Consider the following 49,204-nt stretch of genomic DNA (forward strand, 5'->3'; position numbering starts at 1 on the left):
TTCACCTTATAGTCCGCCCGGTTTTCGATGTCGCGCCAGCCCAGCGTGCCCGTCTCCAGACGGTTTTTATCCGCCGTCGCCGTCGAGCCGATAACCGCGCCGTTCAGCTGCGTGTGCCCTCCAGCCGTCACGTCAAAGCCGCCTTTCCCCGCGAACAGGCCGGTCTGCTCCTCCACGCTCTGCCAGGTGCTGTGCATCTTATCCCGGCTCAGGTTCACGTTCGCCGAGCCGGTCATCGACCCGAAGGTGAAGCTGCCCCCGGCGCTGGCGCTCTGCTGCTTCGAGTCGTAGCGGTCGCTGTCCTGCTCGCTCGTCAGCGTCAGGTTGCGCGCCACGTCCGCCCTGATTTTTTCGCCGCTCACCTGCGCGCCCTGAAGCGTGGTGTCGTGCCCGCTTACCAGCGTCACCTCACGGCCCGCGCTCACCTGCGTTTCCGTGTGGGTGACGCCGCTGCCCTGCTCGCTGCCTTTTGCCTTATTTGCGCTGGCGGAGACGCTGATGCCCCAGCCGCCCTGACCCGCGCCGATGCCGATGCCCGCCGTGCCGCCGTGGCTCTCGTTTTTACCCTCCAGCGACGAGGTGTTCGCGGCCGACAGCAGGTTGAGGTCCCGGTTCGCCGACAGCAGCAGGTCTCTGCCCGCCTGCAGCTGGCTGCCCTGCACCGTCAGGTCACCACCGTGCCCTTTCACGCCGCTGCCGCGCGCCACCACGCTCAGATTATCGCCCGCCGTCAGGCTGCTGCCCTGTGCGGTGCGCTGCTCGCTGCGCTGTGTGGAAGTGGAAGACTGGCTACCGTAAGAGAGGCTGACGCCGATGGCGTTGTTGTTCTCCGGGCTGTCGCCCTGCGCCTCTGCCAGCCGGCCGGCCTGCACCGCCTGCACGCCGCTGAGCGCCGCTTTAGTACCCTGCAGCGCCGCCAGCCGTCCGCTGTCGGCAGACTTCGCCTCCTGCACCGTCTGCGCCGCCGTGTTCAGCGCGCTGCCTGCCGTGCCGGAAAGCGCCAGCGTCAGGCCCGAGGTTTTCTGCTCCACCCGGTGCGTCTGGCTGCTCTGGTTTTCCGCTGCGGTGATGCTCACCTCGCGGCCGTCCAGCGTCAGGTTTTTGCCCGCGATAAGATCGGAGCCGTTGATATCCAGCCGGTTGCCCGCCGTCAGCGACACGCTGCCGTTCACGCTGCCCACGGTGCTGCCCTGGCTGGTCGTCTCCTGCGCGGTGTCGGTGGTTTTCAGGCTCTGTTTGCCGTAACTGAAGCCGATACCGCCGGTGCCGGAAAACCCGCTCTTTTTCTCCTGCGCCAGATGCTGTTCACTGTTGCGTTCAGTCGCTCCGGTAACGCTGAGATCGTGGCCCGCCTGCAGAGAGAGATCGCCGGTACTCGCTATCTGGCTGCCCTGTACGCGCAGATCGTTGCCCGCCGCCACGGAAATAGTGTCGCCATTCAGCGAACTCCCCTGCGCCGTCTGACGCGAAATCTGGTCGCGTGTGGTTGTCGTGCTCTTCGACAGCCAGCCGCTGCTGCCCGTCGTCTTTTGCCGCTCGTCCAGATCCCGCGTGTTCTCGCCGTTTGTCAGTGTGACGTCATGTCCCGCGGTCAGCGCCAGCGCAACATCTGCCGACAGGGTGGCCGCGCGGGCATGAAGATCGTTGCCTGCCAGCAGCGAGAGATCGCCCTTGCTGACGACTTCGCTGCCGATCTCCTGCGTATTGCCCTGCTTCAGGCTGTTATCGCTATCCCAGACAAGCGTGTCCCGATTCGCCGTACTGACGGTATTGAGCGTCAGATCGCGTCCGGCCTTAATCACCGTCTGGCTATTGTCGCCGCTGTTAACCACCTGCGCCGCCGTGAGAGTGATATCACGTCCGGCCTGCAGTATCAGCCGGCCGTCGTCGCCCTGCACGTACATGCCTGCCACGCTATCCACCGTGGTCCGGTCGAACTGGTTCTCACCGTTCCGGCTGCTCACGCTGCGGGTTGTGCTGACGGTATTGATATCCCGTCCGGCGTGGGCGAGCAGCGAGTCGGTTGCCCCGATCACGCCGCCGATGTTATTGATATCTGCGCGGGCGAGAAGATCGACACTGGCGCCTTTGATCGTCCCCGCCATGTTGGTGATATTACCGGCGCTCAGCTTCACCACTTCGCGCCCGGCCAGCGTACCGCTGTTAAACAGGCCACCGCCCAGGTTCAGGTTGAGGTTGCGGCCCGCAATCAGCGCACCGCTGCCATCGACATCGTTTGGCTGAATGCGCGCATACACCTGCGGTACCAGCACCGTCTGGCTGGAGCCATTCGGCAGTCTGACCTGCGCATTAACCAGCCAGACAATATCTTTTGTCAGCAGTCCCATCTGCTCAGGCGTCAGCGCCACGCCTGGCGTCAGGTGATAGCGCTGACTAAAGGCGATAGCGTTGTTCATCAGCGCCTTGTACTGATCTTCGTCGTTGGTAAAGCCGCCCAGGTAGCGCTGCCCTGTCAGGTTCATGACCTGTTCCCGGATCAGCCGCTGCTCGTAATAGCCGTCACCCAGGCGCTTCAGTACGTTATCGCTGTTCTGCGTCAGGGCGTCCTGCATATAGTCGCTGCTCAGCCACTGCTTCTCCTGAGTAAAGCGCGGATCGGTCTCTACCAGATATTTCCCGCCGGGAGAGGGATTGGTTCTGAACAGGCTGTTGTCCGGCAGGCGCGTATCGGGCCCGACGATGCGGATCACGCTCGCGTTCTCCCCCTGGCTGCCGGGCACATCAAAATGCTGGCCGGGTTTAAGCAGCGCGGCAATGTCAGGCATGCTGCCTGTGATATGGGCATTCACGCCGCCCGCACGCCCCGTCGTGGCGTCGGTTCCCTCTGTGCTCTGTGGGACGAGCGAAAGGGGGTTGCCGCTCAGTTCACCGTGATCGACCAGCTCTCCTGGCTTCAGGGCAATGGTCTCAATCACGTCCGGCGGCGTGTAATCCGATGTGCTGTCGCCCTGCTCGTCGCCACCTTTATGACGGATGCGCTTGTAGTGAGTCACCTTACCGACGTCAGTCGTGATTCGCTGGCCCGCCACCTCGACGTTATTGAGATCGCGCGCGTTTATTGTCAGCGTATTGCCCGCGATAATCTGGCTCTTATCATTCAGCACGCGGTCAGCGTTTATCGTCAAATCACCGCCCGCGATAATCTTCGCCGGATCGCTTTCGGCGATCTGCGTCTCCTGCACCGTACGCGTGTAGTCATACTGGTAGAAGTTATCGTTATTGCTGCCGGTATTGCCTGGCGTGTTGAGATTAAGCAGTGAGTCGGCTGAGTTGCGGTCAACAAAGACGCCCGGCTCGCCAGCTTTCCAGCGAACGGTATCGCCCGAGTGCTGATACCCGGTAATCGCCTCCGAAGACACGGTTACCAGCCCGGTGCTGAAACGATCGTTGACGTTATTGATTTCACCGGCAGCCATCTGCATGTTGCCCGCTGACTCGATGGTGGAGCTGTGATTATTGAGGGTGCCCGCTCTGCCGGTTGCCAGGCCGTCAGCATTCAGCTCACCGCCCAGCGCCATATCGCCGGCACTGTAGATCAGGCCGTGGTCACGATTGTTCAGCGTCTGCACGCCGATATCCACCCGCTCACGTCCCGCCAGCGTGGCGGCAGTGCCGTTTTCCGCCAGGTTGTTGAAAATATCAGCCTGTACGCCAACGCTGTCGCCATAGATCCGGCCACTGCCGGTATTGGTCAGCACCGACGCCTTCAGCAGCGTCTGTTTGCCGTCGATCAGCCCATAGTTGGTCAGCTGTCCGCTAAGCGTCAGCCAGTTCTGTCCGGCATTGATTTCGCCGGTGGCAGCGTTCAGCAGGTGGGGGGCGCGCAGATCGAGCTTGCCGCCCGCCAGCAGTTTACCGCTGTTGTCAACATCGCCTGCGGTTGTGAAGTTGAAATTGCCGTTGGCAATCATCTCGCCACGGTTGTTCAGGCTCTGCTGGCTGACCAGCGTGATGTCACCCAGGGAGAGGATCTGTCCGTCACCCGCCAGGCGATCGGCACGGATCGTTAGCGATCGGCCCGCTTTAAGGACGCCCTCCCGATTTTCCAGCGTCAGACTATTGCTCTGAGGCTGCGCCACTCTGAAGCTGCGCAGGCGACTCTCCGGCGTCAGGTCATTGCTCTGCAGCAGCAGATCTTCTCCGGCCGAAATCGTACCCTGCCGGTTATCGACCGAGCCACGGCTGCTGATGGTTAGTTGCCGATCGGCCAGTAACATGCCGCGCTGATTGAACACATCGTCGCTGTTGATCCGCAGGCTGGCCGCTTCAATCCCCTGCTGATCACCCTGAGTATCCTGATTGTTCAGCTGCAATGCGTTCAGCACGGCGTTCGCGCCGCTGCGAATCAGGCCGCCCGCATTGTCTATTATGCTCTGCGCACTCACCAGCAGATCGCCAATGCTCTGGATCTCTCCGCCACGGTTATCCAGACGCGCCATTTCCAGCGAAGCCGCCTGCTCGCTGAGGATGCGCCCGCCGCTGCGGTTATCCACTTCACCACTCTGCAGCGTAAGATCGCCTTTCGCGCCCACGGTTCCGGCCTGATTGTCGATCGCGCCGCTGTGCAGATGAAGATCGCTAAGGCTGTAGAGGGTGCCGCTCTGGTTATCGATCGCCTCGCCGTGGCTGTCGATAAGCACGCTACCGCCCTGCAGCAGACCTGCCCGGTTGTTGAACGCAGAGTGCGTGTCGAGGCTGAGCTGCTCCTGTGCCACCAGCGTGCCAGCGACATTATTCAGGCCGCCAGCCGCCAGTTGCAACGCGTTTCCGCTCAGCGTCAGACCCTGCGTATTGTTTATCTGTCCGGCGCGGATAAGCATGTCGCCCTGGCTGATCACGCCGCCTTTTTCGCCGCTGTTCTGATTAAGCAGCGTCTCTGCGCCGATATCAAGCTGCGCACCGCTCTGGATAAGGCCGCCGTCACGATTATCGAGCGTATCGCCGCGCAGCGTCAGCGCCTGCTGCGCCGCCAGCTGGCCGTTACGGTTATCCAGTAAGCGGGCATCCACATGCCCGGTGTCGCTACTGACTATCCTGCCCTGACCGTTCTGCAGCGCATCCGCCGTGACGCGCAGCGTCTTACCCGCCCTCACAACGCCCTGCTGATTAGCCAGCTGTGCGCCTCGCAGACTGAGATCGCCTTCACTCGCGATAAAGCCCTGCCGGTTCGCCAGGCTGTCCGCGTTGATATCAATCTGCCGGGCCGAGGTGGTGCCGCTATCAAGATCGACATCGCCACCGCGCAGGGTGAGCTGACCATTTGAGCGCAGCGATCCCTTACTGCCGCGCAGATTACCGGTGGTGATCGACAGTGTGCCACGGCCTGTATGGGTGATGTCACCCGACTGGTTAGCGATCGCAGCCGCATTGAGCGTCAGGTTGTCGCTGTTAGTCACGATACGGCCGCCCTGATTATTCAGGCTGCCCGCGAAACTAAGCGTGAGATCGTCACGCCCGGTTTGCAGGATCTGACCCTGCTGGCTGGAGAGATCGCGCGCCTGCAGGTTGAGCTTGCTGGCTGTCAGCGTGGCGCCATCGTTGTTCAGCATTTTTCCGGTGCGCGCGGTGAGCTGCTGCTGCGCGGTCAGGGTGCCGCTGCGCGTCGCGATATCGCCCTCGCGGGCGTCGAGCGTCAGGTTTTTACCCTCAGTACGGCTGCCGCTGAGGTCAATAGTCTGCCCGCGTGCGCTCAGGCTGCCGCCGGCCAGGTTTTTCCCCTGCGCGCGAAGCTGGCCCGTTGTCGTCAGGGTCAGATTGCCCGATTCACCAGGCCTGCCGTCATCCTGCACACCTGCCGCGAGAACGCCTGAAGCCGTGCTGTTGAGGCTGCCAGCCTGCAGCGTAACGTCATTGCGTGCCACAACAGAGCCGCGGTTCTGCACATCTGCCGCACTGGTTACCGACGCTTTTCCGCCAGAAAAGATCGTACCGCTGTTGCTGACCCCTTGCCGCGCGGCGAGCTGCAGATCGCTACGGCTCTGAATAGCGCCGCTGTTCTCAATGCGGCCATCAGCGGTGATAACCACCGAACCCGCCTGCGCGCCAATATTGCCCGCATTGCGAACGCCGACGCCCCTCTCCGTGCCGACCAGACGGATTTTTCCGGCATACATGCCGCCCAGGCTGGAGACATCAAGCGCCATCCGGGGTTCTGTAGCGGGCTCGTCGCTCTGCTTCGTGACCTGCTGGTGTGCGGCATCCACCTTGTTTCGTCCGGTGGTGACGCGAAGATCCCTGGCCCAGACGCTGGCATTGACCTTCACCGATCGGGCAATAATGTCGGTATAGTCCTGGCGTGAGCTGTCCATCCCCGCCCCTTCGACCACCACTTCACCGCGTTCAACGTTAAAGCCCGTCAGGTTGCCATTGTTGAGCTGCGCCTGTCCGGTGGTCAGGGTGCCGCGACTGGCATTGATAAATCCGCAGCCGTTGCAGGTGATCCCGGACGGGTTGGCGATAACGACCTGGGCTTTCTGACCCGCGACTTCAACAAAGCCGTTGAGGCGGCTGGGATTGCGTGAGTTAACCTCATTCAGGATCACTTTGGCTTCGCCCCGGGCCAGCCAGGGATTGCCGCTTACCATCCCGCCGAGTCCGGTCTGAACGTTTTTGTGGGAGTTGTTGAGGATCGCTCCCCGCTTTCCGACATCAAACTGACTATACGTATTGCGGGAAACACCGCCTGCGGAGGGCGTCTGGATATTGATCTGCGGCGTACCGCTGGCGCTGTTTATTATCGTGGGCCGCTGGCCGCCAGGCGCCTGTGCATCTGCCACAATGGCGGCGCTGGCAGGCTGTATCACGCCCATCGCCAGCCAGAGACTAAAACATAATGCGCCGACTCGGCCAGTGAAGCTGCTAAGCGTGTGGCTGAGACCTGACGCGCGTGCGCTGCCGGCCCGGCCTGATTTAGCAATATCCGGCACCACCATCAGCATGCCGCGGACTGTGTTAAAAATCACGCGGTAGCGATTTTTGTTCATCTAATATCCTTATCAGATTTGCGGTAACGCGGCGGCGAGCGGATGCTGCTGGCGCCACGTTTTTGCCGCTTTATGGGTCACGCGGCTGCCATGAAAGCTGAATACGCGCCTGCCGCGCTGCTCACCGCGGTGATCTAATGCCCGCCAGCAGGCATGAGGAAAGAGATCGCGCCGGATCAGGCGACTCATCGCTACGGTATGGCCAAATGGCGCGATCCAGTCGCAGCACCACATGCGTGTGCCACTGTTCCACGCGTCAGGCGGAAAATGGATAGCGGGCCGTGTAAGATAAAGCGCTTCGGCTTCTTCGTTCAGCCAGGCCCAGCTGAAGAAAAAAACCGGCGTACCGGCTTCAGCCACCAGCACATATTGTCGCTGTTTGATGATCGGCAGCAGCAGCGTCGGCAGGGCGTGCAGCGGCGCATCACGATGCAGCGGCGAGTGCATCCAGAGCCACACCGCCGATCCCAGTATTTCCGCTTCACTCTCTTCACCGCCCAGAATCAGCGGTGATTTAACCTCATACTTGCCTGCGCGCATTCTCAGTAGCTCCAGTTGAGGTTGAAGCCGAGCGTGACGCTGCTGGTGCGTAAACCGTCAGGCTTCGACAGCGGCGTCCCGATAAACAGGTCATAACCGGTATTCCAGGCCTGACCGCGCAGCCCCGCCACCCCGCCCGCCAGATGCTGGCCGGTCAGCAGCTCACTGCCCGCGCCGCCCACCTCGCCATAGTCCGCGCCCAGGTAGAACTCCTGTGCAGGCAGCGGCGTACTCCAGGCGATGTCATTGCGGACGAACCAGCCGCGGCTCGCGTTCAGCGTGCGTTCGCCGTCGAAACCGCGCACAGTCCAGCGGTTACCTATCGAAAACTGCTCCTGCGGCGTGAGCGGCGTATTACTCATCTGACGCAGGTATTGCGCACCGTAGCGAAAATGCTGGCTGCCGATGCTGAACGGCAGGCTGAACTGCGCATTGAGCTGAACGATTTTGCTCAGCGCCGTCGCCTCGCCGAAATACTCCTCGGGTGCGGGCTGGGCACCGAACCAGCGCGTGCCGCGCTGATAGCTGATGCCCGCATCCAGCGTCGCCTGGCGGATATAGTGGCGGTGTTGCAGACCGATACGCCACGCCGCCGTCTGGCGATGCTGCACCTGAACTTCGGTGTCGTTGATATAGTTGCGGGTTTCGCGCGTCAGGACGTCATAGGTCAGCGAGGTTTTTTGCGAGCCGCTGCGATGCAGTACCCGGCTAAGCTGTAAATCGAGGCTCTGACTTTTTCCGCTATAGCGGTAGTCCTGATGGGTTCCGGCGACCGTCTGGTGATAGTCATAGTCGCTGGCCGTTGCGGAGAACATCCAGTATCCAAACGGCACCGAGTAGTGGCCGATGACGTTTTTGCTGCCTTTACCGCCTTTGCCCTGCAGATCGTGCGTGGCCGACAGATAAAAAAGATCGCTCAGCGCAAAAGGGTTATCGAGCGACAGCGTGACGCCACCCAGATAGCGTCCGGTGCTGCGCGTACCGGAATCATCCAGCGAGAGACCGAGGCGCCACATCTTTTTCTGCTGCCAGCGTACCTCTATATCGCTCTCGCCCGGCTGTTCACCGGGCACGACCGACATATCGGCTACCACGGTCGGCAGCCGCTGCAGGTTTTCCAGCCCCTGTTCGATATCACGCAAATCCAGCAGATTACCGTCGCGGGCAGGAAATGCGCTGTAGAGCCACAGATAACGATCGCTACCCGGCGTCAGTCTGGCCTCCCGCACGTAACCGGGCAGGATCACCAGCCGTAGCGTGCCGCTGTTAAGGTCCTGCGAAGGTGCCAGCACCCGCGTAGTAACATAGCCATGATCAACCAGCCGGTTTTGCAGCGTACTCATCAGCAGATTAATGCCGCGCCCGCCCAGGCACTTTCCCTGCGCCTGGCTGGCAATAGCGTTAAGCGGCAGCCAGTGCGGCAGCGCCTGCTGCCCTTCAAGCACGATACGCGTGAGAGGAAAGCAGGGTTTTTCTGCAGGAAAAGAGAGGCGGCCAAAACCAGAAGCGGGCGGTGAAAGTCGCACATCAGGCGCTTTCGGCTCTATCTGCTGCTCCAGCGCCCGCTGGCGCTGTTGCTGCTGCCGGACCTGTTCACCTGCATCAGGCAAGGGCTCCGCAGTGGCCTCGCTGGTTATAAAAGCAGCAACCAGAAAAGAGAAACAGAGCGTAATTGATGTATCAGATGAAACCATCAGACAATCCTTGTCACGTAAACTAAACGCAAATCTTATTAATTAATATAAAAATTGCCGCATATTATTCACGAAAATGACCTGATAACAACGTCAGTATGGTTTTTTTTAAGCCAGATAATTTAGACTGATTAATCATTCTGCTAATTTTTCCGGGATGTATGTTATGCAGCAGCGAGAGTAGAGAGAGGCAAAAAAGGGCCATTATTTACTGAAAGGCCGGACTGCTGGCAAAAGCGCATCCGTCTGCTGACTCAGGATAGGGGCGGAAAACCGAAAAAATCATGACCAGAGTCCGTTGCCCTGCAGGGTTCAATGCTTCTCCCCTGTCGGAATCAGAGCCAGAATTAAATCAAATTTTACAATATACTAACCCTCTGTAATTATTTACACTTGTCCTTATGGTTTGTAATGCCAAACTAAATAAGGATATCTATGCCCCTGACAGGACGTTCGGGCTCATTCGCCGTTGCGGATTCGCTCAATCACTATCTGCTCGCCTTTGAAAGCTGCGAGATCGTTGCAGACGTTAAATCTTTCGAAGGGCGAGAGTCCCTTAGCCAGCCCTATCGATTTATCATCCGCTTTACTTCATCCGTTCAGGATATACCACCTGAGAAAGTGATGATGCAGCCGGCAGTTTTTATGATGCGGGCCTGTTCCACGGCGTGCTCCCTCTTTCGGCCTGCTAAGGATCGCTGGCACACATTACGCAAAATTTATGGGGTTATCACCCGCCTTTCCCATATATCAACCAGCGTTGACGAATCAACGTATGAAGTCACACTCGAACATCCTCTGGCGCTGATGTCCAGCACGCACCGGTACGCTATCTATCAGCGGACGTCTGTTCCCGAGCTCGTCAATTCTGTCCTGAAGTCGCACGGCTTTAGGGATTATGAGATTGACATGAGCCTGCTGCAGTGGCGTTACCCCAGGCGTGAGATGATCGTTCAGTGGGGAGAGAGTGACCTGAGTTTTATCCGGCGTCTGCTTTCTGAAGTCGGGATCTGGTTCCGCTTCTGCAAACATGAAACTGCTGAAGAGATCACCGTCATCGTATTTGCCGATCAGCAGGCAGGCTACCTATCTGGCGCGAAAATTCAGTCGCTGCCCGGAGCAGGGTTAACAGGCGATACCCTGACAATATGGCAGATGCGCTGCCACTCAGCGGTGGTGCCTGCATCGGTACGTACGCGCAATTACGACTACCGGCAAAGCCGGCTTATTCCGCCGGAACATGAGGCGGACATGAGCGGTGAAGCTCCCTACACCACAGGCAGCGATTATCACTACGCTGATATTCAGCATAGCACGGGCGATCGGTGGAGCAGCATTCAGGGCGGAGATGCTGAAACAGCCTGGCACTATGCCCGCATCCGCCATGAGCGCCATCTGTCCGGCCGGACGTGTCTGGAAGCCATCACTGACGATCCCGCACTGCAGCCGGGCATGGTGGCTGAAATCGACGGCGAGCAGCCTGAAGCATTTATGTCCGGCTTTCTTATCGTTGAGAGCGTCTGCCGCGCAAGCCGGGCAACAGGCTATCAGACGGCACTCAGCGGTATTCCCTGTAGTGAGCGCGCCGCTTTCCGGCCGGAGCGCCTGCCAAGACCGGTTATCTCAGGAACGATTCCCGCCCGCGTCTCCGGCAGCGTTATGAACGATAGCCTTGCCCGTCCCGATAGTCAGGGGCGCTATCGGGTGAAATTCAGTTTTGATCTCGCCAGCTGGGAGAAAGGCAGGGAAAGCATGCCTGTCCGTCTGGCCCGCATCTACGCAGGCGATAAGTATGGCGTGCATTTTCCGCTGCTGGACAACACGGAGGTGGCAATCGCATTTGAAAGTGGCGATCCCGAGCGGCCTTACATTGCCCATGTATTGCATGACGCGCTAAATCCGGACGTCGTTAACGATAGTAACAGCACGCGCAATGTTATCCGGACAAAGGGGAAGAACAAAATCCGGCTGGAAGATGCGGCAGGCAATGAGCACATCAAGCTATCAACCGAGTTCGGCAAAACGCAGCTTAACCTCGGTCATATGGTCGATACCGGTCGCAAAGCACGCGGTAAAGGCGCAGAGTTGCGCACCGATCATCACGCCACCGTGCGTGCCGCAAAGGGGATCTACCTGACGACCGCCGCGCAGACCGGTGCACGCGGAACGCTGCTGGAGATGACCGACGCGATCGCGCATCTGGAGCAGGCGCTCAGCATAGCTTACAGCCTGCAGTCGTCGGCCGCCGGGGCCGGCGCTGACGGCGCTGACACTGCCCCGCAGCAGGCGCTGCAGCAGGCCGTTTCCGGGCTGGCGCAGCCGGGCATTCTCTCCTGGGGTGAAGCGGGTATTGCACAGGCAACACCTGAAAGCCTCCATCTCGCCGCCGGTAAAGATGCGGTGATCACCGCCGGCAGTAACGGCAGCGTCAGCGTGTTCAAACGTCTTTCTGTCGCGGCGGGCCAGGGAATTTCCGCCTTTGTGCGCAGGCTTGGCATCAAACTGATTGCCGCGTCTGGCGATATCACGCTTCAGGCGCAGCGCGGCCAGCTGGCGGCGCTTGCCGATCGGAACATGCAGATCGCCAGCGTCAACGGAGAGCTTCAGATAAGCGCCAAAAAAGGCCTGTATCTGCACTGCGGCGGCGGCGGGATCCGCCTGCACCCGAACGGCGGCGTAGAGATATTCTCGCCGGCGCACATTGAGCAGAAAGCGCCGACTCTTGTTTATCAGAAGGGGGAACCAGCAAAAATTGTCGATCCGCTGTTTAAAGATAACCCGCTGGCGCGCGGTGTACGCCTGTACCGAAACGGCGACCGGAAACACCCGCTGGTCAGCCAGCCCTTCCGCGTTACCCGGCCGGACGGCAGCACGGTGGAGGGTATCACCGATGCTGCCGGGCACTCTCCGCTGCTGGATCTTGCAGAGACCGAACAGCTGGTTGTTACGCTTATCAGGGAGGCAAAGCGATGACTCATCACACCTCAAAAAACAGCGCCTTTAACGATCCGGAACTGGGCAGCTTCATCGGCCTTAATCGCGATACCGCCGGCGGTATGCTGATGCAGGAGTTTCCTGTAAACAGCCCCCTGCCCTGTATTGTTATTCTTGTACACGGCGTCAACGACATCGGCGAAGCTTACGAAACGCAGGAGAAAGGGATTATTGCCGGGCTGAATACCCGACTGGCGCGCGACGACATGTACCCGCACCAGTGGAGTGAAATTGAGGGATTAACCGACCTGAAAGATGCGCCAAAGCGCGTGACGGCCAGCGGGCGATCGCCGGTTATTCCGTTCTACTGGGGCTATCGCCCGGTCGATCGTGAAACCTATAACGCAGACCAGCGGCGCTACCGTGATGAGGTCGCCCGCCTCGGGCTGGAAACAGTTCTCCCCTACGATGCGTTTCAGGAAGATGATCCGGTACGGCTGAAAAAGCTGAACGCTGAGGGACGCGGCTTCTGCAACGATAACTACGGCAACGTGCTGAACCTGGCAGCAGCGAAGAATGGCGGCACCTTTGCTAACGCAACCACCTGCATTCCTGACATGCTGGGGCCCGGCGCGAACGGCGGGGCCATCTGGATGGCGGGGATCTACAGCCGCAAACTTAACGGCGGGGACTTTACCCACCCGATTTATGGCAATCCGCACCGCATTTATCAGTTTTTTGCTGCTCAGCGGCTGGCAGATCTGATTCTGGAAATCAGAAAGAACCCCAGTACACGTCACGACACCATCAATATAGTGGCGCACAGCCAGGGCACCATCATTACCATGCTGGCGAATATGCTGGTCAGGCAACAGGTAGCTGATTATCCGGTTGCCGACTGCGCCATCCTCTGCCACTCCCCCTACTCACTTGATCCGCGGCTCATGGAAAATATGCTGCCCGGCAAGCAGCAGACGTCGCACGGGCGTCAGGAGACGCTGCGTAATTTCTGCCGGCTGATGGCCACAAATCCAAAGTATGACGCCACGGGTTGCTACCGGCCGGAGTTTGTCACAGCCATGTACCACGATACCACGCTGTGGCGCAAACACCGCTGGAGCAGCGATCCCCGCTACAGCCGCAATAACTACGGCCGGGTTTATAACTATTTCTGCCCGAATGACGGCACGGTGTCGCTGTCCAGTGTGCAGGGCATCGGCTGGCGCGGTATTCCTGATACGCTCGCCGGCGGCATACCCAATCTCTATCAGCGCGCGTTCTGTCAGCACCACAGTACGGGCGGTAACGCGTCCGGTGCGCCTTTCAAAAAGCCTGCTTTCCGGCCCGGTGATTTTACGTATGACGGCTGGCCCACTAACGTGGCCTATCCAATGGAAAGCGGCGTGACTGAAAACGCCGAGGCCCTGCCTGAAGTGATAGAGCTGACCCTGATGGGGCACGATCGCAGCGGGGACATGAAATATAAAACGGGCGTTGGAGGCGAAGATCGCTATATCGACTACTCCGCCCGCGAGTATGAGAACGCCTGGCAGGTGACAGAGTTTCGTCCGGCGATCGGATTTGTTTATCCGCATCGCTCCGGTCAGCTGCTGTCTGAAACCGAGCTGGCTGCGGTCAACCGGTATTACGGCACCGCGTTTGTCTCCGGTCGCGTGGTCGGCAGCAGCACGCAGCGCTACCAGCTGAAGCGGCGTAAAACAAGCGAAGAAATCAACGAGATGGAAAAATATGGCGATCCGGTGAGGTTCAGCCAGCACTCTTCAATAGTGATGGATCAGAACGTGCAGGAAAAGGCTGTTGCCTACGACCTCGCCATCGGTAACTGCATGGCCTTTGAAGATCCCGCCTTCTGGCTCAATCTGCGCAAGCGTGCAGACTGGCGGCACGAGTTTAATCCGGATGCAAAAACAAAAAATTATCATAAAACCGGCATTCTGGATTTGGAAGAAACCAAACAATTTATGAATAAACCGGATCAAACTTTGCCGGTTGGTGAGTTCGGCGTGGTGAATGATTATGGTCCGAAAACGTGCGTAGAGCCCGCCCGGCATCCGGAGGTGCATCATAAAGAAGTGCCTGTACATCAGTGGGGCATGCCGGAGCCGGCAGGCTATCGCGATGTGCCGGCAAAGAAAAAAGCGGAGGGAACGATATGGTGACGTTATGGAAACACATTGTAATTACAGCGCTGGCAGCTTTGATTGTGCTGACTGCCAGCGGCTGCAGCGGCAAGCCGCTGAAGAAACGGCAGATGCCGGTGCAGGTGGTGTACCGCTTTGACGACCACCGCTGGCTGGAGCTGCACGGGGTCGCCTGCGAGGGCGCCCTGTGGTTTGTGGATGAGAAGCGCGATATCCGCAGTGAGGTATCGTCGCAGTTTTATCGCATCTTTACCAAGCCCTACATCAACGCCTCCGAACGCTACATCGCTGTTCCATGGTGGAACTCTTCCGGCATGACAATTTCACGAGATTATGGTCGCACATGGATGTCTTCAACCGTAAAAGGCCGTGAAGATGACGAAGCGGGTTCTGATTCTCCCGCATACGAAAACATCGCTTCCCTGACCGTGGTCAACGACCAGGGATTTCTGCTGACGAAGCAGGGACACCTCTATATGTCCTCTCACCCTTTTGACGATCCGCGCATCATGCCGGGCGGAGAAGGGATTAACTACAGCTATACATTTAAAGGCAAAGTTTACTATGACCGGCTGGACGCTATTCGTCCTGGCAAAGGTGAGAACGTTTCGCGCTGGGGTCTCCTTTATATCGACCCCCGCATCCTGCCAGTAAGAATGGAGCAGTATTACGCCAACTTCCAGAATCTGCCGACCCGGGTGCCGGAGGTAAAGGGCTATACGGGCTGGACCCGCATGCAGTGCGATATGAAGGCGGGAATGTGATTTCATTTGCACAAAAATAAATTTAACAGGACAGAGAGTAAGGATATTTCATGGATGGCGTTATTCGACTGGGAGACCGCCTGTCGGCGGGAGGCTATGTTACTGAAGCTTCAGGAGAGATGTTCGATGGTAAGCCGGTAATGCTGATCGGCGACAAAGCGCGGTGCAGTCAGCATGGTGAAACCGCTGCTGCTGAAGGGCATCCTGCCTGGATCATGAACGGCCGTCACGTTGTGACCCATCGTTGCAAAGTGGCGTGCGGATGCCTGCTATTAAGCTCTTTGCCCGAAGCAGGAGTGCGATAAATGAAATATTTCTGGAAGCCGTTGCTCTCTTGTCCGGAGAAAACGGAAATACGCTTTCCCCGTCTGTTTACGATAGCTGCAGGTATTGTGGCCCTTATATTGATGCTGATGTTCAGTGCCCTGACGCTTGAGAATGCGCAGCTAACGCTCAGCATGCTTATCTGGCGATTACTGGCGCTCCCTGTTGCGGTCTGCATGACGGTTGTTTCGCTATGCTTTATTTTTTTCAACATTCTCTGTTGCTGGCGTCTTTTGATGCAGCTTGCGTACTGCGGTGTTGAATCAGACTGGCAATCACGGGCTTCTGAATGGACGCTGCTGGCTGAACACACCTCAATCTTTCCGGTTGATAACGCAGCCCTGAAAATGCTCGGACTTGAGGGGAAAATGCCGGTGGATGGCGATATTCCCCTCAGGCTTTCCGTTGAGGATGATGAAAGGTCAGGCATGGGACGGATGCTGGTCACAGTGCAGCGCCTGCTGGAACAGCTGGATCTGACACAGATTGACGCCATCACCGAACGTCCTGAACTGTTTCTCTACATGGGTAATACAGCAGGATCTGTTCGCGATGACATCACATCGCTGGTCCGCTCTTTCCATGCCGCATTCCGCCATGCCAGCTTTCACTATTTTGACGACATGCCTGAACTGTCACTGGTTCAGCAGTGGACAGACGGGTCGTTTAACGGATTTCGTCTGCTGTTAATTGCCGAACTGCATGATGGCGATAATCGTAACTTTTGTGAATATGCCTGTGCACTGCTCTTTTCCCGCTACCGGCAAATAAGCGGAAACAGAGTGCCGGTCTGCTGTTTTAAAGGAATGAGCGCTCAAATTTATAACCTTGAGCGCAGGATTAATGCACTGCTGTCTGCCGGGCAAGTCAGGCCCGCTGACCTGCGGCACGTCTGGACCAGCGATCTGCAGGGAGAAAGTCTTAATTTGCTGAAAAATTCCCTGGCGGAGAACAATGCAGGAATTAACGTCCGGAGCTGGCAAAATATGCGGATAGCCGATACCTGGACGACGGGCTATCAGTGGCTGATGATGGACTGGGCAGCCATGGCAGTTCGTAACGGAGAACGTGCTCAGCTGCTGGCAGCAAGGGAGAAGAGAGGCGAGCAAATCACGTTTCTTCAAATGAACGGGAAACTTGCCCGGCCCGAGGACAATTACAGCCCTGCCTACATCAAAAGTCTCAAAAAGAGCGGCAGTCTGCTTGGCTGCAGTTTTATACTTGCCACCTCTCTGCTGCTTATGACAATCAGTATCGAGGTGGGATGGAGCTTTGAAAAAGATTTCTTTACCCGCAGCGCAGTATTTATCATGCCGATAATCTTAACGCTTTTATCTATCGGGTTTATGCTCGGGAAAAGTTATAAAAAAGAAGCTGAGCTGAACAGATATTATGATTACGAATAAAACATACTGTACGGTTTCAGCAACCGCGTCTGAAATCCTTATGTCACTGTATTGTTAATTCAGATAGCTGAGCCGCTATTGTTAACAGAGCGGCGAAAAACTGCGACGGCGACCCTCAGGCAGTCGTGTCCCAAATCTGTCCCATGCTGAAAAAATGAAAGCTGGCGGAGTGGCGTAACTGCTTGATTTGACTTGGCGCGCCCTACAGGATTCGAACCTGTGACCTACGGCTTAGAAGGCCGGTGCTCTATCCAGCTGAGCTAAGGGCGCTGAGGAGTTGGGTCGGATTATACGTCGGGAAGCGGGTACGTCAACGTTTTTGCCGTTTCTGTGCAGCGGAGTGCTGCGGGAATAACCAATTTGCATCAATGGCGTTTGCGCCATTCGCTGAGCGACACGAGATTACTGGTGCCGGTGGATTCCCCTTCCAGCTCAATCCCTTGTGGCGTAAAGCGCGCATTATATTGCTCACGCCGCGCGTGCAGCTCCTGGCTGTCCGGCTCCAGCTGGCGCAGAAAGCCCAGCGCGAGCAGCAGCTGCTGGCGGCTGATGAGTGCCGGGAAACCGGCGCGGCTGAGGATCGCATGCCAGCGCTGGCTGTTCTCCTCGCTGCCGTCAACAATCAGTACCTGCCAGATCAGCAGTACCGCTGCGCCATTGTGCAGATGCGTTTCGTTATCGCGGCTGAGGTAGTCGGTGAACTCTTTCGCCGCCTCTTTCCCCATCATCGAGAGCATTGACTCCACCTGTACCGGCGGCAGCTGCAGCCGCTTGCTGAGCCGCTGGGCAGCGTGACGTGAGGCGGCGGTGATCAGCTGAAATCCAGCCACAAACACCACTGCCAGAGTGGCAAGCATTATCCAGATCATTACATCGTTCCCAGAGTGTCCTGCAGATATCATACCCATGCAGGCTGGCACGCGTCACCACGAAAAAAGCCTGAAAGCGCGCAGGCTGCTGAAACTGTGACTGACAGCTGCCCGCGCTTCTGCCAGAATAGGCACCATCCCCGATTTAACTCTCTACAGATGGATTTCCTCTCTGATGGCAGCAAAAATTATTGACGGTAAAACGATTGCGCAGCAGGTGCGTAGCGAAGTTGCGGAAAAAGTGCAGCAGCGCCTGGCGGCGGGCAAACGTGCGCCGGGTCTGGCCGTGATCCTGGTGGGCGAAAATCCCGCTTCGCAGATCTACGTCACGCACAAACGTCGCGCCTGCGAAGAGGTGGGCTTTGTCTCCCGTGCTTATAACCTGCCCGACTCCACCGGCGAAAGCGAGCTGCTGACGCTGATTGATGAGCTGAACAGTGACCCGGCGATTGACGGCATTCTGGTGCAGCTACCGCTGCCGGCCGGTATCGACAACGTCAAGGTGCTGGAGCGCATCACGCCGGATAAAGATGTGGATGGTTTCCATCCATATAACGTGGGTCGCCTCTGCCAGCGTGCGCCGAAACTGCGTCCCTGCACGCCGCGCGGTATTATCACGCTGCTGGAGCGTTATAACATCGATACCTATGGCCTGAACGCCGTAGTGGTCGGCGCGTCTAACATCGTTGGCCGCCCGATGAGCATGGAGCTGCTGCTGGCAGGCTGTACCACGACGGTTACTCACCGCTTCACCCGCGATCTGCGCCATCACGTGGAGCACGCCGATCTGCTGGTCGTGGCCGTGGGCAAGCCCGGTTTTATTCCGGGTGACTGGATCAAACCAGGCGCGGTGGTGATTGACGTCGGCATCAACCGGCTGGAGAGCGGTAAAGTGGTGGGCGACGTTGATTTTGCCGCTGCCGCTGAGCGCGCCTCTTACATTACGCCAGTCCCGGGCGGGGTCGGACCGATGACAGTAGCCACTTTAATTGAAAACACGCTGCTGGCGTGCGAAGCGTATCACGACGTGGAGGAAGCATAATGGCGAGTTTCTCACTGGGTAAACATCAGCACGTTGATCTTTGCGATCTGCTGAAGCTGGAAGGCTGGGTAGAGAGCGGCGCGCAGGCCAAAGCGGTGATTGATGAAGGTGAAGTGCGCGTGAACGGGGCGATTGAAACGCGCAAGCGCTGTAAAATCGTCGCCGGACAGACGGTAGAGTTTGCCGGCCAGCGCATAACGGTGGTCGCATAGCAAAAAGGGCGAACCCGGGTTCGCCCTTTTTTCTTATTTACGTCGCCAGGTGGTGCCCTGCGGACCATCTTCCAGCACAATGCCGAGCGCGTTAAGCCGGTCACGCGCCACATCCGCCTGCGCCCAGTCTTTCGCCTGACGCGCGTCGTTGCGCATTTTGATCAGCTGCTCAATCTCTGCGACTTCGTCATTATTCGTCTGCGCTCCGCTCTGCAGGAACAGCTCCGGATCCTGCTGCAAAATCCCCAGCACATTCGCCAGCTCGCGCAATCTGGCCGCCAGCCCGTCAGCCGCCGCTTTATCTTCACTCTTCAGGCGGTTCACGTCGCGCGCCATATCAAACAGCACCGAGTAGGCTTCCGGCGTGTTGAAGTCATCATCCATCGCCGCGCGGAAACGCGCTTCAAAAGCTTCGCCACCGGCAGGCTGCGCGCCGGTATCGGTATGCCGCAGTGCGGTATACAGACGCTCCAGCGCCGCACGTGCTTGGTTGAGGTTATCTTCGCCGTAGTTAAGCTGGCTGCGATAGTGTCCTGACATCAGGAAATAGCGTACGGTTTCGGCGTCATAGTGCTGCAGCACATCGCGCACGGTGAAGAAGTTGCCGAGTGATTTTGACATCTTCTCACGGTCAACCATCACCATGCCGGAGTGCATCCAGTAATTGACATAGGGACCGTCGTGCGCGCAGGTGGACTGCGCCACTTCATTTTCATGGTGCGGAAACATCAGGTCAGAGCCGCCGCCGTGAATATCAAAGTGGCTGCCAAGCTGCTTGCAGTTCATGGCGGAGCACTCGATGTGCCAGCCCGGACGACCGTTGCCCCACGGCGATTCCCACGACGGCTCATCGGCTTTGGACATCTTCCACAGCACGAAATCCATCGGGTTGCGTTTTACCTCTGCCACTTCCACACGGGCACCCGCCTGCAGCTGCTCCAGATCCTGACGCGACAGCGCGCCATAATCGGTATCGCTCAGCACATCAAACATCACATCGCCGTTCTCCGCCACGTAGGCGTGACCGCGTTCAATCAGCCGCTCCACCAGCTCAATAATTTCCGCGATATGGCGCGTGGCACGTGGTTCCAGATCCGGCGGCAGGATGCCCAGTGCGGCAAAATCCTGGTGCATCTCCGCAATCATGCGGTTGGTCAGCGTCTCAATGGTTTCGCCATTTTCGTTAGCGCGGCGAATAATTTTGTCATCAATATCAGTGATATTACGCACATACTTCAGCTGATAGCCAATATAGCGCAGGTAACGCGCCACCACGTCAAATGCCACAAACGTACGCCCGTGGCCGATATGACAGAGGTCGTAAACCGTAATACCACACACGTACATGCCGATTTCACCAGCATGAATAGGTTTAAATTCCTCTTTCTGTCGACTCAGGGTGTTATAGATCTTTAGCATTGAACGGTTCCGTTTTTATCGTGTGCGGGAGACGCCTTCTTTGGTAGCCTGATATTGTGCCGTATTTTTCTGACTTGTGCATCGCTGAGATACCAGATGCCGTTGCCTTGCTGACGCGTTCCGGGAAATTATGTTATAAGAGGCGTCGACAAAATGCCCGTCCGTACGCGAACGCGGCAACTGATACTGAATACAACCTCCACAGGACGAATATAATGGTCACTTTCCAGACGAACCATGGCGATATCGTAATCAAAACCTTTGATGATAAAGCGCCGGCCACCGTACAGAACTTCCTGGACTACTGCCGTGAAGGTTTTTATGACAACACTATTTTCCACCGTGTCATCAATGGCTTTATGGTTCAGGGCGGCGGTTTCGAACCGGGCATGAAGCAGAAAGCCACCAAAGCTGAAATCCGCAACGAAGCGAACAACGGCCTGAAAAACACCAAAGGCACGCTGGCGATGGCGCGCACTCAGGCTCCGCACTCGGCAACCGCACAGTTCTTTATCAACGTTGCTGACAACGACTTCCTGAACTTCCGCGACGAAAGCCTGCAGGGCTGGGGTTACTGCGTGTTTGCTGAAGTGGTTGAAGGTATGGATGTCGTCGAAAAAATCAAAGCGGTGAAAACCGGCCGCAGCGGTATGCATCAGGACGTGCCGACCGAAGACGTTGTCATCCAGAAAGTGACCGTCAGCGAGTAATGTCGCGCACGCTGTTTATCGCAGATCTCCATCTGTGTCAGGAAGAACCGGCAATTACTGCCGGTTTTCTGCATTTTTTGCAGGGTGAAGCGCGGCAGTGCGAGGCGCTTTACATCCTGGGCGATCTGTTTGAAGCCTGGATTGGCGATGACGATCCTAATCCGCTGCATCAGCAGATCGCCACCGCCCTGCGCGCCCTGCCGGTGCCGGTCTATTTTATTCACGGCAACCGCGATTTCCTGCTGGGCAAGCGCTTTGCCCGCGCCAGCGGCATGACGCTATTGCCGGAGGAGAAGGTGCTGGAGCTGTATGGTCAGCGCGTGCTGATTATGCACGGCGACACGCTCTGCACGGACGATGCTGGCTATCAGCGCTTTCGCGCAAAGGTCCACCAGCGCTGGCTGCAGCGGCTGTTTCTGGCGTTGCCACTGCGTCTGCGGTTGCGCATCGCGACCAGAATGCGCGCCGGCAGCCGGCAGGCGAACCAGCATAAATCGCTGGCCATTATGGATGTAAACCCGCAGGCGGTGGCAGCAGCCATGCAGCGCCAGCAGGCTCCGCTGCTGATCCACGGCCATACGCACCGGCCGGAAATCCACACGCTCTCTCTGAATGGTCTTCCCGCGCAGCGCGCTGTTCTTGGGGCATGGCACAACGCAGGCTCGATGATCCAGCTGGACGCCAGCGGCATAAAACTGATCGCCTTCCCCTTCTGATTTTACGGGTGCAATTGCCCGTTTTCTGGCCGCGCAACCGTTTTCCTTGCTGCTATCTCATGCTATCCTCTGTGCCCTTCTTACCTGCCTCACCGGCCAGGTTCGTTTGTCTATTCACAGGAGTTGACCGCATGTCATCCACTGCCGCCCCGGCCCGTATCGCTATCGTCATGGGTTCCAGAAGTGACTGGGCTACCATGCAGTTCGCCGAGGAAATTCTCAACAGCCTGGACGTTCCCTTTCACGTGGAGGTGGTTTCTGCCCACCGCACCCCGGACAAGCTGTTCAGTTTTGCTGAAGGTGCCGCTGCGCATGGCTACCAGGTGATTATTGCGGGCGCCGGCGGTGCTGCGCATCTGCCCGGCATGATCGCAGCAAAAACGCTGGTGCCGGTGCTGGGCGTACCGGTGCAGAGCGCCGCGCTGAGCGGTGTTGACAGCCTCTACTCGATTGTACAGATGCCGCGCGGCATTCCGGTGGGTACGCTGGCCATTGGCAAAGCGGGCGCAGCCAACGCGGCGCTGCTGGCCGCGCAGATCCTGGCCACCCACGATGCGGCACTGGCATCGCGTCTCACCGCGTGGCGCCAGGCGCAGACCGATGAGGTGCTGGAGAATCCGGATCCGCGGGGTGAGGCATGAAGCCGGTATGCGTACTGGGTAACGGTCAGCTGGGCCGTATGCTGCGCCAGGCGGCTGAGCCGCTGGGCATTGCGGTCTATCCGGTGGGACTGGATGCGGAGCCCGCCTCGCTGCCCATTGCAGAGAGCGTGATCACCGCCGAGATTGAACGCTGGCCGGAAACCGCCCTGACGCGCGAGCTCGCCCGCCACCCCGCCTTTGTGAACCGCGATATCTTCCCGCGCCTTGCCGACCGTTTGACGCAGAAGCAGCTGCTGGATGAGCTTGGTCTGGCTACCGCACCGTGGCAGCTGCTGGCCGCACCTGATGAGTGGCCGGCGGTGTTTGAGAAGCTGGGCGAACTGGCGATTGTCAAACGCCGCACCGGCGGTTATGACGGTCGCGGCCAGTGGCGGCTGCGGGCGGATGAAACAGAGACGTTACCCGCTGAGTGCTATGGCGAGTGCATTGTTGAACAGGGCATAAATTTTAGCGGTGAGGTTTCGCTGGTAGGCGCGCGCGGTCAGGATGGCAGCATGGTATTCTACCCGCTGACACACAACCTGCACGAAGAGGGCATTCTGCGCACCAGCGTGGCGTTCCCGCAGGCGGATAGTGCACAGCAGCAGCAGGCGGAAACCATGCTGCGCGCCATTATGCAGGCGCTGGATTACGTGGGCGTCATGGCGATGGAGTGCTTTATCACGCCGCAGGGACTGCTGATCAATGAGCTGGCACCGCGCGTGCACAACAGCGGTCACTGGACGCAGAACGGCGCGTCCATCAGCCAGTTTGAGCTGCATCTGCGCGCCATTCTTGGCCTGCCGCTGCCGCAGCCGGCGGTATTCGCACCCTCGGTGATGGTGAATCTGATCGGCAGCGACGTAAACCACGCCTGGCTGGCGCAGCCGCTGGTGCATCTGCACTGGTATGGCAAAGAGGTCCGGCCTGGCCGCAAGGTGGGACACCTGAATCTCACTGACAGTGAGCCATCACGTCTTGCCACTGCCCTGCACGCGCTGCAGCCGCTGCTGCCGCCGGAATACGCCTCGGGCCTCGCCTGGGCGCAGGCGAAGCTCTGAGTTGCTGACGGGATCCCTCAGACAGAGGGATCCTGATTACGCCGCTTCAAAGCGCCGGAACAGCGCTTTGCCCTTCAGCAGTCGCACGCCCAGCCAGCCGCCGCACAGCGACAGCAGAAGCGCTCCGCACAGCGGTAGCGCAAACCACAGCGTCCAGTCGGGCTGCCAGGGAAAATCGAAAATTTTACGCTGCAGTGCCCACAGCGCGGCCTCTGCACCCAGCGCAGCCGCTATTCCGGAAACCACGCCGAGCAGAGCAAACTCACACCACAGCGTGCCGCGCAGCAGACGTTTGCTCGCGCCCAGCGTGCGATACACCACCAGCTCCTGACGACGCTGGCGCATGCCGATCTGGATCTGCGCCAGCAGCAGCAGGACACCGCACAGCGTCACCAGCACCACCATGATTTCCAGCGCCTGACTCACCTGCGCCAGCACCTGGCCAATCTGTTTCATGATGCTGCCAATATCGAGCAGGCTCAGCGTCGGGAACGTCCGGTTCAGCTGCGCCAGCAGCGCCGGATTATTCGCCATGCGGAAGCTGGTCAGCCATGTCTGCGGCTGCTGCTCCAGCGCGCCGGGCGGGAAGATAAAAAAGAAGTTAGGCCGCAGGCTCTCCCAGTCCACCTTACGCAGACTGCTGATGCGCGCGCTGAACGTCTGCGTATCGCCGCTAAAGGTCAGCTCATCCCCTGGCTTAACGCCCAGCCGCTGCGCCAGTTCGGCTTCAATCGAAACCTCCCCTGGCCGCGGGGGCCAGCTGCCGGCAAGCAGCGGGTTGTGATCCGGCCGCTGCGCCTGCCAGGTCAGATTGAGCTCGCGGTTCAGCGCATTATCCTGACGCGGATCGGCAGCTTTGCCGTTCAGCTCAACCAGACGCGCACGCACGACGGGATAAAAGGTTTCCGGTTTGATCTGATGCTGCTGCAAAAAGTCACGCACCTGTGGCACCTGCGCCTGCGTAATATTCAGCAGAAAATAGTTTGGTGCATCCGGCGGCAGCTGCTGCTGCCAGCGATCGAGCAGATCGCCGCGCATAACCAGCAGCAGCGCCAGCAGCATAAAAGAGAGCGAGAACGCGGCCAGCTGGCTCAGCGTCATTGCCGGCTGTCGCAGCAGACGGTTAATGGCCAGCCGCAGCGCCAGGTTACGCACGACCAGCCGGCGCAGCAGCAGCAGCGTACCCCAGCCCAGCACGGCGAGCAGCAGCGCCAGCAGTACGACGCCGGTGAGCAGCGCCCAGAGCATTTTGCTGCCCCCCAGCAGCAGCGCCAGCAGCAGCACCACCACCAGCGCCATCGCCGGCAGATAGACGCGCAGCGGCCAGACGCGCGCCACCGCATCGCGCCGCAGTACGCGCAGCGGCTGGGTCGCCATCAGCAGACGATAAGGACGCAGCCCCACCAGCAGGGAAATAACAAACATGGTGCCCAGCGCCCAGAGCCATGGCCAGAGGCTGGCGGCAGGCAGCGATGCGGGCAGCACCGGCTTCAGCAGGGTAAGCAGCAGCAGTTCGATCCCCTGCCCCAGCGCGCTGCCGGTCACGCCCGCTAACAGCAGCACCGCCAGCCACTGGCCGATAATCAGCCGCTGCAGCGCACGTCGCGTGGCCCCCAGCGTTTTCAGCACCGCCACCAGATCGTAACGGCTGCGGCAGTAGTGGCTCATCGCTACCGCCACGGCCGCGATGGCCAGCAGCAGCGTCAGTAATGCCGACAGCAGCAGAAACTGCTGCGCGCGCTGCATGGAACGGCCCAGCGCATCCTCTGAGTTTTCGGTGCTTATCCAGCGTTCGCCCCCTTTAAGGCGCGGCTCGATCCAGCGATCGTAGCGCGCCAGCGGTGCGGCGTCGCCGGAAAACTTATAGCGCCAGCTCAGGCGGCTGCCGGGCTGAACGGCGCCGGTTTTTTCAACGTCCGCCAGGTTCATTAACAGACGAGGCGCCGTCTGGAAGGGATTGAATCCGCTGTCCGGCTCCTGGATCACCGTACCGGCAATGCGCAGCGTGGCGTCGCCGACCTCTATCGGATCGCCGACGCGCAGATCCAGCAGCGCCAGCAGACGTGCGGCGACCAGCACGCTGCCTGCCGCCGGACGCAGGCCCGGTGGCTCGGTCTGCAACGTACCAAACATCGGATAGGCGTCATCCACCGCTTTAACATCTGCCAGCTGTGGCGTCTCCCGCGCAAAGGTCATAGTGGTGAAGCTGAGCTGACGGCTGATCGCTAATCCCTCCTCACGCGCCTGCGTCAGCCAGGCTTCCGGAACCGGCCGGCTGCTGCGCAGCGTACGATCGCCCGCCATAAAGTCGCGGCTCTGCTGGCTGAGTCCTTTCTCCATGCGATCGCTGATGGAACCCAAAGCCAGCACGCAGGCCACCGCCAGCGTCAGCGCCAGCCAGACAATCAGCAGCGAAGGCGAGCGCCATTCGCGCCAGAACCAGCGCCAGATCATGCCTCCTCCCACAGCTTGCCGTCACGCAGCCGCAGCCGCCGATCGCAGCGCGCGGCCAGCTGCTCATCATGGGTCACCAGGATCAGCGTTGTGGCGTAATCACGGTTGAGCGAGAACAGCAGATCGGCAATGCGTTCCCCGGTCTGACGATCGAGATTACCGGTGGGCTCATCCGCAAACAGCAGGCCGGGACGCCCGCTAAATGCGCGCGCCAGCGCCACCCGCTGCTGTTCACCTCCTGAAAGCTGTGCAGGAAGATGATGCAGGCGCGCTTTCAGGCCAAGCTGCGCCAGCAGCTCGCTGGCCTGTGCCCGGCTGTCGCGATCGCTCTCGCCGCGCAGCAGCGCCGGCAGCTGCACGTTCTCCAGCGCGTTTAGCGTGGGCACCAGCATAAATGACTGAAACACAAAACCGACTTCGCGTGCGCGCAGCGCCGCGCGCTGCTCTTCGTTCATGCGGTGCAGCGGCTGACCCAGCAGATGAACCTCGCCGCTGCTGCCATCATCCAGCCCGGCGAGGATCCCCAGCAGCGTCGACTTCCCCGATCCCGATTCGCCAATCAGCGCGAGCGTTTCGGCTGGTTTGACAACCAGCTCAACTCCGGTAAGGATTGAGAGCTGATGCTCACCCTGACCGACGGACTTAGTAAGATGATGAACCGCAACAATGTTTTCCGCTGGCATTATCCCTTCCTGTGTGTGGTGCTGCTGCTGGTATCGCGCATCGCTGCAGCCGATACGCTGATGGTATTAGGTGACAGCCTGAGCGCCGGCTACCGGATGTCTGCCAGCGCCGCCTGGCCTGCCCTGCTCAGCACGCGCTGGCAGCAGCAGCCCAACGTCGTCAACGCCAGCATCAGCGGTGATACCGCCGGACAGGGTCTGGCACGGCTGCCTGCACTATTAAAACAGCATCAGCCGCGCTGGGTGTTAATCGAACTGGGCGGTAATGATGGTTTACGCGGTTTTCCGCCGCAGGCTATCGCGCAGGATCTGCGTGCGATTATCCTTGCGGTGAAAGCCGCTGACGCGCAGCCGCTGCTGATGCAGATCCGGCTGCCTGCTAATTATGGACGACGATACACTGAAGCGTTCAGCGCCATCTATCCGCGCCTGGCGGAAGAGTACAGCCTGCCGCTGGTGCCCTTTTTTATGGAGCAGGTCTATCTGAAGCCGGAGTGGATGCAGCAGGATGGTATTCACCCCAATCCGGATGCGCAGCCGTTTATTGCCGGCATTATGGCTGACGCGCTGGCTCCGCTAGTTAAGCATGACTCGCGCTAAGTCGTGCTATTTGACAGGTAAAGAAATGCAAAAATCGGTTTTGATCACCGGCTGCTCCAGCGGTATCGGGCTGGCAGCCGCCAGCGATTTGCAGGCGCGCGGCTACCACGTGCTTGCCGCCTGCCGCCGCGCCGAGGATGTTGCGCGGATGACTGCTCTGGGATATACCGGCATCCTGCTCGACCTCGACGATGCCGCAAGTGTGGATGCCGCGGCAGAACAGGTGCTGGCACTCACCGGGCATTGCCTGCACGGGCTATTTAATAACGGCGGATTTGGCCAGTATGGGCCGCTGAGCAGCGTCAGCCGCCAGCAGCTTGAAAAGCAGTTCTCCACCAACCTCTTTGGTACCCATCAGCTGACGATGCGGCTGCTGCCGGCGCTGCAGAACAGCGGCGACGGCCGCATTATCAATACCAGCTCGGTGCTGGGACTGATCTCCACCCCGGGGCGTGGCGCCTATGCCGCCAGCAAGTGGGCGCTGGAGGCGTGGAGCGATGCGCTGCGTATGGAAGTGCGCGCCAGCGGCGTGCGCGTCAGCCTGATAGAGCCGGGACCGATCGCCACGCGCTTCACCGATAACGTGCAGCAGGGTGAACAGGAGAAGCCGGTGCAGAATCCCGGTATCGCAGCGCGTTTTACCCTGCCGCCGGAAGCGATTCTGCCCAAACTGCGCCATGCGCTGGAGAGCCGTCACCCGCGGCTGCGCTATCCGGTTACGCTGGTGGCCTGGGGCATGAGTTTTCTGAAACGACTGCTGCCGGGCTGGATGCTGGATCGCATTTTGCGCAGCAACTGAGCGGTAACATCAGTCAGCGCTTGAAGCGGGACACTTTATCCCCATATTCTCTTTACACTTTCTGCCAGGAGCGTTTTTCATGTCACACGCTTTGATCACCGACATCAATGAGTCCAATTTGCAGCAGACGCTGGAGCAATCCATGCAGCTGCCGGTTCTGTTCTATTTCTGGTCTGAACGCAGCCAGCACTGCCTGCAGCTTACCCCGGTGCTGGAGCGTCTGGCACAGGAGTATGCCGGCCAGTTCCTGCTGGCAAAACTCGATTGCGACAACGAGCCCGCGGTGGCATCACAGTTCGGTCTGCGCTCGCTGCCCACGGTTTATCTGTTCCAGAACGGACAGCCGGTAGATGGTTTCCAGGGCCCGCAGCCGGAAGAGGCGATCCGCGCGCTACTGGAAAAAGTTCTGCCGCGCGAAGAGGAGCTGAAAGCGCAGCAGGCTATGGAACTGATGCAGCAGAACAAGCCGCTGGAGGCGCTGCCGCTGCTGAAAGATGCCTGGCAGCTGAGCAATAAAAACAGTGAGATTGGCTTTCTGCTGGCAGAAGTGCTGATCGCCCTGAACCGCAGTGATGAAGCGGAAGCGGTGCTGGATGTGGTGCCGCTGCAGGATCAGGATACACGCTATCAGAGCCTGGTCTCACAGATCGACTTGCTGAAGCAGGCGGCGGATACGCCTGAGATCCAGCTGCTGCAGGAGCAGCTGAACGCCGAGCCGCAGAACGCGACCCTGGCTGCTAAACTTGCGTTACAGCTGCATCAGGTTGGGCGTAATGAAGAGGCGCTGGAGCTGCTGCTGGGCTTTCTGAAAAGCGATCTCGCTGCCGGTGACGGTGAAGTGCGCAAAATGTTCCAGGAGATCCTGGCCGCGCTTGGCACCGGCGACGCCCTCGCCTCGCGCTATCGCCGCCAGCTCTATTCGCTGCTCTACTGACGGATACGCAGACGGGCCGAAGCGACTCGGCCCGGTAATCTGACAGCCAGGAGGTTATATGCTGACCGCTATTCCTGTTCTCATCGTGCTGGTGCTGGTGATTGTATGGGCCGGTATCAAGATTGTTCCGCAGGGCTATCAGTGGACGGTAGAGCGCTTCGGACGCTACACCCGTACGCTCTCGCCGGGGCTTAACCTGGTGGTGCCGTTTATGGATCGCGTGGGTCGCCGCATCAATATGATGGAGCAGGTGCTCGATATCCCTTCTCAGGAGATCATCTCCAAAGATAACGCCAACGTCACCATTGATGCCGTCTGCTTTATTCAGGTCGTTGACCCGGCGCGTGCCGCCTATGAGGTCAGCAATCTGGAGCTGGCGATAATCAACCTCACGATGACTAACATTCGCACGGTCCTTGGCGGCATGGAGCTGGATGAGATGCTGTCGCAGCGTGACAACATCAATACCCGCCTGCTGCATATCGTTGATGAAGCGACAAACCCCTGGGGCGTCAAAATTACCCGCATTGAGATCCGCGATGTGCGGCCACCGCAGGAGCTGATCGCTGCCATGAATGCGCAGATGAAAGCTGAGCGTACCAAACGCGCCGATATTCTGGCTGCTGAAGGCGTGCGTCAGGCCGCCATACTGCGCGCTGAAGGCGACAAGCAGTCACAGATTCTGAAAGCGGAAGGCGAGCGCACCTCCGCTTTTTTACAGGCCGAGGCGCGTGAGCGGCAGGCAGAGGCGGAAGCGAACGCCACGCGCATGGTGTCTGACGCGATCGCCGCCGGTGATATCCAGGCCATTAACTACTTTGTTGCGCAGAAATATACTGATGCGCTGCAGAAAATTGGCGAAGCCGGCAACAGTAAAGTGGTGATGATGCCGCTCGATGCCAGCAGCCTGATCGGCTCGGTAGCGGGCATCAGTGAACTGCTGAAAGAGCGTCATGCGGAGCGGAGGCCGTAATGCTGATGGAGCTGATTGCCCATCCGCACTGGTTCTGGCTGACGCTGGGCGGGCTGCTGCTGGCAGCCGAAATGCTGGGCACCAGCGGTTATCTGCTCTGGTGCGGTATGGCGGCGCTGCTGGTTGGCCTGGCCGAGTGGCTGTGGCCCTTCTCGTGGGCTGGTCAGGGGCTGCTGTTTGCCGCGCTGACGCTGCTGAGCGCGCTGGGCTGGTATGGCTGGATGCGCCATCAGGCTGCAACGCAGCAACCCAACACGCTGAACCAGCGCGGTAAAGAGCTGATTGGCCGGCAGCTGACGCTGGAGACGCCGCTTAAAAGTGGTATCGGACATGTACAGATTGGTGACAGCAGCTGGCGCGTACAGGCAACAGACGATCTGCCCGCGGGCACGCGGGTGACGGTCACGGCGGTTGAAGGGATCACGCTGCTGATTCAGCCGCGTTTACCGCCGGAGTGACCGCAGCAGCCCGCCAGCTGATTCATTATCGGGCACTCGGCGCCCTCGTCGCCGGGACACGCCTCTGCCAGTGACAGCAGGCGCGCCCGCATGGCGTGCAGCTCCTCAATATGCGCTGCAATTTCTTCAGCCTTCTGCAGCGTGCGCGCTTTGACATCTGCGCTGTGCCGCGCAGGATCGTTGAACAGCGCCACCAGCTCGCGGCACTCATCCAGCGTAAAGCCAACCTGGCGCGCCTGGCGCAGCAGATGCAGCTCTTCCAGATGGCGTTCGTCATAGTGCCGGTAGCCATTTCCGCTACGCAGCGGCGGCGTCACGATCCCTTTCTCTTCATAAAAGCGGATCGCTTTACTGGTCAGCCCGGTTTTTCTGGCAACGTCGCTGATATTCATGCCGGCTCCTTGACCTTCCCCCGAATGGAAGGTTTACGCTTATAACTACTGTAACCGGTGCAGCCGGTCAACTCTGTTCACTAAGGAGACTATCATGTCAGACAGACAAACGCTGGCGCTGGAGGGGCTTTCCTGCGGCCACTGTGTCAAACGGGTTAAAGAGGCGCTGGAACAGCGCAGCGACGTCGAGCAGGCGGAGGTCACGCAGCAGGAGGCACGCGTGACCGGGACGGCCAGCGCCAGCGAGCTGATCGCAACCGTAGAGCAGGCTGGCTACCACGCCATGCTGCAGCCTGAGGCAACATCCCCAAAGTCTGATCCGTTGACAGCTCAGGAGCCGCCGCCGGAGGCGCTGACAACGGCCTCTCAGCCGGCAGAAGCGGCGCTGCCGGTACAGCATCTGTTGATTGATGGCATGAGCTGCGCCAGTTGCGTCAGCCGGGTAGAGAACGCGCTGCGCGCGGTATCCGGCGTCACGGAAGCACGCGTTAACCTCGGTGAACGCAGCGCGCTGGTGCTGGGTGAGGTTAACGCACCGGCGCTGATTGCCGCCGTAGACAAGGCAGGCTACAGCGCTGAAGTGATTGAGGATGAACAGCGCCGGCGCGAGCGTCAGCAGGCGAACGCGCGGCAGGCGATGCGCCGCTTCAGCTGGCAGTCGGCGCTGGCGCTGGGGTTTGGCGTGCCGATGATGTTCTGGGGCATGGCGGGCGATCATATGATGCTGACGCCGGAGAATCAGACGCTGTGGCGTACGCTGGGCGTTGCCACGCTGCTGGTCATGATCATTGCCGGCGGCCACTTTTACCGCAGCGCCTGGCGCAGCCTGCGATTAGCCACCGCCACCATGGATACGCTGGTGGCGCTCGGCACCGGCGCTGCCTGGCTCTATTCGATAAGCGTGGCGCTGTGGCCGGAATTTTTTCCGCTGCAGGCACGCCACCTCTACTTTGAAGCCAGCGTCATGATCATCGGCCTGATTAACCTCGGGCACGCGCTGGAACAGCGTGCCCGTCAGCGCGCCTCGCGCGCGCTGGAGCGGCTGCTGGATCTGACGCCGGCGCAGGCGTGCGTGGTCACCGAACAGGGTGAGCAGCAGCTGCCGCTGAGCGCCGTCACCGCCGGTATGACTCTGAAGCTGGTCACCGGCGATCGGGTACCGGTGGATGGCGACGTCACGCAGGGAGAGGCGTGGTGCGATGAAGCGATGCTGACCGGCGAAGCCGTGCCGCAGGAAAAAGCGCCTGGCAGCAAAGTCTATGCCGGCACGGTGGTGCAGGATGGCACGCTGCGCTTTATCGCCAGCGCCACTGGCAGCCACACCACGCTGGCACGTATTATTAATCTGGTGCGTCAGGCGCAAAGCAGCAAGCCGGAGATTGGCCGCCTCGCCGATCGCATCTCTGCCGTTTTCGTACCGGTTGTGGTAGCGATTGCGCTGCTGAGCGGCCTCACCTGGTATCTGATTGGGCCACAGCCGCAGCTCGCCTATGCGCTGGTGATCATCACTACCGTCCTGATCATCGCCTGTCCCTGTGCGCTGGGGCTGGCCACGCCGATGTCGATCATCGCCGGCACCGGCCGTGCGGCAGAGCTGGGTATCCTGGTGCGCGATGCCGACGCGCTGCAGCACGCCAGCGAAACTGACACGCTGGTGTTTGATAAAACCGGTACGCTGACGCAGGGATCGCCGCAGATCGGCGAGATCTGCTGCTATGCTGACCGGGATCAACAGCAGATCCTGCAGGCCGCAGCGGAGCTGGAGCAGGGATCCACGCATCCGCTTGCCAGCGCGATCCTCGCTGCCGCGCCGCAGCCGCCGGCAGCAGAGATCACCCGCTTCCGGACGCTGCGCGGCAGGGGCGTGAGCGCGCAGGTGGCAGGTCAGACCCTGCTGCTGGGCAACACGGCCCTGCTTGATGAGCAGCAGATTAACTATGACGCCGCCCGGGCAGATATCGAACGCATCGCGGCAAGCGGTGCTACGCCAGTGCTGCTGGCCGACGCGCACCAGCTGCTGGGCCTGATTGCGCTGCGCGATAATCTGCGGCCGGAGAGTAAAGCGGCACTGCAGCGGCTGCATCAGGCTGGCTACCGGCTGGTGATGCTGACGGGCGATCATCAGGCCACAGCCCGCGCTATCGCTGCTGAAGCGGGAATTGATGAAGTGATCGCCGGCGTGCTGCCAGAGGGTAAAGCAGAAGCCATAAGCCGCCTGCAGCAGCAGGGGCGCCGGGTGATGATGATAGGAGATGGCATTAACGATGCGCCAGCGTTAGCGCAGGCGGATACCGGTATTGCGATGGGCAGCGGCAGCGATGTCGCGGTCGAAACGGCGCCGCTTACGCTGATGCGTAACGACCTGCATGGGGTAGCGGATGCCCTGGCGATTTCGCAGGCCACGCTGCGCAATATGCGCCAGAATCTGCTGGGCGCATTTGTGTATAACAGCCTGGGTATTCCGATTGCGGCGGGCGTGCTCTATCCCTTTACCGGCCTGCTGCTGAGCCCGATTGTCGCGGGGGCAGCAATGGCCCTCTCTTCCATCACCGTCGTCAGCAATGCAAACCGCCTGCTGTGTTTCACTCCGCCCGACCGGTAATAGCAGCCAGCGCGCTGTTTTTAGCCGAAATAAATCGTTAGCATGACGGTTTAACCGTAACAGGAGCGGACATGAACAGCCCTATCTGGCAACGTCTCTGGCAGCGGATCGCCGCGCTTTTTCCGTCTGCCTACCGCTGGCCGGCAATGGATATGCGTCTGGGCGACCGGCTGCTGCATCTGACCGGCAGTATCCATATGGGCACACGCAACATGCAGCCTCTGCCAGCCGGCCTGCTGCGTCAGCTGCAGAAAGCGGATGCGCTGATTGTTGAGGCGGACATCACGCGCGGCGGCTCTCCTTTTGCGGATACCGCAGATTTGCCGCCGCTGCACACCCGGCTGGAGAGCGCCACGCTGACGCGGCTGCAGACGCTCTGTCAGGATCTGGGGCTGGAGAGTGATCTCTTTGATACCCTGCCCTGCTGGCAGATAGCGCTGATGCTGCAGGCGCACCAGGCGCAGCGGCTCGGACTGCGTCCGGAGTATGGTATCGATTATCAGCTGCTGCAGGCCGCAAAGGCAGCGGGCAAGCCGATCATCGAGCTGGAGGGACCGGAGACGCAGATCGCGCTGCTGAAATCCCTGCCGCAGGAGGGTCGGGCGCTGCTGGTGGATACGCTTGAGCACTGGCATACCAATGCGCGGCTGCTGCAGACGATGATCAGCTGGTGGCTTGAAGCGCCGCCCGCGCAGCAGCCGGTAGCGCTGCCCGCGACCTTTGGCAGCGAGCTGAGCGATACGCTGATGCGTAACCGTAACCAGCAATGGCGCGAACAGCTGCTGGCGCTGCCATCGGGTCGCTATCTGGTGGCCGTCGGCGCGCTGCATCTCTATGGCGAGGATAATCTGCCCGGCCTGCTAAAACAGAAGCAGCCGTAACGCGACACCTGCGCTGCTCAGGAGTGGCCGAAGGATAAGACAAAAAAAGAAGGCCGATATCACTATCGACCTGTCAAAGAGGAATTTGTTTATGATTTTGGTTATCGCCAGGGTGAGTGGCGCGGGACAATTCTCGCGCAAAGTTCAGATTTTCGCCACTGTTATTAGCGCAATCTTTGAGAAGAATTTTTGTCGTAAGGATTAATGATGACCCCTGCAGTCAAACTTCTGGAAAAAAACGGCGTGGCGTTTACGCTGCACCCCTATGAGCATGACAGCCATGAAACGCATTTTGGCGATGAAGCGGTGCGCAAGCTCAACCTTGATGCGCGCCAGGTCTTTAAAACGCTGCTGGTCGCGCTGAACGGCGATGCGAAAGCGCTGGCGGTGGCGGTTACGCCGGTTGCATCCCAGCTCGACCTGAAAAAAGTGGCGAAAGCGCTGGGCGCCAGGCGAGCAGAAATGGCCGATCCGCAGCTGGCGCAGCGCGTTACCGGCTACCTGCTGGGCGGCATCAGTCCGCTGGGTCAGAAAAAGCGCCTGCCAACGGTGATCGATCGGCAGGCCGCAGAGTTTGCCACAATATTTATCTCTGGCGGTAAACGCGGCCTCGACATTGAACTGGCTGCAGAGGATCTGGCGCGGCTGCTGAATGCCACACTGGCCGACGTGGCACGCTGCGATTAATCGGGCTGCTGCGCGCAAAGCTGATCGATCATCCAGCGCCCGGCCGGGCCGGGCGGATTACGTCGCGACCAGACCACATCTACCGCAATATGCTGCGGCCAGCCGGGAACGCATAGCTCTTTCAGGACCTGATGACCAAACTGATCCACCAGCCAGCGCGGCAGTACGCTCCAGCCAAACCCCTGCTCCGCCATCTCCAGCAGCAGCAGATACGTCGGCGCTGACCAGGTTCGTCCGGCGGCTGGCAGCGGTCCGCGCGTCTGTACCCAGGTGTTCAGCCGCAGCTGCCGCAGCTCGCTGAGCTGCGCCTCACTCACCTGAGCCAGCTGCGACAGCGCGTGATCCTGATGCAGAAAGATCGCCATCTGCGCCTCCACCTGCAGCCGGGCTACCGCCAGATCGGGCGGCAGCGCAGGCTGAGTGCGGACCACGCCCAGGTGCACCCGCCCCGCCTGCAGCAGATCCAGTACATCCTCATCCTCTGCAATCATGCATTCAAAGTCGATATCGGGGTAGCGGGCATCAAACCGCGTCAGCAGATGTTCATGATGATCGGCCTGCCAGAAATCGGAAATGGCCAGACTCAGGCGCGGCTCAACACCCTGCGACAGACGCAGCGCCAGTTCATCCAGCCGCTGACTGGCGGCCAGGATCTGCTGCACCTGAGCCAGCGCGCGTTCACCCTGCGGTGTCAGCACCGGCTGACGGCCGCGGCGGTCAAACAGCGCAAAGCCTAGATCGATTTCAAGGTTAGCGATGGCAGCACTGATGGTGGACTGGCTTTTTGCCAGCGCGCGGGCAGCAGCAGAGAAAGAGCCGCTCGCAACAGTCTGGACAAATGCCTCAAGGGATTCCGGAGAGTATTTCATGGTTTACCATCGTTTTTTTCGATAGAGACTCATTTTATCTCAGATGCGTGCAGTGCGAAAATGCGCGTTATTACGTAACCGGAGGTATTTATGCGTACCTGTTCGCTGAAAGAACGCATTCTGCACGCCGTGGGCTTTGAGGGCCTGGCTATTGTGACTATCGCGCCGCTGGCAGCATGGATTATGGACAAGCCGCTGTTCCAGATGGGCACGCTGGCGATTGCCCTTTCTACCGTCGCGATGCTGTGGAACATGATCTATAACACCCTGTTCGATCGCATCTGGCCGCCGCATCAGAAGCGCGGGCTGGGGCTGCGTGCCCTGCATGCGCTCTGTTTTGAAGGGGGATTTATCCTGATTGGCCTGCCGATCGCCGCCGGCATGTTGCATATTTCGCTGCTTAACGCCTTTTTAGTGGAGGTGGGATTCTTTCTGTTTTTCCTGCCCTACACCATGGTTTACAACTGGGTCTGGGATAAGCTGCGCCTGCGCTGGTTTGCGCAGCCATCCTGCCGCGCCTGATGCCGGGCGCGCGCTGCCTCCGGCCGGAAGCAGCGCACCGGTTACGCTTAATCCTGCGCCGCGCGCGGCCAGATCCATGCCAGGAACATACGCGGATAGCTGCGCTTGCGCTGCTTTTCCAGCGCCTTGTCACGCTCGCGTACCTGCTCGTCGGTCAGATGCACGACGGCTGGCGGCACAAAATCAGCGATTTTTAGCGGCGAATGCTGAGTAATATAGTCGCGCAGCACGTCAGCATCGCGCAGACCGCTGTTGCGGTAGCCCGCGCGCGCCGTCAGCGGCGGATAGCCGTCGCCACCGCTGGCGTTAAAGCTGTTAGTGGCAAGGCGATAGGTTTTTGTCTTCTCCAGCGGCTTACCGTTGATTTTGACATCACTCACTGAGGTGCCGTCGGCCACCAGGCTGATGCCGGCCAGCTGCGCAAAACCGCCGGAGTTAGCTTTGATATTGGCGATGCGGGCAAGATATGCCTGCAGTTCCTCACCGCTCAGCGTGACCGACACCACCTGATTGCCAAACGGCTGCACCTGCAGCAGATCGCGCAGGCGCAGCTCGCCTGCCGGAAGCGATGTGCGGATGCCGCCGCCGCTGATCACCGCCACATCCGCTTTGGTCGCGGCCATCTGCGCTCGCAGGATCAGCTGCGCCAGATTGGTCTGCTCAAAGCGGACTTTATTGCGCTCGCCGACAAACAGCCCGTCACTGCGGCCAACGGCGACATCCAGCTGTTTACCGGCGCGCAGCTGGAAAGGGGTCAGCAGCTTCATCATCGCGGTATTGGGTACAATCGGCTCCTGATAAGGCAGCCAGGTTTCGCTGCCATCCTGGTTGGTGACTTTATGCTTCAGGTTAACCGGGATGAGCTGATAATTTTCCAGCGTCAGCTCACCGTTGCGAAAGGTAAAATCGCCGCGACCCACATATTTGCCCCACTCTTTAGCCTGCATGATCCAGACGCCATTCTGCCGATCGGGCTGGCAGGGCTGGCCTGGCTGATAATCCGGCACGCTGCGGTTAGCCTGCGCCATACAGACGGCATCGTGCGAGTGACCGCCCACGATAACACTCAGGGTGCCGGGCGGCAGGCTGCGCGCCAGCTCAACGTCGCCCGGTGCGTTACTGCCGTGCTGACCGTCGTCATAATGTCCCATATGCGTCAGCGCGATGATCACATCAGGCTTTTCCGTGGCGCGCAGCTCCGCTACCGCTTTCAGCGTCTCTTTGACCGGATCGCGGATCTCAAGCTCTGCGACATTTTCCGGGTTGGTAATACGCAGCGTATCCGTAGTGGTCAGCCCGATAACCGCTATTTTCAGGCCCATACGGTTAAATATGGCCCAGGGCGAAAACAGCCGCCGATCGCTGCCTTTTTGATAGATATTCGCCGCGAGAAAGGGAAAACGCGCCCACTTTTTCTGCTGTTCCAGCACGCTCAGAGGCTTGTCAAATTCGTGGTTTCCCAGCGCCATAGCGTCATAACCCACCAGATTCATGCCGCGAATGTCAGGCTCTGCGTTCAGCACATCTGACTCCGGCACGCCGGTATTGATATCCCCGGCGGAGAGGATGAGCGCACCCCCTCCGCGCGCCTGGACATCATAACGCTGCTGGTCCATCAGGCTCTTTTGTGCTGCCAGCCCATACTCACCCTGCGCGTTACTCCAGAAATGGCCATGATGATCGTTGGTATGCAGGATGCTGAAGCGATAGCTGCGATCGGTTTGCCACGCCTGCGCCAGCATCGGCACCAGCAAAGCCAGCAGCGCCAGCCAGCGCTTTTTCGGGGTAAGTAACAACACAACGCTCTCCTTGTTCGTTTTTTTCCACTGCATCGTGGACCTGACAGATTTCTGCCCTCTGTGTCGCACAGTTCCCTGCTTAACTCAAGCTGAAAGGCAGTACCCGCTGCTATTTTCATCTGCTCTCGCCGGCTGGGCCCGTCGGGGGATGCTGCGCTTTTTAACGCTGCTGTAATGCATTATCACTACCTGCACGCCAGGATAACTGCTGAAAATAGCGCTTCGGCACGTTTTTTATCGCATTTTTTCAGTTTATTCAGCTTTCATCCCGCAAATGTCTAAACGCTGCAGCAGGATTTGCATTACACTTGATTGTTACAAGCGGACACATTTGCACACAAGGAGACAGGCATGCATCACACCACACCGTTGATCACCACTATTGTCGGGGGCCTGGTCCTCGCGTTTCTCCTTGGCATGCTGGCCAATCGCCTGCGCATCTCTCCGCTGGTGGGCTATCTGGTTGCCGGCGTGGTTGCGGGCCCTTTTACGCCAGGCTTTGTTGCGGATACGAATCTGGCACCTGAACTGGCAGAGCTGGGCGTCATTCTGCTGATGTTTGGCGTCGGACTGCACTTCTCACTGAAAGATCTGATGGCGGTAAAGTCGATCGCCATTCCCGGCGCCGTGGCGCAAATCGCGGTGGCGACGCTGCTGGGAATGGGGCTCTCCTGGACCATGGGCTGGTCATGGATGACTGGCCTGGTGTTTGGCCTGTGCCTCTCTACGGCCAGTACCGTAGTGCTGCTGCGGGCGCTGGAGGAGCGACAGCTGATTGACAGCCAGCGCGGCCAGATTGCGATCGGCTGGCTGATTGTGGAAGACCTGGTGATGGTGTTGACGCTGGTGCTGCTGCCTGCCATCGCCGGCATGCTGGAACAGGGTAACGCCAGTCCGACCCTGCTGGCATGGGATCTGCTGCTGACCATCGGTAAAGTGGCCGCCTTTATGGTGCTGATGATGGTGGTAGGCCGCCGCGTTATCCCGTGGATCCTGGCAAAAAGCGCGGCTACCGGCTCGCGTGAACTCTTTACTCTATCGGTGCTGGCGCTGGCGCTCGGTATCGCCTTTGGTGCCGTAGAGTTCTTTGATGTCTCCTTTGCCCTTGGCGCCTTCTTCGCCGGCATGGTGCTGAACGAATCTGAGCTGAGCCACCGCGCGGCGCGCGACACGCTCCCACTGCGCGACGCCTTTGCCGTACTGTTCTTTGTATCGGTCGGCATGCTGTTTAATCCGATGATCCTGATTGAACAGCCGCTGGCGGTACTGGGCGCGCTCGCCATCGTGGTGCTGGGTAAATCAATCGCCGCCTGGGCGCTGGTCACTCTGCTGGGGCACTCACGCCGTACCGCCCTGACCATTTCGGTCAGTCTGGCGCAGATTGGTGAGTTTGCCTTTATTCTCGCCGGCCTCGGCATTTCACTCGATCTGCTCAGCGAAGAGGGGCGCAACCTGGTGCTGGCTGCGGCTATTCTCTCCATTATGCTGAATCCTATCCTCTTCTCGCTGCTGGAGCGCTATCTGGATAAAACTGAAACCGCTGAGGAGCAGACGCTGGAAGAGGCGATGGCGGAAGAGAAACAGATCCCGGTAGATATCTGTAATCACGCGGTGATTGTGGGTTATGGACGCGTCGGCAGCCTGCTGGGGCAGCAGCTGCTGGAAGCAGATATCCCGCTGGTGGTGGTGGAAAACTCCCGCCCGCGCGTTGAAGCGCTGCGTGAACAGGGTATCAGAGCGGTGCTGGGCAATGCAGCACGCGCAGAGACCATGGAGCTGGCACGGCTTGACTGCGCCCGCTGGCTGCTGCTGACCATTCCGAATGGCTATGAAGCGGGTGAAGTGGTGGTGGCCGCACGTGAGAAGCGCAAGGATATTGAGATTATCGCCCGTGCGCACTATGACGACGAAGTCGCCTATATTATGGATCGCGGCGCTAATCAGGTCGTGATGGGCGAGCGTGAAATTGCCAGCAGCATGCTCAATGTGCTGAAAAAGGAGATCGCCGTTGAGCCGATCTCCCGCGAATGCCCGATTTGATCGGGGATCGCTGACTGCAGGGGCGCACTGATGCGCCCCTTTTTACTGCGCGCTTATCTGTCCCAGTAAGACTCTTCCAGGCTATCTTCCCGCTCCGGCAGGCCGCGCGTCAGGCGCGGTGAATGCTGGTTCAGCACCTGATAACTCACGCGGTTAGCATATTTGCACACCTGCGCCAGCGAGGAGTAGGTCAGATATTCACGCGCATGTTTGCTGGAGTTAGGGACTTTGAGGCGATGGAAGTTGTTCGCCGTGATATCGTGCAGCAGCGCTGCCAGCGCCCCGTCCCCTGCCCCGTTGGTATTCATGATCTTTTCCGGTCCGCCCATGTAAGGCGCGATATGCGAGAAGATGCGCAGCGGCTGCTGACAATCCTGCTGGCGCATCGCCCGGCTGAACTCATACTGGTTGAATTCCGCAATCGCGCCCGGCAGCAGCGGGTGATTCGTTTTGCGCTTAAATTCATCTTCAGTGAAGCCCGCCATGTAGAGCCCGGTCGGACCGGCGGTGCAGAGCACCAGATCGACCCACTCCAGCGCCATATCGGCTGCCAGCAGCGGATCCTGTTCACCGGTCAGCGCAAACGCTTCTTCTTCGTTCATCGCGACAATAGAGACGTGATCGCGCAGGAAATCGCGCCAGAACTGCGGGTTATCCTGAATGACATATTTTGTGCCCAGCGTTAATACCACCGGCACATTATGCTTTTTCGCATACGCAATGGCGCGCAGCGTGGCGTCCGGCATCGGTTCACCAGGCTGGCAGCGTACCAGATAGGAGGTCAGCACCAGCGCTGACGCCCCGGCAATCACCTCTTCCGGGATACTCTCCGCCTGCAGCCGGTTCATCAGCCCCGGACTGATCGCGAAGGTCCGTTCACCGTGCTCGCCAATCAGGGTAAAGCAGCGGCCAATCGCGCCGTCCACGCCCTGCAGGAAGTTCAGATCCATACGGCTGGAGGTGTTGCAGAGATAGCGATAGGCGTAGCCGCCAATCTGGATGTTATTGCACATGACGCCCAGCAGCACGGAACGATCGTCAGCCAGCACCGAGTAGTTGTGCAACGTGTTGCCAATGGTGCCGCCGGCAAACTGGTGGCTGATCAGCTGCTCGCGCATCAGCTCGTTATAGAGCGCTTCCGCCGTCGCGTCGTCAATCACCAGCGAATGCCCGGCACTCAGGCCGTAGCGCTGCAGGAACGCGTCATCAACTTTGGCTTCGATATCCACCAGCGTCTGGTCGATACCCACCACCCAGCTGCCCTCCTCCTGCTCCTGCTGAATAGCCTGCAGCAGCGGATCGCGCGCGTTGACGGGAAAATAGTGTTTGGATTTACGTTTGCCGGGAAATTTCATGAAAAGCAGTCATCAGGGAAAATCAGGCAGAGAAGCATATCATACTCTCTGCCTGATGCGCTTAGCGGCGCGCGTTGACCAGCTGTACCATCATCTCAATGTGCTCGTCATCGGCGTTAAGCGCGGGAATATATTCAAATTTTTCGCCGCCTGCATGCAGGAAAATTTCGCAGTTTTCACCGCTGATCTCCTCCAGCGTTTCCAGACAGTCCGCCGCAAAGCCGGGGCTCATGACCTGCACATGCTTAATGCCTTTGGCCGGCAGACTTTTCATGGTCTCATCGGTGTAGGGCATCAGCCACGGTTCACGCCCAAAGCGCGACTGGAAGGTCATCATGATTTTTTCAGGAGCAATGTTCAGCGCCGCCGCCAGTGCGGCGGTGGTATCTTTACAGCGCTGCGGATAATCATCGCCTTCATTGGCGAAACGCTGCGGAATGCCGTGGTAAGAGAGCACCAGCAGATCCGGCTCGCCGTGGCGGGCAAATGAGCGCTCAACGGAGGCTTTCAGCGCGGCAATGTAAGCCGGATGCTCAGCATAGTCGCGAATAAAGGAGACCTGCGGCAGCGAGCGCAGCGGTTTAAAGCTGCTGGCCAGGCCATCCCACACGGCGGCAACGGTAGAGCAGGAGAACTGCGGATAGAGCGGCAGCACAATCAGGTGCGTGACGCCCTGATCCAGCAGGCGATGTACCGCTCCGTCCAGGCTCGGCTGACCATAGCTCATGCCCAGCTCGACCGGCATGTCCACGCGCTGCGCCAGCGCGGCACGCTGCCGCTTGCTGAATACCATCAGCGGCGATCCCTCTTCCATCCAGACGGAGGCGTAGAGTTTCGACACGCGCGGCGAACGAAACGGCAGAATAATAAAATTAAGGATGGGCCACCATAGCCAGCGCGGCGTATCAACCACGCGCGGATCGCCGAGGAACTGCTTCAGATAGCGTTTCACCGCCGGGGTGGTAGGTGCTTCAGGTGTGCCTAAGTTAACCAGCAGAACACCGGGCTTATCTTGCCTCATTCTGTTTCCTTGATATCGCAACGAAGAGTGGTAAATCGGGGGAAATTGTAGCGGAAATCACGGGCGGGAAAAGCAATTGCTGTAAAAGGGCCAGGCATCCGGCCCTTTTGGTACTTAGCCGAGGATACGGCGCAGTTCTTCGCTGACGTCAGCCACCGGGCGGGTGCCGTCAATTTTGTGATAGGCGGTATTACCCGCTTCCGCTTCTTTGCTGTAGTAAGCGATCAGGGGCGCTGTCAGCTCATGATACTCAACCAGGCGCTTACGCACGGTCTCTTCCTGATCGTCTTTACGCGTGGTCAGCTCTTCACCGGTCACATCATCTTTACCTTCCACTTTTGGTGGCTTGTTTTTGATGTGGTACACGCGGCCAGAAGGCGCGTGAACGCGACGGCCCACAATGCGATCGACGATCAGCTCGTCCGGCACGGCAAATTCCAGCACGTAATCGACTTTGATGCCCGCTTCTTTCATGGCGTCAGCCTGCGGGATGGTGCGTGGGAAGCCATCGAGCAGGAAGCCGTTTTTGCAGTCTTCCTGCGCGATACGCTCTTTAACCAGCGCAATCACCAGTTCATCAGTCACCAGTTTACCGGCATCCATGATGGCTTTCGCCTGCTGGCCCAGTTCGGTGCCTGCTTTTACTGCGGCGCGCAGCATGTCACCGGTAGAGATCTGCGGAATACCGTAGTTCTCCATAATATACTGAGCCTGAGTGCCTTTACCTGCGCCCGGTGCCCCGAGCAGAATAATACGCATTGCGTAATTCCCCTTGCGAATCGCATTGATCAATCTATGAAGGCCAAGAACATACCATTATGACCCGCCAGCCACAAGGCAACGGGCACGCTATCACTGGCCCGCCTACTGTGACCTGCTTTGGGATGAAGCGCCAGCTGAGGGATTGATTTTAGGAATTCAGGCTACGCAGCAACAACGCTTTCAGCTGCTTTTTCAGCGTCGCGGTGACGTTTGTATGTTTGCTGCCGCTGCCGCGCAGGCTGGCCGGGATCAGCAAACGTCCGGGCAGCCGCCGGATCTCCGGCGGCAGGGTAACATTATGCAGCGCCGGCGGCAGATCAATCAGGGCAAATGGCAAACCGGGCTGCTGCAGTGAGGCGAGCGGTAGCGGCGTTTCGAGCGCAAACCGGTCAACCATGGCGATATTAAACGGCTTCCACTCAGCGCTCTCCATCATCGTCAGCGCCTGCTGCGGCGCGCTTCCCAGCGCCAGCCCCTGCTCTATCAGCCGCAGTTCGCTGCGCACCAGCGTGCTGAATTTTGTCGTGCGCAGCGCAATCAGTACCAGATCGTCGCTCAGCGCTGCATGGTGGTTCAGGTATGCGACAAACAGATGGGAGCCGGCAATCAGCGTTTTGTGCAGCGCGCTGGCAAACGACCCGGAAGCGTCGGTCACGCCCTGACTCTGGCAGGCGTCGAGCGAGCGCACCCGCCCTTCCGCCAGATCCACATGCTCTATCAGGGCGATATTTCCCGCCATCATCGGGACGGCGGGCAGTACGCTCAGCTCGCTGACCGGATGGTGCGAGGCGTAGCGTGTCTGATTACGCGCCTGCTCCTGGCGTAAAAAAAGCTGAGAGAGCACCACCCGCGCAATATGCAGCGTGGGCGCAAAGAAGAGATCGTAATTTTCCAGCCGGTAGTAGCGGGATAGCTGGCTGCGCAGCCGATCGCATATCGCCGCCCTGGCAGAGGCGTTTTGTGAGGCCATCGCGTAACGTTTCCCTGTATTAGCTGCGAAGTGGTGCTTTCCGGCAGATAAAACGCGTGGCTGATACATAGCCAGCCCGTCCCGTCAACCTGCCAGAATCTGGAGCAGAGGTTAGGGCAATGCGGCTGGACATTAAAATGATATAAACTGACAATCCCTGTTAGGTTTTTACACAAGGGACGAGTATGACCGCGCTTCCGTCACTACGGGCGCTGCGCTATTTTCATCAGGCAGCGCTGCACAGCAGTTTCAGTACGGCAGCGGAAACCCTGCATGTCACCCACAGCGCCGTCAGCCATCAGGTGCGCCAGCTGGAGAGCTGGATGGGCAAACCGCTGTTTGTACGCACTAACGGACGCGTCAAACTCACCTCGCATGGCGAACGCCTGCTGGTCAGCTGTCAGAAAGCGTTCAGCGAACTCGCCACCAGCTGCGAAAGCATACGTACCGGTATGCGGCATCACCTCTCTGTTTCCTGTGCGCCCAGCTTTCTCTCTCAGTGGCTGATCCCGCGTATCAGCAGTTTCTATCAGCGCTACCCGGATATCGACGTGCAGTTTCAGTCACTGGTTGAGATCGATCAGCTGCGCAGTGAACACACCGATGTGCTGATCCTGAGTTATGAGCAGCAGCCCGATGATGATATTGAAGCCACGCTTATCAGCGATGACGCGATTGGGCCGCTCTGTGCGCCCCATTACGCCGAACGCCTGCAGAGCGCGCGCGATCTGCAAACGCTGCCGCTGCTGCATGCGGATACCCGGCTGCACGCCTGGGCTGAGTGGGCAAAAAACAGCGGCGCACGCGGTGATTTCTGGCGTGGCAAACACTTTGATAATCTGATGCTGGCTATTCAGGCCGCCAGAAGCGGTCTGGGGATCATTATGGCCCCGCGACTGCTGGTGCAGCAGGAGCTGGAAGCGGGCGCGCTGATTGCGCCGCTGGGCTTTGTGCGCATCGATCGCGCGACCTGGATGATGGCCAAACGCTCGCGCGAGCAGAATGCAGAGATCCGTCTGTTTCGCGCATGGCTCAGCGAGCAGGCGCAGTGCTGACGCCATAAAAAAGGGCGCCATTAATGGCGCCCTTAGCTGTTTTATTCGCTTCGCGCTGTGCGGCGTTACGCCGTCAGCAGCTGGTTCATGCGGCGGATAAACTGGTTAGGATCGTCCAGCGTACCGCGCTCAGCCAGCAGCGCCTGATCCAGCAGCAGTTCAACCCATTCGGCAAAGCGCGCCTCATCCTGGGTATCCGCTACGCGTTTCACCAGGCCATGCTCCGGATTGATCTCAAAGATATATTTCACTTCCGGAACATCCTGACCGGCGGCGGCAAACAGCTTCGCCATCTGGGTGGTCATTTCGTTAGCATCAGTGGTGACGATAGCAGGCGTATCGGTCAGACGATGCGTCAGTCGCACCTCTTTAACGCGCTCGCCCAGCAGCGTTTTCACGCGCTCAACAAACGGCTCCAGCGCTTTTTCCGCTTCTTTCTGCTCTTCGGTCTCTTCATCCGCCAGCTTGCTCAGCGACTCATCAGCTTTGCTTACTGACTGGAACGTTTTACCTTCGAACTCGATGAGATAACTCATCATCCACTCATCGATACGATCGGAGAGCAGCAGTACCTCAATGCCTTTTTTGCGGAACAGCTCCAGATGCGGGCTGCTTTTCGCCGCGGCATAGCTGTCCGCCGTGATGTAGTAGATCTTCTCCTGACCTTCAACCATGCGGCTCAGGTAGTCATCCAGCGATACGCTCTGCTCGCTGCCTTCGCTCTGCGTGGTGGCAAAACGCAGCAGTTTAGCAATCGCCTGCTGATTGGCGCTATCTTCTGCCGGTCCCTCTTTCAGTACCAGACCAAACTCTTTCCAGAACTGCTGATACTTCTCTGCATCATCTTTTGCCAGTTTTTCCAGCATCTGCAGGCTGCGCTTAGTCAGCGCGGCGCGCAGGCTCTGGGTGACACGGCTGTCCTGCAGAATTTCACGTGAGACGTTAAGCGGCAGATCGTTAGAGTCAATCAGACCGCGCACAAAGCGCAGGTAGTTCGGCATGAACTGCTCAGCGTCATCCATAATAAACACGCGCTGTACATAAAGCTTGAGGCCATGCTTGCTGTCGCGGTTCCACATATCGAACGGAGCACGCTGCGGGATGTAGAGCAGGCTGGTGTACTCCTGCTTGCCTTCCACGCGATTATGGCTCCAGATAGCCGGATCGCTGAAGTCATGTGCAATGTGCTTGTAGAACTCGTTGTACTCGTCGTCGCTGATCTCAGCTTTATTACGCGTCCACAGCGCCTGGGCTTTGTTGACCTTCTCCCAGGTTACGGTGTCGTTCTCTTCATCTTTGGTTTCGATCTCTACCGGCAGTGCGATGTGATCGGAATATTTGCTGATGACGTTACGCACGCGCCAGGCGTCAAGGAAATCATCTTCCCCTGCGCGGAAATGCAGCGTGATCTCGGTACCGCGATCGGCTTTTTCGATTTCTGCCAGGGTATATTCGCCCTCGCCTTCTGACTCCCAGAACACGCCCTCGCTGGCCTGTGCGCCGGCAGCGCGGGTGCGCACGGTCACTTTGTCAGCAACGATAAAGGCGGAGTAGAAACCCACACCAAACTGGCCAATCAGCTGGCTGTCTTTCGCCTGGTCAGAGCCCATAGACTCCAGGAACGCTTTGGTGCCTGATTTAGCGATAGTACCGAGGTTTTCAATTACCTCATCGCGACGCATACCGATACCGTTGTCGCTCAGCGTCAGCGTCCGTTTCTCCTTGTCGACCGAGATACGCACGCGCAGCTCGCCGTCGCCTTCATAGAGATCCGGAGTGGAAAGCGCGCGGAAGCGCAGCTTATCAGCGGCATCAGAGGCGTTGGAGATCAGTTCACGCAGGAAAATCTCTTTGTTTGAATAGAGGGAATGGATCATCAGGTGCAGAAGTTGTTTTACCTCTGACTGGAAGCCACGCGTCTCTTGTCCTTTCATGGTCATTGCTACCTCAACAGAATCGGGGTTGATCGAACGTTGAGGAAGAGATGGGGATGGCGGGAAAATTTTCAAGCCGGTTTCAGTGAATGAAACCGGCGAGTGCTTAGAATTTAATCTTATGACGTCCGGCAAGAGAGTGCGACAGCGTGGTGCCATCAACCATCTCCAGCTCGCCACCTACCGGTACACCGTGCGCGATACGGCTGGCGTCAACGCCATACTGACCGCACAGCTCAGCGATATAGTTGGCGGTCGCTTCACCCTCTACCGTGGGGTTGGTCGCCAGGATCACCTCCTGCAGCGTCTCATGTTCCAGACGCTGCTCCAGGCGATCGAGCCCGATATCCTGCGGACCAATCCCATCCAGCGGCGACAGATGTCCCATCAGCACAAAGTAGCGTCCGCCAAACTGGCCGGTCTGCTCAATGGCGTGAATATCTGCCGGGCTTTCCACCACGCAAATCTGCCCATTCTGCTGCCGACGGGCGTTAGCGCAGATGGTGCAGATCTCCTGTTCGGTGAAGGTACGGCAATCGGCACAGTGGCCGATTTCCGACATCGCGCGCGTCAGCGCCTGAGCCAGACGCATGCCACCGCTGCGATCGCGTTGCAACAGGTGAAACGCCATGCGCTGCGCTGACTTAGGGCCTACACCCGGCAGACAGCGCAGTGACTCCATTAAGGTTTCAAGCAGTGGACTGGTCTGCATCAGAACGGCATCTTGAAGCCAGGCGGCAGTTGCATACCGGAAGAGACAGAAGCCATCTTCTCTTTCTGCGTCTCATCGATGCGACGCGCCGCATCGTTAAAGGCTGCAGCAATCAAATCTTCCAGCATATCTTTGTCATCTTCCAGCAGGCTGGGATCGACTTCCACGCGACGGCAGTTGTGCGCGCCGTTGATGGTTACTTTAACCAGACCCGCACCCGATTCGCCCGTAACTTCCAGCGCGGCGATCTCTTCCTGAACCTTGGCCATTTTATCCTGCATCTGCTGGGCCTGTTTCATCAGGTTGCCCAATCCGCCTTTACCAAACATAGTTTTCTCTCTCTGCTGGGGCTGCGCGCAACCTCTGCGCGACAGCGTGATCATACGGGTCGGATACTCTCTTCATCCAGATCGGCATCAAAGAACTGCTGCAACATCTGAATGTGGGTATCACTTGCGAGCGACTGGCGCGCCTGCGCCAGCTTCTCTTCATAGATGGCCTGTCGCCACTCCAGCGGCGTCAGCACCGCCGGATTATCATCTTCCACGATGGTCAGTTCAACTTCCTGACCCGCCGCCTGGCTTAGCGCAGCCTGAATGGCCTGCCGGGCTGCCGCAGAATTGAGGTGTCGCTGGCTGCTGCGCAGATGCAGCGTCACGCTCTGTTCATGCTGATCTTTCCACGCGTTGAGCGCCACCTGCTGCACCAGCTTTGGCAGCGTCAGCCGGGCAATTTCAGCGGTCCAGGCATCACGCAGCTGTGCTTCCTCGGCCAGCCGCGCAGCCAGCTCCGGCGTTTTCTCATGCTCCAGCGCTGAACGCAAGGCTTTTGGCGTTGCGACCGGCTCCGCTTTCTCCTCACTCTGCTGCTGTGCTTTCCAGCGGTACGCCTCCGGTTTTACCGGCGCGCTTGCGGTTTCGGGTGCGCGCTGCTGAACGCGCTCCGTCACCGTAGCCAGACGCTCCAGCGCCTGATTTGCCGGCCGCGCGGGACGCGCTGCCGGCTCACTCTTTTTTACTTTACCTGCCCCCTGACGCAGCAGTTGCGTACGCGCCTGCAGCAGCTGACTGGTGGTGTCCGGCAGATTGCCGGCAGGCGGAGCCTGCGGTTCTGCCGGAGCCGGCGCAGCGGGCGGCGCCATCTGCGGTTGCGTAGCCGGTGCCATCTGCGGTTGTGTAGCCGCAGCGGGCTGCTCAGCCGGGGC

Annotated in this window: 40 protein-coding genes, 1 tRNA gene and 1 other annotated feature; of the genes, 22 read left to right on the forward strand and 19 right to left on the reverse strand. The window is 59.1% G+C overall.

Annotated elements, in window-relative coordinates:
• The 3 genes from HA43_RS12145 to HA43_RS12155 all read right to left on the reverse strand — a co-directional run.
• Positions 1-7,004: hemagglutinin repeat-containing protein (locus HA43_RS12145; RefSeq protein WP_094111772.1), on the reverse strand; the 7,004-nt coding region annotated here is incomplete at its 3' end.
• 12 nt (positions 7,005-7,016) lie between these two features.
• Positions 7,017-7,544: a toxin-activating lysine-acyltransferase gene (locus tag HA43_RS12150; RefSeq protein ID WP_094111773.1), complete on the reverse strand. Its 528-nt coding sequence runs from the start codon at positions 7,542-7,544 to the stop codon at positions 7,017-7,019.
• Positions 7,545-7,546: 2 nt separating this feature from the next.
• On the reverse strand, positions 7,547-9,238 hold the full coding sequence (locus HA43_RS12155; RefSeq protein WP_083429512.1) for a ShlB/FhaC/HecB family hemolysin secretion/activation protein: 1,692 nt from the start codon (positions 9,236-9,238) through the stop codon (positions 7,547-7,549).
• A 435-nt stretch (positions 9,239-9,673) separates the two neighbouring features.
• Between HA43_RS12155 and HA43_RS12160 the strand changes: the two genes are divergently transcribed.
• From HA43_RS12160 to HA43_RS12180, 5 genes are read left to right on the forward strand one after another with little or no spacing between them, the layout of a single operon-like run.
• Positions 9,674-12,211: a type VI secretion system Vgr family protein gene (locus HA43_RS12160; protein ID WP_094111774.1), complete on the forward strand. Its 2,538-nt coding sequence runs from the start codon at positions 9,674-9,676 to the stop codon at positions 12,209-12,211.
• Positions 12,208-14,352 (forward strand): T6SS effector phospholipase Tle3 domain-containing protein, encoded by a 2,145-nt coding sequence (locus HA43_RS12165; RefSeq protein WP_094111775.1) that lies wholly within the window; start codon positions 12,208-12,210, stop codon positions 14,350-14,352. The genes HA43_RS12160 and HA43_RS12165 overlap by 4 nt, the downstream gene beginning before the upstream one ends.
• A complete protein-coding gene (locus tag HA43_RS12170) occupies positions 14,346-15,098 on the forward strand; it encodes a T6SS immunity protein Tli3 family protein (RefSeq protein WP_094111776.1) in 753 nt (250 codons plus the stop codon). Before HA43_RS12165 ends, HA43_RS12170 begins: the two co-directional genes overlap by 7 nt.
• Before the next feature lie 50 nt (positions 15,099-15,148).
• Positions 15,149-15,403 (forward strand): PAAR domain-containing protein, encoded by a 255-nt coding sequence (locus HA43_RS12175; protein ID WP_094111777.1) that lies wholly within the window; start codon positions 15,149-15,151, stop codon positions 15,401-15,403.
• Positions 15,404-16,828 (forward strand): hypothetical protein, encoded by a 1,425-nt coding sequence (locus HA43_RS12180; protein ID WP_094111778.1) that lies wholly within the window; start codon positions 15,404-15,406, stop codon positions 16,826-16,828.
• A 193-nt stretch (positions 16,829-17,021) separates the two neighbouring features.
• On the opposite strand, the gene HA43_RS12185 is transcribed toward HA43_RS12180, so the two are convergent.
• Together HA43_RS12185 and HA43_RS12190 are read right to left on the reverse strand one after the other, a co-directional pair.
• Positions 17,022-17,098, reverse strand: a tRNA-Arg gene (locus tag HA43_RS12185).
• A 95-nt stretch (positions 17,099-17,193) separates the two neighbouring features.
• Positions 17,194-17,697 carry a DUF1198 family protein gene (locus tag HA43_RS12190; protein ID WP_039383074.1) on the reverse strand — a complete coding sequence of 168 codons (504 nt, stop codon included), beginning with the start codon at positions 17,695-17,697 and terminating at the stop codon, positions 17,194-17,196.
• 175 nt (positions 17,698-17,872) lie between these two features.
• Between HA43_RS12190 and folD the strand changes: the two genes are divergently transcribed.
• Positions 17,873-18,739: a bifunctional methylenetetrahydrofolate dehydrogenase/methenyltetrahydrofolate cyclohydrolase FolD gene (gene folD / locus HA43_RS12195; RefSeq protein ID WP_039383072.1), complete on the forward strand. Its 867-nt coding sequence runs from the start codon at positions 17,873-17,875 to the stop codon at positions 18,737-18,739.
• Positions 18,739-18,951, forward strand: a complete 213-nt coding sequence (ybcJ, locus tag HA43_RS12200; RefSeq protein ID WP_039383070.1) for a ribosome-associated protein YbcJ — start codon at positions 18,739-18,741, stop codon at positions 18,949-18,951. Before folD ends, ybcJ begins: the two co-directional genes overlap by 1 nt.
• A gap of 33 nt (positions 18,952-18,984) precedes the next feature.
• On the opposite strand, the gene cysS is transcribed toward ybcJ, so the two are convergent.
• Positions 18,985-20,370: a cysteine--tRNA ligase gene (cysS, locus tag HA43_RS12205; RefSeq protein WP_094111779.1), complete on the reverse strand. Its 1,386-nt coding sequence runs from the start codon at positions 20,368-20,370 to the stop codon at positions 18,985-18,987.
• 215 nt (positions 20,371-20,585) lie between these two features.
• Between cysS and ppiB the strand changes: the two genes are divergently transcribed.
• The 4 genes from ppiB (at position 20,586) to purK (ending at position 23,498) form a co-directional block, all read left to right on the forward strand.
• Entirely contained in the window at positions 20,586-21,080 is a 495-nt protein-coding gene (gene ppiB / locus HA43_RS12210; RefSeq protein ID WP_039383066.1) for a peptidylprolyl isomerase B, read from the forward strand.
• Entirely contained in the window at positions 21,080-21,796 is a 717-nt protein-coding gene (gene lpxH, locus HA43_RS12215; RefSeq protein WP_094111780.1) for a UDP-2,3-diacylglucosamine diphosphatase, read from the forward strand. Before ppiB ends, lpxH begins: the two co-directional genes overlap by 1 nt.
• Positions 21,797-21,927: 131 nt before the next feature.
• Positions 21,928-22,437, forward strand: a complete 510-nt coding sequence (gene purE / locus HA43_RS12220; RefSeq protein WP_039383061.1) for a 5-(carboxyamino)imidazole ribonucleotide mutase — start codon at positions 21,928-21,930, stop codon at positions 22,435-22,437.
• Positions 22,434-23,498, forward strand: coding sequence for a 5-(carboxyamino)imidazole ribonucleotide synthase (gene purK / locus HA43_RS12225; RefSeq protein ID WP_039383059.1), 1,065 nt, complete (start codon positions 22,434-22,436; stop codon positions 23,496-23,498). Before purE ends, purK begins: the two co-directional genes overlap by 4 nt.
• Before the next feature lie 36 nt (positions 23,499-23,534).
• Here purK and ybbP read toward each other — a convergent pair whose 3' ends face one another.
• Together ybbP and ybbA are read right to left on the reverse strand one after the other, a co-directional pair.
• Complete coding sequence (ybbP, locus tag HA43_RS12230; protein ID WP_094111781.1) at positions 23,535-25,952, reverse strand: putative ABC transporter permease subunit YbbP; 2,418 nt, start codon at positions 25,950-25,952, stop codon at positions 23,535-23,537.
• A complete protein-coding gene (gene ybbA / locus HA43_RS12235; protein WP_039383054.1) occupies positions 25,949-26,635 on the reverse strand; it encodes a putative ABC transporter ATP-binding protein YbbA in 687 nt (228 codons plus the stop codon). Before ybbA ends, ybbP begins: the two co-directional genes overlap by 4 nt.
• Here ybbA and tesA point away from each other — a divergent pair.
• The 5 genes from tesA (at position 26,603) to HA43_RS12260 (ending at position 30,399) form a co-directional block, all read left to right on the forward strand.
• Entirely contained in the window at positions 26,603-27,235 is a 633-nt protein-coding gene (tesA, locus tag HA43_RS12240; RefSeq protein ID WP_139803627.1) for a multifunctional acyl-CoA thioesterase I/protease I/lysophospholipase L1, read from the forward strand. The genes ybbA and tesA overlap by 33 nt on opposite strands.
• Positions 27,236-27,260: 25 nt before the next feature.
• Positions 27,261-28,034: an SDR family oxidoreductase gene (locus tag HA43_RS12245; RefSeq protein ID WP_094111782.1), complete on the forward strand. Its 774-nt coding sequence runs from the start codon at positions 27,261-27,263 to the stop codon at positions 28,032-28,034.
• A 79-nt stretch (positions 28,035-28,113) separates the two neighbouring features.
• On the forward strand, positions 28,114-28,968 hold the full coding sequence (locus HA43_RS12250; RefSeq protein ID WP_094111783.1) for a co-chaperone YbbN: 855 nt from the start codon (positions 28,114-28,116) through the stop codon (positions 28,966-28,968).
• A 58-nt stretch (positions 28,969-29,026) separates the two neighbouring features.
• Positions 29,027-29,941, forward strand: a complete 915-nt coding sequence (locus HA43_RS12255; RefSeq protein ID WP_094111784.1) for an SPFH domain-containing protein — start codon at positions 29,027-29,029, stop codon at positions 29,939-29,941.
• Positions 29,941-30,399, forward strand: a complete 459-nt coding sequence (locus HA43_RS12260; RefSeq protein WP_071668948.1) for an NfeD family protein — start codon at positions 29,941-29,943, stop codon at positions 30,397-30,399. Before HA43_RS12255 ends, HA43_RS12260 begins: the two co-directional genes overlap by 1 nt.
• Here HA43_RS12260 and cueR read toward each other — a convergent pair.
• Entirely contained in the window at positions 30,375-30,791 is a 417-nt protein-coding gene (gene cueR, locus HA43_RS12265) for a Cu(I)-responsive transcriptional regulator (RefSeq protein WP_071668947.1), read from the reverse strand. The genes HA43_RS12260 and cueR overlap by 25 nt on opposite strands.
• 94 nt (positions 30,792-30,885) lie before the next feature.
• Between cueR and copA the strand changes: the two genes are divergently transcribed.
• From copA to ybaK, 3 genes are all read left to right on the forward strand, one after another.
• Positions 30,886-33,393 (forward strand): copper-exporting P-type ATPase CopA, encoded by a 2,508-nt coding sequence (gene copA / locus HA43_RS12270; RefSeq protein WP_094111785.1) that lies wholly within the window; start codon positions 30,886-30,888, stop codon positions 33,391-33,393.
• Positions 33,394-33,464: 71 nt separating this feature from the next.
• Positions 33,465-34,274 carry a TraB/GumN family protein gene (locus tag HA43_RS12275; protein WP_094111786.1) on the forward strand — a complete coding sequence of 270 codons (810 nt, stop codon included), beginning with the start codon at positions 33,465-33,467 and terminating at the stop codon, positions 34,272-34,274.
• A 207-nt stretch (positions 34,275-34,481) separates the two neighbouring features.
• Positions 34,482-34,961, forward strand: a complete 480-nt coding sequence (ybaK, locus tag HA43_RS12280) for a Cys-tRNA(Pro)/Cys-tRNA(Cys) deacylase YbaK (protein WP_039383036.1) — start codon at positions 34,482-34,484, stop codon at positions 34,959-34,961.
• Here ybaK and HA43_RS12285 read toward each other — a convergent pair.
• The gene (locus tag HA43_RS12285; protein WP_039383034.1) at positions 34,958-35,830 is read right to left on the reverse strand and encodes a LysR family transcriptional regulator; all 873 of its coding nucleotides are present in this window, start codon (positions 35,828-35,830) and stop codon (positions 34,958-34,960) included. The genes ybaK and HA43_RS12285 overlap by 4 nt on opposite strands.
• Positions 35,831-35,920: 90 nt before the next feature.
• Between HA43_RS12285 and HA43_RS12290 the strand changes: the two genes are divergently transcribed.
• The gene (locus tag HA43_RS12290) at positions 35,921-36,352 is read left to right on the forward strand and encodes a multidrug/biocide efflux PACE transporter (protein ID WP_094111787.1); all 432 of its coding nucleotides are present in this window, start codon (positions 35,921-35,923) and stop codon (positions 36,350-36,352) included.
• 47 nt (positions 36,353-36,399) lie between these two features.
• Here the strand turns inward: HA43_RS12290 and ushA are convergent, their stop codons facing one another.
• The gene (gene ushA, locus HA43_RS12295) at positions 36,400-38,094 is read right to left on the reverse strand and encodes a bifunctional UDP-sugar hydrolase/5'-nucleotidase UshA (protein ID WP_223811768.1); all 1,695 of its coding nucleotides are present in this window, start codon (positions 38,092-38,094) and stop codon (positions 36,400-36,402) included.
• Positions 38,095-38,502: 408 nt separating this feature from the next.
• Here ushA and ybaL point away from each other — a divergent pair, with 408 nt between their 5' ends.
• Entirely contained in the window at positions 38,503-40,191 is a 1,689-nt protein-coding gene (gene ybaL, locus HA43_RS12300; RefSeq protein WP_039383029.1) for a YbaL family putative K(+) efflux transporter, read from the forward strand.
• A 53-nt stretch (positions 40,192-40,244) separates the two neighbouring features.
• Here ybaL and HA43_RS12305 read toward each other — a convergent pair whose 3' ends face one another.
• The 4 genes from HA43_RS12305 to HA43_RS12320 form a co-directional block, all read right to left on the reverse strand.
• Positions 40,245-41,546, reverse strand: a complete 1,302-nt coding sequence (locus HA43_RS12305) for an inosine/guanosine kinase (protein ID WP_039383027.1) — start codon at positions 41,544-41,546, stop codon at positions 40,245-40,247.
• Between the two features lie 61 nt (positions 41,547-41,607).
• A complete protein-coding gene (gene hemH, locus HA43_RS12310) occupies positions 41,608-42,567 on the reverse strand; it encodes a ferrochelatase (RefSeq protein WP_039383026.1) in 960 nt (319 codons plus the stop codon).
• 114 nt (positions 42,568-42,681) lie between these two features.
• Complete coding sequence (gene adk / locus HA43_RS12315; protein ID WP_039383025.1) at positions 42,682-43,326, reverse strand: adenylate kinase; 645 nt, start codon at positions 43,324-43,326, stop codon at positions 42,682-42,684.
• A gap of 151 nt (positions 43,327-43,477) precedes the next feature.
• Positions 43,478-44,299, reverse strand: coding sequence for a DUF6024 family protein (locus HA43_RS12320; RefSeq protein WP_094111788.1), 822 nt, complete (start codon positions 44,297-44,299; stop codon positions 43,478-43,480).
• Positions 44,300-44,484: 185 nt separating this feature from the next.
• Here HA43_RS12320 and HA43_RS12325 point away from each other — a divergent pair, with 185 nt between their 5' ends.
• A complete protein-coding gene (locus HA43_RS12325; protein ID WP_071668944.1) occupies positions 44,485-45,354 on the forward strand; it encodes a LysR substrate-binding domain-containing protein in 870 nt (289 codons plus the stop codon).
• Positions 45,355-45,419: 65 nt separating this feature from the next.
• Here HA43_RS12325 and htpG read toward each other — a convergent pair whose 3' ends face one another.
• The 4 genes from htpG to HA43_RS12345 all read right to left on the reverse strand — a co-directional run.
• A complete protein-coding gene (gene htpG, locus HA43_RS12330; RefSeq protein ID WP_094111789.1) occupies positions 45,420-47,294 on the reverse strand; it encodes a molecular chaperone HtpG in 1,875 nt (624 codons plus the stop codon).
• 100 nt (positions 47,295-47,394) lie between these two features.
• Entirely contained in the window at positions 47,395-48,000 is a 606-nt protein-coding gene (gene recR, locus HA43_RS12335) for a recombination mediator RecR (protein WP_039383019.1), read from the reverse strand.
• Positions 48,000-48,329, reverse strand: a complete 330-nt coding sequence (locus HA43_RS12340) for a YbaB/EbfC family nucleoid-associated protein (protein ID WP_031377860.1) — start codon at positions 48,327-48,329, stop codon at positions 48,000-48,002. Before HA43_RS12340 ends, recR begins: the two co-directional genes overlap by 1 nt.
• 50 nt (positions 48,330-48,379) lie before the next feature.
• Positions 48,380-49,204, reverse strand: an 825-nt coding sequence (locus tag HA43_RS12345) for a DNA polymerase III subunit gamma/tau C-terminal domain-containing protein (RefSeq protein WP_280173566.1), incomplete at its 5' end; no start/stop codon positions are given.
• Positions 48,974-49,035 (reverse strand) — a sequence feature (DnaX frameshifting element). Its footprint overlaps the gene before it by 62 nt.

The sequence above is a fragment of the Pantoea eucrina genome (assembly GCF_002095385.1).
GTDB lineage: Bacteria > Pseudomonadota > Gammaproteobacteria > Enterobacterales > Enterobacteriaceae > Pantoea > Pantoea eucrina.

Coding starts and splice junctions, on each gene's coding strand:
- HA43_RS12340 (WP_031377860.1), bottom strand. CDS start 48,329: ATGTTTGGTAAAGGCGGATTGGGCAACCTGATGAAACAGGCCCAGCAG.
- purK (WP_039383059.1), top strand. CDS start 22,434: ATGAAGCCGGTATGCGTACTGGGTAACGGTCAGCTGGGCCGTATGCTG.
- ybcJ (WP_039383070.1), top strand. CDS start 18,739: ATGGCGAGTTTCTCACTGGGTAAACATCAGCACGTTGATCTTTGCGAT.
- HA43_RS12245 (WP_094111782.1), top strand. CDS start 27,261: ATGCAAAAATCGGTTTTGATCACCGGCTGCTCCAGCGGTATCGGGCTG.
- purE (WP_039383061.1), top strand. CDS start 21,928: ATGTCATCCACTGCCGCCCCGGCCCGTATCGCTATCGTCATGGGTTCC.
- HA43_RS12260 (WP_071668948.1), top strand. CDS start 29,941: ATGCTGATGGAGCTGATTGCCCATCCGCACTGGTTCTGGCTGACGCTG.
- HA43_RS12175 (WP_094111777.1), top strand. CDS start 15,149: ATGGATGGCGTTATTCGACTGGGAGACCGCCTGTCGGCGGGAGGCTAT.
- HA43_RS12320 (WP_094111788.1), bottom strand. CDS start 44,299: ATGGCCTCACAAAACGCCTCTGCCAGGGCGGCGATATGCGATCGGCTG.
- ybaK (WP_039383036.1), top strand. CDS start 34,482: ATGACCCCTGCAGTCAAACTTCTGGAAAAAAACGGCGTGGCGTTTACG.
- cueR (WP_071668947.1), bottom strand. CDS start 30,791: ATGAATATCAGCGACGTTGCCAGAAAAACCGGGCTGACCAGTAAAGCG.
- hemH (WP_039383026.1), bottom strand. CDS start 42,567: ATGAGGCAAGATAAGCCCGGTGTTCTGCTGGTTAACTTAGGCACACCT.
- HA43_RS12180 (WP_094111778.1), top strand. CDS start 15,404: ATGAAATATTTCTGGAAGCCGTTGCTCTCTTGTCCGGAGAAAACGGAA.
- copA (WP_094111785.1), top strand. CDS start 30,886: ATGTCAGACAGACAAACGCTGGCGCTGGAGGGGCTTTCCTGCGGCCAC.
- HA43_RS12250 (WP_094111783.1), top strand. CDS start 28,114: ATGTCACACGCTTTGATCACCGACATCAATGAGTCCAATTTGCAGCAG.
- ybbP (WP_094111781.1), bottom strand. CDS start 25,952: ATGATCTGGCGCTGGTTCTGGCGCGAATGGCGCTCGCCTTCGCTGCTG.
- HA43_RS12290 (WP_094111787.1), top strand. CDS start 35,921: ATGCGTACCTGTTCGCTGAAAGAACGCATTCTGCACGCCGTGGGCTTT.
- HA43_RS12285 (WP_039383034.1), bottom strand. CDS start 35,830: ATGAAATACTCTCCGGAATCCCTTGAGGCATTTGTCCAGACTGTTGCG.
- tesA (WP_139803627.1), top strand. CDS start 26,603: ATGATGAACCGCAACAATGTTTTCCGCTGGCATTATCCCTTCCTGTGT.
- HA43_RS12170 (WP_094111776.1), top strand. CDS start 14,346: ATGGTGACGTTATGGAAACACATTGTAATTACAGCGCTGGCAGCTTTG.
- HA43_RS12255 (WP_094111784.1), top strand. CDS start 29,027: ATGCTGACCGCTATTCCTGTTCTCATCGTGCTGGTGCTGGTGATTGTA.
- cysS (WP_094111779.1), bottom strand. CDS start 20,370: ATGCTAAAGATCTATAACACCCTGAGTCGACAGAAAGAGGAATTTAAA.
- ppiB (WP_039383066.1), top strand. CDS start 20,586: ATGGTCACTTTCCAGACGAACCATGGCGATATCGTAATCAAAACCTTT.
- htpG (WP_094111789.1), bottom strand. CDS start 47,294: ATGACCATGAAAGGACAAGAGACGCGTGGCTTCCAGTCAGAGGTAAAA.
- adk (WP_039383025.1), bottom strand. CDS start 43,326: ATGCGTATTATTCTGCTCGGGGCACCGGGCGCAGGTAAAGGCACTCAG.
- HA43_RS12275 (WP_094111786.1), top strand. CDS start 33,465: ATGAACAGCCCTATCTGGCAACGTCTCTGGCAGCGGATCGCCGCGCTT.
- lpxH (WP_094111780.1), top strand. CDS start 21,080: ATGTCGCGCACGCTGTTTATCGCAGATCTCCATCTGTGTCAGGAAGAA.
- HA43_RS12160 (WP_094111774.1), top strand. CDS start 9,674: ATGCCCCTGACAGGACGTTCGGGCTCATTCGCCGTTGCGGATTCGCTC.
- ybaL (WP_039383029.1), top strand. CDS start 38,503: ATGCATCACACCACACCGTTGATCACCACTATTGTCGGGGGCCTGGTC.
- HA43_RS12155 (WP_083429512.1), bottom strand. CDS start 9,238: ATGGTTTCATCTGATACATCAATTACGCTCTGTTTCTCTTTTCTGGTT.
- ushA (WP_223811768.1), bottom strand. CDS start 38,094: ATGCTGGCGCAGGCGTGGCAAACCGATCGCAGCTATCGCTTCAGCATC.
- folD (WP_039383072.1), top strand. CDS start 17,873: ATGGCAGCAAAAATTATTGACGGTAAAACGATTGCGCAGCAGGTGCGT.
- HA43_RS12190 (WP_039383074.1), bottom strand. CDS start 17,697: ATGATCTGGATAATGCTTGCCACTCTGGCAGTGGTGTTTGTGGCTGGA.
- recR (WP_039383019.1), bottom strand. CDS start 48,000: ATGCAGACCAGTCCACTGCTTGAAACCTTAATGGAGTCACTGCGCTGT.
- HA43_RS12150 (WP_094111773.1), bottom strand. CDS start 7,544: ATGCGCGCAGGCAAGTATGAGGTTAAATCACCGCTGATTCTGGGCGGT.
- HA43_RS12165 (WP_094111775.1), top strand. CDS start 12,208: ATGACTCATCACACCTCAAAAAACAGCGCCTTTAACGATCCGGAACTG.
- HA43_RS12305 (WP_039383027.1), bottom strand. CDS start 41,546: ATGAAATTTCCCGGCAAACGTAAATCCAAACACTATTTTCCCGTCAAC.
- ybbA (WP_039383054.1), bottom strand. CDS start 26,635: ATGCCAGCGGAAAACATTGTTGCGGTTCATCATCTTACTAAGTCCGTC.
- HA43_RS12325 (WP_071668944.1), top strand. CDS start 44,485: ATGACCGCGCTTCCGTCACTACGGGCGCTGCGCTATTTTCATCAGGCA.